The organism is Aeromonas sp. (assembly GCF_051657805.1).
Classification (GTDB): Bacteria; Pseudomonadota; Gammaproteobacteria; order Enterobacterales; family Aeromonadaceae; genus Aeromonas.
In genome coordinates, this window is record NZ_JBOFLJ010000008.1 from 1 (window position 1) to 56,064 (window position 56,064).

48 protein-coding genes and 1 tRNA gene (1 of these 49 only partly in view) are annotated in these 56,064 nt (G+C 63.4%); 29 read left to right on the forward strand and 20 right to left on the reverse strand.

The features are described 5' to 3' along the window. Nucleotides 1-63 precede the first annotated feature (63 nt). Nucleotides 64-139: transfer RNA gene (locus ACRCYW_RS02405), tRNA-Val, on the forward strand. A 190-nt stretch (nucleotides 140-329) separates the two neighbouring features. After that, a complete protein-coding gene (nadA, locus tag ACRCYW_RS02410) occupies nucleotides 330-1,403 on the forward strand; it encodes a quinolinate synthase NadA (RefSeq protein ID WP_438548595.1) in 1,074 nt (357 codons plus the stop codon). Nucleotides 1,404-1,482: 79 nt separating this feature from the next. Here nadA and ACRCYW_RS02415 read toward each other — a convergent pair whose 3' ends face one another. Further along, nucleotides 1,483-2,349 carry a D-hexose-6-phosphate mutarotase gene (locus ACRCYW_RS02415; RefSeq protein ID WP_438548596.1) on the reverse strand — a complete coding sequence of 289 codons (867 nt, stop codon included), beginning with the start codon at nucleotides 2,347-2,349 and terminating at the stop codon, nucleotides 1,483-1,485. Between the two features lie 84 nt (nucleotides 2,350-2,433). After that, nucleotides 2,434-3,429, reverse strand: a complete 996-nt coding sequence (gene gap, locus ACRCYW_RS02420) for a type I glyceraldehyde-3-phosphate dehydrogenase (RefSeq protein WP_438548597.1) — start codon at nucleotides 3,427-3,429, stop codon at nucleotides 2,434-2,436. A gap of 340 nt (nucleotides 3,430-3,769) precedes the next feature. On the opposite strand from gap, the gene malQ reads away from it, so the two are divergent. The 4 genes from malQ to msrB all read left to right on the forward strand — a co-directional run bounded on the left by malQ (nucleotide 3,770) and on the right by msrB (nucleotide 10,800). Further along, a complete protein-coding gene (malQ, locus tag ACRCYW_RS02425; protein WP_438548598.1) occupies nucleotides 3,770-5,959 on the forward strand; it encodes a 4-alpha-glucanotransferase in 2,190 nt (729 codons plus the stop codon). Nucleotides 5,960-6,038: 79 nt separating this feature from the next. Beyond that, complete coding sequence (gene glgB, locus ACRCYW_RS02430) at nucleotides 6,039-8,216, forward strand: 1,4-alpha-glucan branching protein GlgB (RefSeq protein ID WP_438548599.1); 2,178 nt, start codon at nucleotides 6,039-6,041, stop codon at nucleotides 8,214-8,216. Then, entirely contained in the window at nucleotides 8,216-10,357 is a 2,142-nt protein-coding gene (gene glgX, locus ACRCYW_RS02435; protein ID WP_438548600.1) for a glycogen debranching protein GlgX, read from the forward strand. The genes glgB and glgX overlap by 1 nt, the downstream gene beginning before the upstream one ends. Before the next feature lie 56 nt (nucleotides 10,358-10,413). Continuing rightward, nucleotides 10,414-10,800 (forward strand): peptide-methionine (R)-S-oxide reductase MsrB, encoded by a 387-nt coding sequence (gene msrB, locus ACRCYW_RS02440; protein WP_438548601.1) that lies wholly within the window; start codon nucleotides 10,414-10,416, stop codon nucleotides 10,798-10,800. A gap of 65 nt (nucleotides 10,801-10,865) precedes the next feature. On the opposite strand, the gene chrA is transcribed toward msrB, so the two are convergent. The 3 genes from chrA to ACRCYW_RS02455 all read right to left on the reverse strand — a co-directional run bounded on the left by chrA (nucleotide 10,866) and on the right by ACRCYW_RS02455 (nucleotide 13,913). Then, nucleotides 10,866-12,020, reverse strand: a complete 1,155-nt coding sequence (gene chrA, locus ACRCYW_RS02445) for a chromate efflux transporter (protein ID WP_438548602.1) — start codon at nucleotides 12,018-12,020, stop codon at nucleotides 10,866-10,868. A gap of 233 nt (nucleotides 12,021-12,253) precedes the next feature. Beyond that, on the reverse strand, nucleotides 12,254-12,694 hold the full coding sequence (locus tag ACRCYW_RS02450; protein WP_438548603.1) for a nucleotide triphosphate diphosphatase NUDT15: 441 nt from the start codon (nucleotides 12,692-12,694) through the stop codon (nucleotides 12,254-12,256). Nucleotides 12,695-12,908: 214 nt separating this feature from the next. Continuing rightward, on the reverse strand, nucleotides 12,909-13,913 hold the full coding sequence (locus tag ACRCYW_RS02455) for an NADP-dependent oxidoreductase (RefSeq protein WP_438548604.1): 1,005 nt from the start codon (nucleotides 13,911-13,913) through the stop codon (nucleotides 12,909-12,911). A gap of 223 nt (nucleotides 13,914-14,136) precedes the next feature. Here ACRCYW_RS02455 and ACRCYW_RS02460 point away from each other — a divergent pair, with 223 nt between their 5' ends. From ACRCYW_RS02460 to ACRCYW_RS02470, 3 genes are all read left to right on the forward strand, one after another. Next, a complete protein-coding gene (locus ACRCYW_RS02460) occupies nucleotides 14,137-14,562 on the forward strand; it encodes a MarR family winged helix-turn-helix transcriptional regulator (RefSeq protein ID WP_438548605.1) in 426 nt (141 codons plus the stop codon). 29 nt (nucleotides 14,563-14,591) lie between these two features. Next, entirely contained in the window at nucleotides 14,592-14,831 is a 240-nt protein-coding gene (locus ACRCYW_RS02465) for a hypothetical protein (protein WP_438548606.1), read from the forward strand. Nucleotides 14,832-14,976: 145 nt separating this feature from the next. Further along, entirely contained in the window at nucleotides 14,977-15,294 is a 318-nt protein-coding gene (locus ACRCYW_RS02470) for a hypothetical protein (RefSeq protein WP_438548607.1), read from the forward strand. 72 nt (nucleotides 15,295-15,366) lie between these two features. Here the strand turns inward: ACRCYW_RS02470 and ACRCYW_RS02475 are convergent, their stop codons facing one another. After that, nucleotides 15,367-15,843, reverse strand: coding sequence for an Lrp/AsnC family transcriptional regulator (locus tag ACRCYW_RS02475; RefSeq protein ID WP_349919504.1), 477 nt, complete (start codon nucleotides 15,841-15,843; stop codon nucleotides 15,367-15,369). 307 nt (nucleotides 15,844-16,150) lie between these two features. Continuing rightward, nucleotides 16,151-16,765, reverse strand: coding sequence for a helix-turn-helix transcriptional regulator (locus tag ACRCYW_RS02480; RefSeq protein ID WP_438548608.1), 615 nt, complete (start codon nucleotides 16,763-16,765; stop codon nucleotides 16,151-16,153). A 163-nt stretch (nucleotides 16,766-16,928) separates the two neighbouring features. On the opposite strand from ACRCYW_RS02480, the gene ACRCYW_RS02485 reads away from it, so the two are divergent. Beyond that, the gene (locus ACRCYW_RS02485; protein WP_438548609.1) at nucleotides 16,929-18,167 is read left to right on the forward strand and encodes an MFS transporter; all 1,239 of its coding nucleotides are present in this window, start codon (nucleotides 16,929-16,931) and stop codon (nucleotides 18,165-18,167) included. 161 nt (nucleotides 18,168-18,328) lie between these two features. Continuing rightward, nucleotides 18,329-19,147 carry a Cof-type HAD-IIB family hydrolase gene (locus ACRCYW_RS02490; protein WP_438548610.1) on the forward strand — a complete coding sequence of 273 codons (819 nt, stop codon included), beginning with the start codon at nucleotides 18,329-18,331 and terminating at the stop codon, nucleotides 19,145-19,147. Nucleotides 19,148-19,204: 57 nt separating this feature from the next. Here the strand turns inward: ACRCYW_RS02490 and ACRCYW_RS02495 are convergent, their stop codons facing one another. Continuing rightward, nucleotides 19,205-19,768: a DUF2799 domain-containing protein gene (locus tag ACRCYW_RS02495; RefSeq protein WP_438548611.1), complete on the reverse strand. Its 564-nt coding sequence runs from the start codon at nucleotides 19,766-19,768 to the stop codon at nucleotides 19,205-19,207. Nucleotides 19,769-19,963: 195 nt separating this feature from the next. Between ACRCYW_RS02495 and ACRCYW_RS02500 the strand changes: the two genes are divergently transcribed. The 3 genes from ACRCYW_RS02500 to ACRCYW_RS02510 all read left to right on the forward strand — a co-directional run bounded on the left by ACRCYW_RS02500 (nucleotide 19,964) and on the right by ACRCYW_RS02510 (nucleotide 24,055). Continuing rightward, nucleotides 19,964-20,803 (forward strand): isopenicillin N synthase family dioxygenase, encoded by an 840-nt coding sequence (locus ACRCYW_RS02500; RefSeq protein WP_438548612.1) that lies wholly within the window; start codon nucleotides 19,964-19,966, stop codon nucleotides 20,801-20,803. A gap of 212 nt (nucleotides 20,804-21,015) precedes the next feature. After that, nucleotides 21,016-22,329: a sodium-dependent transporter gene (locus tag ACRCYW_RS02505; protein WP_438548613.1), complete on the forward strand. Its 1,314-nt coding sequence runs from the start codon at nucleotides 21,016-21,018 to the stop codon at nucleotides 22,327-22,329. 412 nt (nucleotides 22,330-22,741) lie between these two features. After that, complete coding sequence (locus ACRCYW_RS02510; RefSeq protein ID WP_438548614.1) at nucleotides 22,742-24,055, forward strand: sodium-dependent transporter; 1,314 nt, start codon at nucleotides 22,742-22,744, stop codon at nucleotides 24,053-24,055. A 159-nt stretch (nucleotides 24,056-24,214) separates the two neighbouring features. On the opposite strand, the gene ACRCYW_RS02515 is transcribed toward ACRCYW_RS02510, so the two are convergent. Both ACRCYW_RS02515 and ACRCYW_RS02520 read right to left on the reverse strand, forming a co-directional pair. After that, nucleotides 24,215-24,679 (reverse strand): hypothetical protein, encoded by a 465-nt coding sequence (locus ACRCYW_RS02515; protein ID WP_438548615.1) that lies wholly within the window; start codon nucleotides 24,677-24,679, stop codon nucleotides 24,215-24,217. Between the two features lie 30 nt (nucleotides 24,680-24,709). After that, complete coding sequence (locus ACRCYW_RS02520; protein WP_438548616.1) at nucleotides 24,710-26,083, reverse strand: PLP-dependent aminotransferase family protein; 1,374 nt, start codon at nucleotides 26,081-26,083, stop codon at nucleotides 24,710-24,712. 115 nt (nucleotides 26,084-26,198) lie between these two features. Between ACRCYW_RS02520 and ACRCYW_RS02525 the strand changes: the two genes are divergently transcribed. The 3 genes from ACRCYW_RS02525 to ACRCYW_RS02535 all read left to right on the forward strand — a co-directional run bounded on the left by ACRCYW_RS02525 (nucleotide 26,199) and on the right by ACRCYW_RS02535 (nucleotide 28,274). After that, on the forward strand, nucleotides 26,199-26,795 hold the full coding sequence (locus tag ACRCYW_RS02525; RefSeq protein ID WP_438548617.1) for a LysE family translocator: 597 nt from the start codon (nucleotides 26,199-26,201) through the stop codon (nucleotides 26,793-26,795). Between the two features lie 102 nt (nucleotides 26,796-26,897). After that, complete coding sequence (locus tag ACRCYW_RS02530; RefSeq protein ID WP_438548618.1) at nucleotides 26,898-27,488, forward strand: LysE family translocator; 591 nt, start codon at nucleotides 26,898-26,900, stop codon at nucleotides 27,486-27,488. Nucleotides 27,489-27,581: 93 nt separating this feature from the next. Further along, the gene (locus ACRCYW_RS02535; RefSeq protein WP_438548619.1) at nucleotides 27,582-28,274 is read left to right on the forward strand and encodes an aspartate/glutamate racemase family protein; all 693 of its coding nucleotides are present in this window, start codon (nucleotides 27,582-27,584) and stop codon (nucleotides 28,272-28,274) included. Nucleotides 28,275-28,388: 114 nt separating this feature from the next. Here the strand turns inward: ACRCYW_RS02535 and ACRCYW_RS02540 are convergent, their stop codons facing one another. Then, nucleotides 28,389-30,179, reverse strand: a complete 1,791-nt coding sequence (locus ACRCYW_RS02540) for an AMP-dependent synthetase/ligase (protein WP_438548620.1) — start codon at nucleotides 30,177-30,179, stop codon at nucleotides 28,389-28,391. A gap of 182 nt (nucleotides 30,180-30,361) precedes the next feature. Here ACRCYW_RS02540 and ACRCYW_RS02545 point away from each other — a divergent pair, with 182 nt between their 5' ends. Further along, nucleotides 30,362-30,904: a hypothetical protein gene (locus ACRCYW_RS02545; RefSeq protein WP_438548621.1), complete on the forward strand. Its 543-nt coding sequence runs from the start codon at nucleotides 30,362-30,364 to the stop codon at nucleotides 30,902-30,904. Between the two features lie 88 nt (nucleotides 30,905-30,992). On the opposite strand, the gene rimI is transcribed toward ACRCYW_RS02545, so the two are convergent. After that, nucleotides 30,993-31,454 (reverse strand): ribosomal protein S18-alanine N-acetyltransferase, encoded by a 462-nt coding sequence (rimI, locus tag ACRCYW_RS02550; RefSeq protein ID WP_438548622.1) that lies wholly within the window; start codon nucleotides 31,452-31,454, stop codon nucleotides 30,993-30,995. 83 nt (nucleotides 31,455-31,537) lie between these two features. After that, complete coding sequence (locus ACRCYW_RS02555) at nucleotides 31,538-31,966, reverse strand: hypothetical protein (RefSeq protein WP_438548623.1); 429 nt, start codon at nucleotides 31,964-31,966, stop codon at nucleotides 31,538-31,540. Between the two features lie 236 nt (nucleotides 31,967-32,202). Between ACRCYW_RS02555 and ACRCYW_RS02560 the strand changes: the two genes are divergently transcribed. Both ACRCYW_RS02560 and viaA read left to right on the forward strand, forming a co-directional pair. Then, nucleotides 32,203-33,810, forward strand: a complete 1,608-nt coding sequence (locus ACRCYW_RS02560) for an ATPase RavA domain-containing protein (RefSeq protein WP_438548624.1) — start codon at nucleotides 32,203-32,205, stop codon at nucleotides 33,808-33,810. 103 nt (nucleotides 33,811-33,913) lie between these two features. Then, entirely contained in the window at nucleotides 33,914-35,368 is a 1,455-nt protein-coding gene (gene viaA, locus ACRCYW_RS02565) for an ATPase RavA stimulator ViaA (RefSeq protein WP_438548625.1), read from the forward strand. 12 nt (nucleotides 35,369-35,380) lie between these two features. Here the strand turns inward: viaA and ACRCYW_RS02570 are convergent, their stop codons facing one another. Further along, nucleotides 35,381-36,388 (reverse strand): diguanylate cyclase domain-containing protein, encoded by a 1,008-nt coding sequence (locus ACRCYW_RS02570; RefSeq protein ID WP_438548648.1) that lies wholly within the window; start codon nucleotides 36,386-36,388, stop codon nucleotides 35,381-35,383. 197 nt (nucleotides 36,389-36,585) lie between these two features. On the opposite strand from ACRCYW_RS02570, the gene ACRCYW_RS02575 reads away from it, so the two are divergent. The 3 genes from ACRCYW_RS02575 to ACRCYW_RS02585 all read left to right on the forward strand — a co-directional run bounded on the left by ACRCYW_RS02575 (nucleotide 36,586) and on the right by ACRCYW_RS02585 (nucleotide 40,852). After that, nucleotides 36,586-38,469, forward strand: coding sequence for a diguanylate cyclase (locus ACRCYW_RS02575; protein ID WP_438548626.1), 1,884 nt, complete (start codon nucleotides 36,586-36,588; stop codon nucleotides 38,467-38,469). Between the two features lie 253 nt (nucleotides 38,470-38,722). Then, on the forward strand, nucleotides 38,723-40,312 hold the full coding sequence (prfC, locus tag ACRCYW_RS02580; protein ID WP_438548649.1) for a peptide chain release factor 3: 1,590 nt from the start codon (nucleotides 38,723-38,725) through the stop codon (nucleotides 40,310-40,312). A gap of 201 nt (nucleotides 40,313-40,513) precedes the next feature. Continuing rightward, a complete protein-coding gene (locus tag ACRCYW_RS02585) occupies nucleotides 40,514-40,852 on the forward strand; it encodes a nuclear transport factor 2 family protein (protein ID WP_438548627.1) in 339 nt (112 codons plus the stop codon). Between the two features lie 119 nt (nucleotides 40,853-40,971). Here the strand turns inward: ACRCYW_RS02585 and ACRCYW_RS02590 are convergent, their stop codons facing one another. Further along, entirely contained in the window at nucleotides 40,972-41,883 is a 912-nt protein-coding gene (locus tag ACRCYW_RS02590) for a bifunctional helix-turn-helix transcriptional regulator/GNAT family N-acetyltransferase (RefSeq protein WP_438548628.1), read from the reverse strand. A 303-nt stretch (nucleotides 41,884-42,186) separates the two neighbouring features. Next, a complete protein-coding gene (locus tag ACRCYW_RS02595; protein ID WP_438548629.1) occupies nucleotides 42,187-43,224 on the reverse strand; it encodes an alkene reductase in 1,038 nt (345 codons plus the stop codon). A 168-nt stretch (nucleotides 43,225-43,392) separates the two neighbouring features. Here ACRCYW_RS02595 and ACRCYW_RS02600 point away from each other — a divergent pair, with 168 nt between their 5' ends. Both ACRCYW_RS02600 and ACRCYW_RS02605 read left to right on the forward strand, forming a co-directional pair. Further along, complete coding sequence (locus ACRCYW_RS02600; protein ID WP_438548630.1) at nucleotides 43,393-43,962, forward strand: TetR/AcrR family transcriptional regulator; 570 nt, start codon at nucleotides 43,393-43,395, stop codon at nucleotides 43,960-43,962. A 111-nt stretch (nucleotides 43,963-44,073) separates the two neighbouring features. Further along, on the forward strand, nucleotides 44,074-45,486 hold the full coding sequence (locus ACRCYW_RS02605) for a DUF2252 domain-containing protein (RefSeq protein WP_438548631.1): 1,413 nt from the start codon (nucleotides 44,074-44,076) through the stop codon (nucleotides 45,484-45,486). Between the two features lie 157 nt (nucleotides 45,487-45,643). Here the strand turns inward: ACRCYW_RS02605 and ACRCYW_RS02610 are convergent, their stop codons facing one another. Beyond that, nucleotides 45,644-46,561 carry a LysR family transcriptional regulator gene (locus ACRCYW_RS02610; protein WP_438548632.1) on the reverse strand — a complete coding sequence of 306 codons (918 nt, stop codon included), beginning with the start codon at nucleotides 46,559-46,561 and terminating at the stop codon, nucleotides 45,644-45,646. A 247-nt stretch (nucleotides 46,562-46,808) separates the two neighbouring features. Between ACRCYW_RS02610 and aguA the strand changes: the two genes are divergently transcribed. Next, entirely contained in the window at nucleotides 46,809-47,906 is a 1,098-nt protein-coding gene (gene aguA / locus ACRCYW_RS02615; RefSeq protein WP_438548633.1) for an agmatine deiminase, read from the forward strand. 256 nt (nucleotides 47,907-48,162) lie between these two features. Then, the gene (locus ACRCYW_RS02620) at nucleotides 48,163-49,866 is read left to right on the forward strand and encodes an amidase (RefSeq protein ID WP_438548634.1); all 1,704 of its coding nucleotides are present in this window, start codon (nucleotides 48,163-48,165) and stop codon (nucleotides 49,864-49,866) included. A gap of 363 nt (nucleotides 49,867-50,229) precedes the next feature. On the opposite strand, the gene ACRCYW_RS02625 is transcribed toward ACRCYW_RS02620, so the two are convergent. After that, complete coding sequence (locus tag ACRCYW_RS02625; RefSeq protein ID WP_438548635.1) at nucleotides 50,230-50,961, reverse strand: abortive infection system antitoxin AbiGi family protein; 732 nt, start codon at nucleotides 50,959-50,961, stop codon at nucleotides 50,230-50,232. A 522-nt stretch (nucleotides 50,962-51,483) separates the two neighbouring features. Here ACRCYW_RS02625 and cphA point away from each other — a divergent pair. Then, the gene (cphA, locus tag ACRCYW_RS02630; protein WP_438548636.1) at nucleotides 51,484-52,248 is read left to right on the forward strand and encodes a CphA family subclass B2 metallo-beta-lactamase; all 765 of its coding nucleotides are present in this window, start codon (nucleotides 51,484-51,486) and stop codon (nucleotides 52,246-52,248) included. A gap of 164 nt (nucleotides 52,249-52,412) precedes the next feature. Continuing rightward, entirely contained in the window at nucleotides 52,413-53,705 is a 1,293-nt protein-coding gene (locus tag ACRCYW_RS02635; RefSeq protein ID WP_438548637.1) for a lipopolysaccharide biosynthesis protein, read from the forward strand. Nucleotides 53,706-53,779: 74 nt separating this feature from the next. On the opposite strand, the gene ACRCYW_RS02640 is transcribed toward ACRCYW_RS02635, so the two are convergent. Both ACRCYW_RS02640 and ACRCYW_RS02645 read right to left on the reverse strand, forming a co-directional pair. Continuing rightward, a complete protein-coding gene (locus ACRCYW_RS02640) occupies nucleotides 53,780-55,033 on the reverse strand; it encodes a DEAD/DEAH box helicase (protein ID WP_438548638.1) in 1,254 nt (417 codons plus the stop codon). A gap of 148 nt (nucleotides 55,034-55,181) precedes the next feature. Then, a protein-coding gene (locus tag ACRCYW_RS02645) for a GGDEF domain-containing protein (protein WP_438548639.1) crosses the window boundary here: on the reverse strand, nucleotides 55,182-56,064 show its 3' portion. 593 nt of this gene lie beyond the right edge of the window; 883 of the gene's 1,476 nt are visible here — the last part of the coding sequence; its start codon lies beyond the right edge, outside the window — the gene reads right to left on this strand; it ends in the stop codon at nucleotides 55,182-55,184.

Sequence of the window (56,064 nt, forward strand, 5' to 3'; positions counted from 1 at the left end):
CTTTTAATCAATTGGTCGCTGGTTCGAATCCAGCACGACCCACCATCATTTCACCGTATCCCAGGTCGTTTAGCTCAGCTGGGAGAGCACCTCCCTTACAAGGAGGGGGTCACTGGTTCGAGCCCAGTAACGACCACCACTTTCTTGTCAAAGAAAGCCAGAAGCCCGCTGCATAGCGGGCTTTTTCGTTTTCGGGATTCGGTAACCGGCAGGAAAAATAATCTTCAGTGGCGAAGCAGACTTAGCCCGAGCCCCGGATTTGTTGATGGGTTTGTGGCCGGCTTCTGGGTATAATTTTCGCCTTTCCAAGCGTTGATGGAACAGTCGCAATGAGCAATGCACTGAGCAGTGTCCCTCCTGCCGTCGAGATGGACTATCCCTTCCCGGTCAAGCCGGCTCCCCTGACTGCCGAACAGAAGGCGGCTCTGATCACCGAGATCAAGGCGCTGCTCGAGACGCGTCAGGCCGTGCTGGTCGCCCACTACTACACGGATCCCGAGATCCAGGCGCTGGCGGAGGCCACAGGCGGTTTCGTCGGCGACTCCCTGGAGATGGCCCGTTTCGGCCGGGATCACGCCGCCCAGACCCTGATAGTGGCAGGGGTGCGCTTCATGGGAGAGACCTCCAAGATCCTGAGCCCCCACAAGCGGGTGCTGATGCCGACCCTGGAGGCCGAGTGCTCCCTCGATCTGGGCTGCCCCATCGATCAGTTCTCCGCCTTCTGTGACGCCCACCCCGACCACATAGTCGTGGTCTACGCCAACACCTCGGCGGCGGTGAAGGCGCGGGCCGACTGGGTGGTGACCTCCAGCATCGCCCTGGAGATAGTCGAGCACCTGGACAGCCAGGGCCACAAGATCATCTGGGGCCCGGACCGCCACCTCGGCGCCTACATCGAGAAGAAGACGGGGGCCGAGATGCTGCGCTGGCAGGGCCACTGCATCGTCCACGACGAGTTCAAGGCCCGGGCTCTGCGGGATCTGAAGGCCCAGAACCCGGATGCCGCCGTGCTGGTGCATCCCGAGTCGCCGGCTTCTGTCATCGAGCTGGCCGATGCGGTGGGCTCCACCAGTCAGCTCATCAAGGCGGCCAAGGAGTTGCCCCAGCGCAAGCTTATAGTCGCGACCGATCGCGGCATCTTCTACAAGATGCAGCAGGCCTGCCCGGACAAGGAGATGGTGGAGGCGCCGACCGGTGGCGACGGCGCCACCTGCCGCAGCTGTGCCCACTGCCCCTGGATGGCGATGAACGGCCTGGTGGCGATCAAGGAGGCCCTGACCGATGGCGCCGAGTGTCACGAGATTCTGGTGGACGAGGCGCTGAGGGTGAAGGCGCTGATCCCGCTGGATCGCATGCTGAACTTTGCCGCCGAGCTCAGGCTCAAGACGCAAGGCAATGCCTGAGCCACGGGTTGGTCAAGACAAGAAAGGGGCACCCATTGGGTGCCCCTTCTTCATGGTGGCTTGCCAGGAAAGCCCTTAATCAGAGGATCACGGTCGAGAAGCTGTGTTCCTCGTCCGGCGCTATGGTAACGCCGGCATCGGCGGTGATGGCCGCCTCGACGCAGAGCATGGTGCGATAACCGTCATCGCTCATGTCGGCCATGGCGCTGGCGCCTTCCAGCCAGGGGGTCCAGACCACGACGCTGTCGTGATTGCCACTGATCACCTGGGTGGTGCGCTCGCCATCCAAAACCCGCACCACGGGCTCGGGCTGGCGGTAGATGCGATCCATGGCCCCTGAGAGGGTCGCAACGCCTTGCTGTCGCTCATCCTGGCCGCTCAGCTTGTCGAGGTATGGTTCTCCCAGCCCGCTGACGCTGACGGCTTCCGGGGCGCTTATCTGCAGATAGGTGTGCAGGGCCGCGTTGTAGACGATCGGGTTGCTGCCTGTGTTGCGGGTGGTCAGGACCAGCGACAGCTCTTTGCCGACCAGCACGTCCAGCTCCAGCTCGAAGGCGTGGGGCCATTGGGCCCGGGTCGCCTCGCTGTCGCGCAGAGACAGATGGACGAGCGTGCCATCCTCGTGATCGGAGACGCCATCCAGCATCCACAGGGTGGTGCGAGCGAAGCCGTGGGCCGGCTTGCCCTGTCCCACCCGGGCGGGGGAGGGGCCAAACCAGGGCCAGCACAGGGGGATACCGCCGCGAATGGGCTTGCTGCCGTCCAGCACGGCTTTGTCGCTCAGCCAGAGGGAGTCTGGTTCGCCATGGCGCTGATAGCTCAGCACGTGGGCGCCAAACAGGCTGATCTCGGCCCGGGCACTGTCGTTGTTGATGGTGAGCACGGGCAGGCCGGCGGCGTTGTTGGCGAGCTTGCAGTGGGCTGTCAGGGGACGAATGGATTGCATGTGGGCTCCTGCCATGATGAAAACCGATAACAAAAAGGCGGCCAATGGCCGCCTTTTTTACGCTACGTGATTGCGCATCCCAAATTACTTGGAGATGTGAGCGATCAGGTCCAGAACCTTGCTGGAGTAGCCCATTTCGTTGTCGTACCAGGAGACGACTTTAACGAACTTGTCGTTCAGCTGGATACCAGCCTTGGCGTCGAATACGGAAGTCTGACGCTCACCCAGGAAGTCGGTGGAAACCACTTCGTCTTCGGTGTAACCCAGAACACCCTTCATGGCGCCTTGGGAGGCAGCCTTCATGGCTTCACAGATTTCTGCGTAGGTGGCGGCTTTCTTCAGGTTGACGGTCAGGTCAACAACAGACACGTCCGGAGTCGGAACGCGGAAGGCCATACCGGTCAGCAGACCCTTCAGCTCGGGGATGACCACGCCAACGGCCTTGGCAGCACCGGTAGAGGACGGGATGATGTTCTGAGCCGCACCGCGGCCACCGCGCCAGTCTTTGGCAGACGGACCATCAACGGTCTTCTGGGTAGCAGTGGTAGCGTGGACAGTGGTCATCAGGCCAGACTCGATACCGAAGGTATCGTTCAGAACCTTGGCGATGGGGGCCAGGCAGTTGGTGGTGCAGGAAGCGTTGGAAACGATGTCCTGGCCAGCGTAGGTCGCGTCGTTAACGCCCATGACGAACATCGGGGTCGCGTCTTTGGACGGACCGGTCAGTACGACTTTCTTGGCGCCGGCAGCGATGTGCTTGCGAGCGGTTTCGTCGGTCAGGAACAGACCGGTGGCTTCGGCAACAACGTCAACACCGATGTCGCCCCATTTCAGGTTCGCCGGGTCACGCTCAGCGGTAACACGCACGGTTTTGCCGTTGACGATCAGGTTGCCGTCTTTGACTTCAACGGTGCCATTGAAACGACCGTGAGTGGAGTCGTACTTCAGCATGTAAGCCATGTAGTCAACGTCGATCAGGTCGTTGATACCAACAACTTCGATGTCGTTGCGCTCAGCGGCCAGACGGAATACGAAACGGCCGATGCGGCCAAAACCGTTAATACCTACTTTGATAGTCATAATTGGTTACCTAACTGTTCAGTAGTCAAAGAAAATTCCGTTTGTAAATTTACTAGAACTCACCTGCGAGTCAACCAACAATCTGCGCGAAATTGCGCTATATCATGAAAAACTGTGAAATTTATTTTCGGTTTATGTAACTGGCTACCAACTTTTGTTGAATCCGTCATCAGTGGGATCCCGTCACAGCGATCAACAATAGTGCCTGTCCGGTCACACATCCAGCCGGGGAGATATGTAAAAATGTGCGCGGTTTAGCATGGCCCATAGAGCCACTGTTCAAGTACCACCCATAAAAATTAATCATATAGATAGAATCCACAGCGGGAATTCTCAAACTATGACCACCCTGATTGAACAGCTGGCTGCCGCCAAAGGTATCGCCAGTGAGTATGTTGATGCCTGGGGCAATCCGGCCCAGGTATCGGAAGAGAGCAAGGCCGCCATGCTGGGGGCCATGGGTTACCGCGTCGACGACGAAGGGGCCCTGACGCAGCAGCTGGAAGAGGAGCACCGCCAATACTGGCTGCGCCCGCTGGATCCCGTGATGGTGGTGCGCAGCGGCGAACCCATCAGCCTGGAAGTGCGCCTGCCTCTCGAATTCGTGAATGACGCCCTCGGCTGGCAACTGGTGCAGGAGCAGGGCGCCACCCTGTCCGGCCAGATCACCCCCATCGACGGGGAGCTGGTCGGTGTCGCCGAGTTTGAAGAGATGGAGTGCCAGGCCTATCGCGTGGCGCTGAGCGCTCAACCCGAGCTCGGCTATCACCAGCTGGTGCTGCTGGAGGAGGGCAACGACGAGCCGCTCGCCACCATGCGCCTCATCGTCGCCCCCAAGTCCTGCTACAAGCAGGCCCCTATCGCCAATGGCCAGAAGGTGTGGGGGCCGAGCGTACAGCTCTATTGCCTGCGCAGCCGCCACAACTGGGGCATGGGGGATTTCAGCGATCTTGGCCAGCTGGTCGAGAAAGCCGCCGCCTGGGGGGCTCACTTCGTCGGGCTGAACCCCATCCACGCCCTCTATCCGGCCAACCCGGAGAGCGCCAGCCCCTACAGCCCCTCTTCCCGTCGCTGGCTCAACGTGGCCTACATCGACGTGGAGGCGGTACCTGAGTTTCTGGCCAACGAACACCTCAAGGCCGAGGTCGCATCCCCCGCGTTCCAGCAGCATCTGGCCTCCCTGCGCGCCAAGGAGAACGTGGACTACACCGGCGTCATCCAGACCAAGATCGGCATGCTGCGCCAGGTGTTCGATCAGGGGGCGCTGACTGCCGAGCGCCAGGCCAGCTTCGATGCCTTCGTGGCGGCCGGTGGCGACAGCCTGCAACAGCAGGCGGTGTTCGATGCCCTGCAGGCCCACTTCTACGACAAGGGTGACAACGCCTGGGGCTGGCCGGTGTGGCCGGACGCCTTCCGCGATTATCACAACCCCGAGGTGGCGATCTGGACAGCGGAACACCAGGCCGATGTGAACTTCTATCTCTATCTGCAGTTCCTGGCGGACGAGCAACTGGCCCGGGCCGATGCCCGTGCCAAGGCGGCCGGCATGGTGATGGGGATCTACCGGGATCTGGCGGTGGGCGTCTCCGAAGGTTCCACCGAAATCTGGGCGAACCGAGATCTCTACTGCCCGAAAGCCTCGGTCGGCGCGCCGCCCGATATCCTGGGGCCGCTCGGTCAGAACTGGGGACTGCCCCCCATGAACCCGAACCAGCTGTTCGAGGCGGCCTATCAGCCCATGGTGGATCTGTTCCGCGCCAATATGCGCTCCTGCGGCGCACTGCGGATCGACCACGTGATGGCCTTGCTGCGCCTGTGGTGGGTGCCGCCCGGAGAGTCTGCCGCCAAGGGCGCCTACATCTATTACCCGGTCAACGACCTGCTGGGGATCCTGGCGCTCGAGTCCCACCGCAATCAGTGCCTGCTGATCGGCGAGGATCTCGGCACAGTGCCGGAAGGCATAGACGTCACTCTCAAGGAGAACGGCGTCCACTCCTACAAGGTGTTCTTCTTCGAGCGTTCCAAGGCGGACGGCGGCTTCATCTCCCCGGCGCACTACACCGAGCAGGCGATGTCGGCCCTGACCACCCACGACATGCCGACCCTCAAGGGCTTCTGGCATTGCGACGATCTGGCGCTGGGTCGTGAACTGGGATTGTACCCAGATGAAGAGGTACTCAAGACCCTGTATGCTGATCGCCACCAGGCCAAGCAGCGGATCCTCGACAGCCTGCACGCCCACGGGGTCATCTCGGGCAACATCAGCCACGACGTGAACTGGGTCGGCATGAACACCGAGCTCAACCACGGCCTGCAGTTGCACATGTCCCGCGGCAGTTGTGCCCTGTTCAGCACCCAGCTGGAAGACTGGCTGGAGATGGACAAGCCGGTGAACGTGCCGGGTACCAGCTACGAGTACCCGAACTGGCGTCGCAAGCTCTCCCGGGATCTGGAAGATATCTTTGCCGATGAGGCGCTCAAGGGATTGGCGGACAGGATGAGCCGGGCTCGTCATGAGGCCGGCCGTTGAGCCGCAGTCGCCAACTGACTCATATTCATCCGCTCCGGCTTCGGCCGGCGCGGATGTTCAGCCATGAAAGGAAATGTCGATGCCCGTTGAACGTTTGGTTGCCGCCCGCTGTGCCGATCCCTTCTCGTCCCTAGGCCTGCTGGCCAATCCGGGCGGGCCAGGTCTCAAGCTGACCGCCTGGTTGCCCGATGCCCTGGAGGTTCGCGTCAGGGATCTCAAGTCAGGCAAGATCGTTGCCACCCTGACCCCCACCGATGAATCGGGCCTTTTTGAAACTGTTTTCACCCGCCGCAAGAATCCCTTCCCTTATCAGCTGCTCGCCAGCTACCCCGATGCCAGTGCCGAGTTTGTCGACCCCTATCAGTTCCAGGCCGCCGCCTGGGAAGGGCTGGCGGAGCTGACCTGGCAACCCGAGAACCTCTACCATACCCTGGGCGCCCAGCTGCGCACCGTCGAATACCTCGGTCAGCGGGTGGAGGGGGTACGTTTCGCCGTCTACGCCCCGAGCGCCAGTGCGGTGAGCCTCATCGGTGACTTCAACTTCTGGGATGGCCGCCGTCACCCCATGCAGCGCAGCCAGTGCGGCCACTGGGTGCTGTTCGTGCCCGGTCTCAAGGCCGGGGATCGCTACAAGTTTGAACTGAAAGATCCGGCGGGCAACCGCCTGCCCCACAAGAGCGATCCGGTCGGCTTCTACTGCGAGCAGTATCCGTCGTTCGCCTCCGTCATCCATGACCACGACCAGTACCAGTGGCAGGACGCGGCCTGGCGCGAGAGCCAGCGCAATGACAAGCGGGAGCAGCCGATCTCCATCTACGAACTGCACGCGGGTTCCTGGAAGCGTCACCCCAACGGCGACAGCCTGAGCTGGCGCGAGCTGGCGGTGGATCTGGTCGACTACGTCAAGGAGATGGCCTACACCCACATCGAGCTGATGCCGGTCTCCGAGCACCCCTTCAGCGGCTCCTGGGGCTACCAGCCGGTGGGCATGTTCTCCCCCACCAGCCGTTTCGGCGGCGTCGACGACTTCAAGTACTTCGTGGACTGCTGCCACCAGGCGGGGATTGGCGTCATCCTGGACTGGGTGCCCGCGCACTTCCCGTCCGATGCCCACGGCCTGGCCCGCTTCGACGGCACTCCGCTCTACGAGTACGAGGATCCGCGCCGCGGCTGGCACCCGGACTGGAACTCCTACATCTATGACTTCGGTCGCAACAACGTGCGCCAGTTCCTGGTGGCGAGCGCCCTGTTCTGGCTCGACAAGTTCCATGTGGACGGGCTGCGGGTGGATGCGGTCGCCTCCATGCTCTATCTGGACTATTCGCGCAACGCCGGCGAGTGGGTGCCGAACGTCGATGGGGGCAACCACAACTACGAGGCGATCAGCCTGCTGAAGTGGACCAACGAGGAGGTGTACGGCAAGTATCCTCACGCCATGACCATAGCCGAGGAGTCCACCGCCTTCGCCGGGGTCTCCAGACCCACCTTCCTGGGGGGCCTGGGCTTTGGCTTCAAGTGGAATATGGGCTGGATGCACGACACCCTGAGCTACATGCAGAAGGAGCCCATTCATCGCCGCTATCACCACAACGAGATGACCTTCTCCATGGTCTACCACTATGACGAGAACTTCATCCTGGCCCTGTCCCACGACGAGGTGGTGCACGGCAAGCACTCCCTGCTCTACAAGATGCCGGGGGACGAGTGGCAGCAGGCCGCGAACCTGCGAGCCTACATGGGCTTCATGTACGGCCATCCCGGCAAGAAACTCAACTTCATGGGCACGGAGATCGCTCAGAGCAACGAGTGGAACCACGACGCCCAGCTGCCCTGGCACCTGCTGCAGTACCCCAAGCACGGCGGCCAGCAGCGCTTGATCCGCGACCTCAACCGGCTCTATCGTCATGATGCTGCCTTGTTCGAGGCGGACTATGAACGCAGCAGCTTCCGCTGGCTGGATCACAACGACGCGGACAACAGCATCTTCGCCTGGCTGAGGGCGGACAAGCGGGGTGAAGATCCCGTCATGGTGGCCAGCAACTTCACGCCGGTGCCGCGCATCGGCTACCGACTCGGGGTACCGGCGGCCGGCCGCTACCGGGTGGTGCTCAACACAGACAGTGAGCATTACTGGGGCAGCAACTATGATGTGGGCCTGGCCTTCGTCGCCGAGCCGACCCCCTGGCAGGGGATGGCGCACAGCATAGTGCTGGATCTGCCGCCGCTCGCGACCTTGTTCATCAAACAGGAGTCTTGATGTTTGTAATGGAAACCGGGGTGGATCACCCGCTGGGAGCCCGCCTCGACGAGACGGGCTGCCACTTCTGTGTCTGGGCACCCCAATCGGACAAGGTGGAGCTCTGTCTGTTCGACGAGCAGGAGCAGGAGCTGACCCGGCTGACCCTGCCCGGTCAGCGCGGCCAGTATCGCTTCGGCCATGTGCGCGGGGTCAGGGCCGGCCAGCGTTACGGTTATCGGGTTTATGGCACCCCCGATGAGGGCATGCTGTTCGACCCGGACAAGCTGCTGATCGACCCCTACGCCCGGGCGCTCAGCCGGCCGACCCACTGGGACGACGAGCAGTATGAGGGGGACAGCGCGGCCATGGTGGCCAAGTCCGTGGTGGTGGCGGACGACTTCGACTGGCAGGGGGTCGGCAAGCCGACCTTGCCCCCCGAGCGGGTCGTGCTCTACGAGACCCACGTCAAGGGCTTCACCCGCCAGCACCCTGGCATCCCGGAGGCGCTGCGCGGCACCTACCTCGGCATCTGCCACCCGCTGATGATCGAGCACATGCAGTCGCTGGGCATCACGGCGGTGCAGCTGATGCCGGTGGCGGCCTACATGTCCGAGCCCAGGCTGGCCCAGCTCGGGCTCACCAACTACTGGGGCTACAACCCCATCGCCTTCTTCGCCCCCGAGCCGCGCTACGGTACCGGGGAGGCGGTGACCGAGTTCAAGACCATGGTGCGCGAGCTGCACAGGGCCGGGATCGAGGTGATCCTGGACGTGGTCTACAACCACACCGCCGAGGCGGGGGTCGACGGCCCCATGCTGTCGCTGAAGGGATTCGACAACGCGGGCTACTACGCCTTCGAGAGCGGGGCCCACGGCCCGGATTACAACCGCCATGCCAACGTCACCGGCTGTGGCAACAGCGTCAACCTGGATCACCCCAACAGCCTGCGTCTGGTGTTGGACGCCCTGCGTTACTGGGTCACCGAGATGCAGGTGGACGGCTTTCGCTTCGATCTCGCCGTCACCCTGGCCCGGGAGGCGGGGGAGTTCGAGCCCATGAGCGCCTTCTTCAAGGCCATGATGGCGGATCCCGTGCTGGCGCGGGCCAGGCTCATCGCCGAGCCCTGGGATATCGGCCCGTTCGGCTATCGTCTCGGCCAGTTCCCGAGCCAGTGGCTGGAGGTCAACGACCGCTATCGCGACACGGTGCGCGCGTTCTGGCGCGGGGATGCGGGCAAGATGGGGGATCTGGCCACCCGGCTGGTGGGGTCCCGGGATCTGTTCCCGAAGAACTGGCGCTCCCCCCACTCCAGCGTCAACTACCTCTGTTATCACGACGGCTTCACCCTGGAGGATCTGGTCTCCTACAACCAACGCCACAACCAGGCCAACGGCGAGGACAACAGAGACGGCCACGGCAACAACCTCTCCTACAACCACGGGGTGGAGGGGCCGACCCTAGATCCCAAGGTGAACAACCTGCGCCAGCAGCAAAAGCGCAACCTGATAGCGACCCTGCTGCTCTCCCAGGGCACGCCGCACTTCCTGGCGGGGGACGAGATAGGCCGCAGCCAGCTTGGCAACAACAACGCCTACTGCCAGGACAACAGGATCAGCTGGGTCAACTGGCAGTGGCGGCCGGAGGACGAGCGGCTGCTCGCCTTCACCCGCCAGATGATGGCCCTGAGAGCCGAATCCACCGTCTTCTCCAACCTGCAGCTGAGCGACGACAGCTGGAATGGCAAGGCGACCAGTTGCCACAGGGTCAACTGGTATCACCCTGACGGTCATCAGCTTACCGATCAGGACTGGCACGCCCCCATGGGGCAGGCGTTCGCCATGGACATCGGCATGATCGACTGCGGCGGGGAGCGCTGGTACGTGCTGTTCAACGCCAGCGACTACGACATCCAGTTCAGGCTGCCGCCGGCGGGGGAGGGGATGGAGTGGGTCCAGCTCATCGACACCGCCACCAACGACGGCATGCCCTTCCTGCCCGATGACGTCAAGCGTCAGGTGGCTGTGGGTCACGCCCACTCCCTCAAGCTGCTGGAGCGGGTCGCCCTGTCGGCGGTGGCCCTGGCCAGGGAGGGAGTCGCGGCGGCGCCGGATGTTGCCACCGTGTTGCCAACGGGATCACAGTTCCCGCTGGCGGGCTAGAGTCAGGGCTCCCGAGTGGGTATGCTGGGCACCGGTTTGAGAGGCAAGGAGTCAGTATGAGCGGCAACAATTCCGAGCAATGGCGCACCAGGTTGAGCCCTGAGCAGTTTCACGTCTGCTGGGAGAAGGGCACGGAGCGGCCCTACAGCGGCGCCCTGCTCCACAATCGCAAGAGCGGCGACTACCAGTGCGTCTGTTGCAAGAGCGTGCTGTTTCACTCGGATGCCAAGTTTGACTCGGGCTGCGGCTGGCCCTCGTTCGATCGGGCCATCGAGGGGCGGGTGAACTACACGGAAGATCGCAGCCACGGCATGACCCGGGTGGAGATCACCTGCAGCCAGTGCGGCTCCCACCTGGGGCACGTCTTCCCGGACGGGCCGACCGAGACCGGTCAGCGCTACTGCGTCAACAGCCTGAGCCTGGATTTCGATCCCAAGGAGTGAAGGCTTCGCGGGCAACGAGATGGCAAGCGGCGTCCCTTAGCAGGGGCGCCGCTTTTTTATGGGTCTCAGCGCAGCAGCAGACTGGTGGTCACGAGCAGGGCGGCCAGCGGCAGTATGGGCAGTTTCAAGGCCCGCAGCAGGTAGAAACCGAGGGTGGCCAGCGCCAGATCGGTGGGGGTCAGCACGGCGCTCTGCCACACAGGTTGATAGAGGGCGGCCAGCAGCAACCCCACCACGGCGGCGTTGATGCCGCTCACGGCCCCCGCGAGGGCGGGACGGGTCAGCCAGCGCTGCCAGCAGGGGCCTATGGCCCACAGCAGCAGGAAGCCCGGCAGGAAGAGCGCCAGGGTCGCCAGCAGGGCCCCCGCCAGCGGGCTGGTCGGCAGCAGCAGGGCGCCGAGGTAGCTCGCCAGGGTGAACAGGGGGCCGGGCACCAGCTGGGCCAGGCCATAGCCGGTGAGGATCTGCGGCTGGCTCAGGGTCTGGCCCAGCCCCTCGCTCAACAAGGGCAGCACCACGTGGCCGCCGCCAAACACCAGGCTGCCCGCCCGGTAGAAATCCGCAAGCAGTCGGCCCGCTGGGCCATCGGCCAGCAGGGGCAGGCCGACAAACAAGAGGCCGAACAGCAGCAGGGTCGGCCAATGGGGTTGGCGAGTGGTGGGGGCGGCGGATAGGGGGGGAGGATCCGTCGCATCCTGCCCCTTGCCCAGGCGGGCACAGAGCAGGGCGGCCCCCGTCAGCAAGATAACCTGGGTCAGGAGCCCGGGTTGCCACCAGAGGGCGGCGGCGCTCACCACCATGATCCCCTGCAGCAGCCGGCTCTGGCAGAACTGGCGGCTCATGGTGAGCACCGCATCGGCCACCACCACCAGAGCCAGCAGCTTGAGGCCATGCAGGGCAGTCTCCAGCCAGAGGCTGTCAGTCAGCTGCGCCAGCCCGATGGCGGCGGCAAACAGCAGCAGGAAGGAGGGGAGGGTGAAGCCGATGAAGGCCGCCAGGGCGCCCCCGAGCCCGGCGTGCTGGCGCCCGATGGCGAAGCCGAGCTGACTGGAGGCTGGACCCGGCAGCAGCTGACACAGGGCCAGCTGGCGGGCAAACTCGGCCTGGCTGAGCCAGCCCAGCCGCTGGACGAAGGTACGCTGGAAATAGCCGATATGGGCGGCGGGGCCGCCGAAGCTGATGCAGCCAAGCCACAGAAATTGCAGGAAAACCGCCGTCACCCTTGCCACCTTCACCTCCAATCGAATGTGTCCGTGGAGCATATGACAGTTTTATGATGATTTGATGACGGGCTGATCAGGGCAGGTAAGGACGTCGCCCATCCTGAGGGGTCAGGCAGGTTGGCTTGGCTGTGGCAGGCACGCATCACCGGCGGTTAGCTTGTCGGCTGGCCTGGCTGCGGTAGATGACAATCGCCAACCAGTCAGCAAGGGGTTTGTTGCCAGGCCTTGGCTTACGCCGGCTGACCTGGTTGAGGGATATAGCAATCACCGGCCAGCCAGCAGGCGATGGACTGGCGGCTGGCATCGAAGTGGGGCTCCGGCAGCGCACGGGGATCGCACCAGACCCAGCCCTCGCACTTCTCCGGCTCCAGCAACCGGGGTTCTCCCTCCACCTCCGCCAGCAGGGTGACGGAGACATAGTGCAGCCCGCTCTCGCGCCAGGTCTCCAGGTTGTTGGTGACGGCGATGACCCGGGGCGTATCGATGACAAACCCCGTCTCCTCGGCCACCTCCCGGATGGCGGCGGACTCGAAACTCTCCCCCAGCTCCAGATGACCGCCGGCGATGGACCAGTAGGGGGCGTGGCTGCCCTTGCGCTTGCCGAGCAGCACCTGACCCTGTGCATTGGTCAGGATGACGCCGACACCGACGCGGGGATAGGGAGTGGACATGGGGGCTCCTTGCTGGGTTCGAGGCATCTGGCGGCCCATCCACCGGGATCTGCAAGGGGAGGGGACTCCTTGCGGGCGAGCGGGCTGCATAAAAAACGGGCCCACCTTAGGACGGTTGGGCCCGTTTCGCAAGCTCTCCAGCCGGGATAGGCCGGTTTTGCTACCTCAGCATCGGATAGATCCGGATAGATGACGCCTGTTCAAATGATGCATGTCACGCCAGCTTGACCAGCATCTTGCCGGTGTTTCGTCCCTCGAACAGCCCGATAAAGGCCTGGGGCATGCTGGCCAGCCCCTCATAGACGGTCTCCTCGCTCTGCAGGTCGCCGGCTTCGAAGGCGGGGATGGCCTCCGCCAGGAAGTCGCCATGGTGCTGCCAGTGATCGGAGACCAGCAGCCCCTGCAGCAGGATGCGCTTGCGGATGATCTGGGCCAGGTTGCGCGGGCCGCTGGCGCCGCCCTGGCTGTTGTACTGCTCGATGAGGCCGCACAGCACGATACGACCGTGCAGCGCCATGTGATTGAGGGCCGCCTCCAGCAGGGCACCGCCGACGTTCTCGAAATAGACCTGGATACCCTCAGGGGCGAGGCGGGCCAGCTCGGCATCGAGATCCGGCGTCTCCTTATAGTTGATCACCGCATCGGCCCCGAGCGTCTTGAGGTAGGCCACCTTGTCGGCGGAGCCGGTGGAGCCGATGACCCTGGCCCCGGCCCGCTTGGCGAGCTGGACCACCATGGTACCGACCGCCCCGGAGGCCGCCGAGACCAGCACCGTCTCGCCTGCCTGCAGGTGGGCGACCTGGTGCAGCCCGGCCCAGGCGGTCATGCCCGGCATGCCGAGGGCGCCGAGAAACAGCTGGGGCGGCAGCTCGGTGGCGGGCAAACGGGTCAGCAGCTCTCCCTTGGCGACGAAGGCGTCGCGCCAGCCCAGCATGCTGCTCACCCTGTCCCCCACCGCGAAGTCCGGGTGACGGGAGGCCTGTACGGTGCCGATGGCGCCGCCCTCCAGGGGGGCGTTGAGGGCGAAGGGGGGCACATAGCTCTTGGCCTCGCTCATGCGTCCGCGCATGTAGGGATCCACCGACAACCACAGGTTCGCGACCAGCACCTCTCCCTCCTGCAAGGGGGGCAGGGGCACGGCCTGCAGGCTGAAGTCGTCCTGGGTGGGCAGGCCGCTTGGGCGGCGCAGCAGCTGGATCTGATGGCTGAGCTGGCTCATGGTGTCTCTCCGAAGAAGGTGGATGGTAGGGGCATGGCTTGTTCAGCCGCCCCTGCCTCTGCCCGGCGTCCAGTGGTGACGCCTGACAGGGGGGATTTATCTTGCGTGCAAGTTAAATCCAGCCTAAACCTGAATGGAGGGGCTGGCAACTGGTTTGTGTACAAATTATTCAGCCCTATCGTCTCCTGGGGTATACTGGCCCCCCATGTCAGCGAGGTGTCCCATGAGTGAACTGAAAAAACAGGTCTGTTTCGCCCTCTACAGCGCCTCCAATGCGGTGATGCGCGCCTACCGGCCACTGCTGGACAAGCTGGATCTCACCTATACCCAGTATCTGGTGATGCTCTCGCTCTGGGCGCGGGACGAGGTCAGCCTCAAGGAGATAGGGCAGGAGACCGGGCTGGATGCGGGCACCCTGACCCCCATCGTCAAGCGGCTGGAGAGCAAGGGCTGGCTGACCCGCACCGTCTCGAGCGAGGATGAGCGGCAGAAGTGCATCCGGCTGACCGAGGCGGGGCGCGACTTGCAGCAGGGGGTGAAGGAGTGCTGTCTGGTGGATAACTTGCGCAGCCAGCTGGATCTGGACGATGCTGAACTGTCCCAGTTGAAGCAGCTCTGCGATCGCCTCGCGGCGCAGCTGGGGCGCTGAACCCGACCACAGCCCTGGGGAGCCCTCCGATGAAAACCCTGTTACCCCTGTTACCCCTGTTTGCCCTGCTGCTCGGCGCCTGCGCCGGCGGCACTTACCCCGTTTCGGAGCTGCAGATAGACGATGCGGACGCCTGGCAGGCCATCTGCAAGGACGGCGTCCGGGTGCGGGCCATCAGCGATGAGAAGATCTGCGATGCCCATCGCGGCGTGGCCATGTGGTTGAATAAACCAAGGTCTGTACGGATGGCAGAGGAAGCCGCCAAATAGTGTGATGCAGGCGTCATAAAATGACAAAACCGGCTCCTTGGCCGGTTTTTTTCGCGATCCCGCCAGCACTTTGCCGACTTGTTCATGGTGCACTCATTTTTCTCTTCCCATACTGGCCCCACAGTGCCAAAGGAGGAGAGAAGAGATGCAATCATCCATCGTCGGGCTCTCCATTCTGTGGGGGCTGGCCAGTTTTGGTGTTCAGGGGGATTTCATCGAGAGCCGTGATTCCGTTGCGCCGTCCTGGCAGGCCGAGTCCAGAGTGGAGATGGAAGGGTATTTGATCGAGTCATTGGGGGCGGATCGCTGGCTGTTCGACAACGGCAGCGAGAGCCTGCTGGTCTCCCTGCCCGAGGGGCAGTGGGTGCCGGAGGGGGAGCGACTGCGGCTCAGTGGCGAGCCCCAGCACGAGCAGGCCGGCTGGCTGCTGCAGGTGCAGGATGTGAGTCCGGTGAGCGTCTGAATGCAGGCCCAGGGATCACAGCCTTGAATAACCAGAGAGGAGGCCAGGGCCTCCTCTCTTGTCTTTCTATCCTTACCCCAGATGATTGAGGGGCAGCGCCGTCTTGTGCTTGATCCGGCGCAGCACGAAGCTGGAACGCACCCCGGTCACCCCGGGAATGTGGGTCAGCTTGTCCAGCAGGAAGTGCTGATAGTGCTCCATGTCCCGCACCACCACCTTGAGCTGATAGTCGGCATCGTTGCCGGTGATGAGATCGCACTCCAGCACCTCGGGCAGATCCTGGATGGCCTTGTCGAAACTCTCGAACCGCTCCGGGGTGTGCCTGTCCATGGAGATGTGGATGTAGGCGGTGAGGGTCAGCCCCAGCTGGCGGGCGTTGAGCAGGGTGACATGGGTATCGATGAGACCGGCATCCTCCAGGGCCTTGACCCGGCGGGAGCAGGGGGAGGGAGAGAGGCCGACCAGCTCGGCCAGCTCCAGGTTGCTGATGCGGCCATTCTCCTGCATCAGCTCCAGAATATGCCTGTCTATACGATCAAGTTTCAGCATTCTCCGTTCCTCGTTGCAATTACTAATTCACTTTTCCTAGATTAAGGGTGAACTATTGCAAAAACAACCGAAAATACCCGCTATTTCACAACCACTCACCGCACCGGCGGGGATATGATAATTCCATCTTCCGGTGGCAAAGCAGATATCCAACCAGGTCTCTGCGGCGAATGACCTCATCGGGTCAAGAGCCCCATCAGCCGTCCGACCTTATCGGGAAGTGACGGGCTGGAACGAGAGCATCTCCTCCCCGAAGGCAACAAAGCAGGCATCCCGGCGCCTGCTTTGTTGTTTTTGGGCTTTGGCATCAGGGCCGGATGCGATAGAGGCAGCGCCTGTCCCCGTCCAGCAGATATTGCTCCCGCTCCACCTCGGCCGGCGCCAGCAGCTGGCGAAAGATCGCCAGCTCGCTTCGGCAGAATCCCCGACAGGCGCGCGCCGCGGCGCAGATGGGGCAGTGACTCTCCCACCACAGCCAGCTGCCGTCCTCCTCCTGGCGCATGTCCGCCATATAGCCCTCCCGGCTGCGCAGCACCCTGAGGCTTGCCAGCTTGCCCTCCAGTTCGGTCTGGGTCAGCTCGGCGCGATAGCGGCCGAGCATCTGCTGCTCCCGTCGCGCTATGAGTTGCTCCATTCCCTCTTCGCCAAACAGCTGCTGAACGTCGTCGATGAGCTGCAGGGTCAGCTCGCTGTGGGTGTCGGGGAAGCGCTGCCAGGCCTGATCGGTCAGGTGCCAGAGCCGCATCGGCCGACCCCGGCCACGCGCCTCGTCGCTGAACCCTACCCAGCCCTCGGCCTCCAGCGCGATCAGATGCTGGCGGGCCCCCATGGAGGTCATCTGCAACTGATCGCCGAGGGCGGCGGCGCTCTGGGGCCCCTGGCTCTTCAACAGGTACAGGATCTTGTCGGTGCTGGCATTCATGGGCTGGCTCTCGTTATCGACAGATGCGCATTGGGGCATTTCTAGCAGGCCTTGATGGGCCCATTATGGGGAGGGGAGCCGTTTAAATCAATAATTCGCTTTACTTAATGGGACGACTCATCTCAGTATAAATAAACAAATGACTTTATTTAATGAGGCGGACATGGAAGGAATCAAGACGCAGGCCACCCTCTGGGTGCTGGTGATGACGGTGACCCTGGCGGTGGCGGGTTTCAGCCTGCCATCCCCGGTGCTGGCGCCCCTGATGCTGGATCCGGCCCAGGGCATGCTGAGCCCGGAGGCGTCGGACTGGAGCCGCAAGGTGTGGCTCGGGGTCATCATGGGGCTCTACCCGCTGTTCCAGCTGCTGGGGGCCCCCTGGCTCGGCAAGCTGTCGGATCGCTATGGCCGCAAACCGGTGCTGACCCTCTGCCTGGTCGGCGTGCTGGCTGGTTACGCCCTGATGGCGCTCGGCATCGCCTGGCGCTCCCTGCCGCTGCTCTTGCTGAGCCGGGTGCTGGAGGGCTTCTTCAACGGCGACATCGCCATCGTCCAGGCCATGGCGGCGGACATGAGCACCCCCAAGACCAAGGCGCGCAACTTCGCCAGGATCAACATCGGCATGAACCTGGGTTGGGTGCTTGGGCCCATGATAGGGGGCTATGCCGCGGTGATCTCCGGGGATTACAGCCTGGCGGCCTGGCTGGCGGTGGCCATGACGGCGGTCAACCTGCTGCTGATCCTCTGGCTCATTCCGAATCGGCCGCCGGTGGCAGCGGAGCAGACTCTGGCGCCGCTCTCCACCTGGCAACTGCTGCAACAGCCCAGGCTGCTGCCCTACTTCGTGCTGACCCTGCTGAGCTATGGCGCGGTGCAGCTCTACTTCACCTACTTCAACGTCTGGTTGGTGGAGCGGCTGGCCTGGGATCCGGTGCAGCTGGCTCAGGCAGCCGTGCTGGTGAGCGTCCCCATGATGCTGGGCTCCTGGCTCGGGGAGCTGCTGGCCCGCCACTGGCGCGGCAGCACCCTCGGCATCGTCGGCCATCTGGTGATGGCGGCGGGCATGATGATGTTCGTGCTGCCGAGCCAGTGGTGGGGGTTGGCGCTCACCTTTATCCCGGCGGGCATCGGCATGAGTCTGGGGGAGCTGGCCACCTCGGTCGCCATCTCCAACCGCAGCCACGCCAGCCAGCAGGGGCAGGCGATGGGGCTCTATCGCGGGCTGGCGGTGGGCAGCGAGATCCTGGCGGTGGTGGTGGGCAGCCTGGTGCTGCTGGCGGGCACCCAGTGGCCCTTCTACCTGGCGACCCTGTGCGGGCTGCTCTGCGCGCTCGGCTTCTACGGTCTGCGCCGGGCGGCGGACAGGGAGCCGCAGCAAGGCACGGCGGTCGAGCCCGGTTGATCCCGGGCGCAGGGGGGATCACAAATTGGCGCCGGCGGAGCAGGGGAGACTTGCATCGCGGCGCCGACTCTGGGACGGTATGGCTCTTCGATCCTTTCCCCCTGTCGCTCGGCCACCCGCTCTCATCCCGGGCCCCGCGATACCCTGCCTTTGGAGGTGATATGAGTCGTTTTCAGGCCATTGCGTTGGACATGGACGGTACTTTGTTGACCCGGGATCACAAGATCTCGTCCGCAACCCGGGCGGCCCTAGCCCAGGCCCGCGCCCACGACATCAAGGTGCTGCTGGTGACCGGGCGCCACTACATGACGGCGCGACCCTTTCATCACGAGCTGGCCCTCGACACCCCCATCATCTGCAGCAACGGCGCCTACCTCTACGATCCAGGACAAGACCGCATCCTGGCGGGGGATCCCCTGGCGGTCGGGCCGCTGCGGGCGCTGCTGGCCGAGGCCCTGGCCCAGCAGATGGAGGCGCAGTTCCACCTGAGCGACGGCATCGGCTACATCGGCTGCGAGGATTATGTGGCCCGGATCCAGCACAGATCCGATAACCTGCCCGATCACCTCAAGATCTCCCTGCTGCCGGCGGACGATCTCGAGGCCTGGCTGAAAAAACCGGTCTGGAAGCTGGAGCTGTTCAACCAGGATCCGGGTCGCTTGCATCGCTTCGTGGGGGAGGTGGTGCAGGGCATGCCCTTTACCCAGGACTGGGCGGCCCCCTATGCGGTGGAGCTGGTGCAACCCGGCTGCAGCAAGGGCAACCGGCTGGCCCAGTGGGCCGCGAGTGAAGGCATAGGGATGGAGAACGTGGTGGCGTTTGGGGACAACAACAACGACATCAGCATGTTCGAGCAGGTCGGGCTGGCGGTGGCCATGGGCAATGCGGCCCCCCAGATCCAGGCCCACGCCCATCAGGTGACCGCGGATCACAACGAGGATGGCATCGCGCTGGCACTGCAGCGCTGGGTACTGCCCTGAGCTAGGTTTTACCCTGAATAGGCAAGAGCCCCGCCGGGCGGCGGGGCTCTGCGGGGATCAGTTGCCGAAAGAGAACTGGATCACCCGATCCGGGAAGCGAATGCGGTTGTACTCCCGGCGCGCCCCCTCGTAGTGGCGGATGGCCCGCTCACGCTGGGCGCGGTAGTAGTCTCGCTGTTTGCTGTCGTTCTCGTTTCGGATCTGCTGATCCAGCTGATAAATGTCCCGCTCGGTGCGCTCCAGTTCCTGCTGCAACTCGCTTAAGCGCTGGGCCACCAGGAACTCCTTGCGACCGCGCTCGAACTGGGTGAGGAAGGTCGTATCATTGGGGCAGACCCCCAGGTACTCGTTCCCCTCCCGCCCCTTGCTGTAGGCGAGCTCGGGGATGCAGTAGAGCTCCAACCCCTTGGCGTAACCCCGCTGCCACTCGGCCTCGTCCACCTTGAGGCCATATTCCCCGCAGGTCTTGCTGTAGCCGCTGCTGGCCGTGCGGGTCTTGCCCTCGGTCCCATCCTGATAGCCCTGGTTGTACCAACTCATGGCGCGGCACTCCTCCTCGGACAGGGAACTGCAACCGGCGAGCAGCAGGGGCAGGGTCAGCAACAGCATCCTTGGGGACATGGGAGGGCTCCTAATGTGAAAGTGCAGGCATTCTAGTGAGGAAGCCGGGAAGGGACAAGGGCCGCGGCAGAGTCAGGTGTTGTGATATTTTTGTCATTATTTTCAACCTGTTATGAACGGCTTTCGGGCAACCTTTCCTTGCCGGGGGAGGCAGGGTAAACTGCGCCTACTTTTAACTGGCGCGTAACAAAAATAATGAAAGTCCTGACCGTTGATTACCGCTCCCCCGACGCGGCGGAGCGCTTCACCGAATCCCTGCGTACCACGGGCTTCGGGGTACTGACCAACCACCCCATTCCGAAGGAGTTGGTGCAGTCCATCTATGACAACTGGTATCGCTTCTTCATGAGCGAGCAGAAGCACGACTTCCTGTTCAATCGCGAGACCCAGGATGGCTACTTCCCGCCGTCGGTTTCCGAGGTGGCCAAGGGCAACACCCAGAAGGACATCAAGGAGTACTTCCACCTCTATCCCTGGGGTCAGATGCCAGAAGAGCTGAAGGCCCAGGCGATGGAGTACTACGCCCTCGCGAACAATTTGGCCGCTGAGCTGCTCGGCTGGGTGGAGCAATACACCCCGAAGGATATAGCCGCCCACTACAGCTGTCCCCTCTCCTCCATGATCGAAGAGAGCCAGAAGACCCTGCTGCGGGTGCTGCACTATCCGCCGTTCGACGGCACCGAGGCGCCGGGCGCCATCCGCGCCGCCGCCCACGAGGACATCAACCTGCTCACCATCCTGCCCGCCGCCAACGAGCCGGGTCTGCAGGTGAAGGGCTCCGACGGGGAGTGGATGGACGTGCCCTGCGACTTTGGCACCCTGATCATCAACATAGGTGACATGCTGCAGGAGGCCTCCCACGGCTACTACCCCTCCACCACCCACCGCGTCATCAACCCGACCGGTGGCAGCGTCAGCAAGTCCCGCATCTCCCTGCCGCTGTTCCTGCACCCGCGCCCGGACGTGGTGCTCTCCGAGCGTCACACCGCCCACAGCTACCTGATGGAGCGGCTGCGGGAGCTGGGGGTTATCTAGTCCCAGACCGTTTTCCAGAGTATTCAAAACCGGAGCAAAAATGCTCTGGTTTTTGTTTTGTGGCACGAATGGGCGATAAACCGAATATTGTTAGTCATTGCTGCTAATAAGTCGGTTTTAAGCCAGAGATACGACGAGTGATTGCAGAGGGTCAGGGGTAGTCTGAGCACCATTCTGGGCCCCTCTGGGTGGGCCCCCCGATTGGAGTTCTTATGAAGCAGTCCCAATGGTCATCCCGGCTCGGTTACATCCTGGCCGCCGCGGGTTCCGCGGTCGGTCTCGGTGCCATCTGGAAGTTCCCCTATGTCACCGCCGCCAACGGCGGGGGCGCCTTCCTGCTGGTGTTCCTCTTGTTCAGCTTCACCCTGGGGGTGGCGGTGCTGATGGGGGAGACATTGCTCGGCAGCCTGACCCGGCGCGGCGCCGTGGGGGCCTTCGGTGAGCTGATGGGCAAGCGCTGGCGCTGGGTCGGCGCCATGGGGCTCTTGTGTAGTCTGCTGATCTACTGCTTCTACAGCGTGGTGGGGGGCTGGACCCTGGGCTACACCGGCATGGCGCTGGCGGGTGAGCTGCGTCACGGCGATGGGACGGCCCTCACCGCCCGCTTCAACGACTATGTCGGGGATCCCCTCTGGCCCGTGCTGACCCATCTGCTGTTCGCGGGTCTCACCTGGTGGTTCGTGCAGGGCGGGGTGCAGAAAGGGGTGGAGCGTACCCTGCGCTGGATGATGCCGGCCCTCTTCATCATGATCCTGCTGCTGGTGGCGTTCGGCCTGACCCTGCCCAATGCCATGGCCGGGGTGCGCCACTTCCTGATGCCGGACTTCAGCAAGCTCGGTATGTCCGGGGTGCTGGACGCCCTGGGGCTGGCCTTCTTCTCCCTCTCCATCGGTCTCGGCATCCACACCACCTATGGCGCCTACCTGCCGAGCAGCGAGGGGGTCGGCCGCTCCAGCCTCTGGGTGGTGCTGCTGGCGAGCCTCATCGCCGTGCTGGCGGGGCTGATGATCTTCCCCGTGCTGGCGGCGACCGGTATCGATCCCGCTTCGGGCCCGGGTCTCACCTTCATGACCATGCCTGCGGTGTTCCAGCAGTTGCCGTTTGGCCAGGGGCTGGCGGTGGTGTTCTTCGCCCTGCTGGTGGTGGCGGCGCTCTCCTCTTCCATCTCTCTGCTGGAGCATCTGCAGTGCTTCCTTTGCGAGAGTTTCGGCTGGTCGCGCCGCGCGTCTTGCAGCCTGATCACAGGGGTGGTGATGGCGGGGGGGATCCCGGTCAGCCTGTCGTTCGGCCCCTGGGCAAGCGTCACCTTGTTTGGCAAGAACATCTTCGAGCTGCTGGATTTCATCACCTCCAACCTGATGATGCCCATGTTCGGGCTGGCCCTCACCCTGTTGCTCGGCTGGAAGCTTGGCCGCCGTGCACTGCCCGAGGGGCTAGCGCCCCACTGGCGCCGGCTGGTGATGGGCTGCTGGCGCTGGGTCGCGCCCCTGCTGATCGGCGGCATCCTGGTGCGGGGCCTGCTGTGAGCCCGGCGGGCGAGCCGATGGCTCGGCGTCGCGGTTGCCAAGCCATGGCCGGGGCATGCTCTCTGATATCATTGACGATATATAAAATTCTTACGCATGCTAAGTGTTTAGCATTTAATATTGCGTGTTGATATTACGCATCGCCATGTTGCTGTTTTATGGGGCTAAGTGGTCTATTAACTGTCAACTTCTCTTGCCATGGTTTAGGCTGTGACTCCTTTTTGCCGTGCAGGTTGCTCGCTTCATGTCACCTCTCATCGCCTCCTTTGGTCGATTTTTTAGCTCGCAAGAGAGGTGACCTTGCACGCGCAGTTTGTCTGAATGTTCATTGCAAAGGTCGCCAGAGGCGGCCTTTTTTATTTCCCGTCATGGTCAGGAGTCTCGATTCGATGTTGTCTTACCCGGAGGTTGTATGAGCCAGGTTCAGTGGTCTTCCCGTCTTGGGCATGTGTTGGCGGCGGCCGGCACCGCCATCGGTCTCGGTGCCATCTGGAAGTTTCCCTATGTGACCGCTACCAACGGCGGTGGCGCCTTCCTGCTGGTGTTCCTGCTGTTCAGCTTCACCCTGGGGGTGGCAGTGCTGGTGGGGGAGACACTGCTCGGCAGCCGCAGTCAGCGCGGGGTGCTCGGCGCCTTTAAAAAACTGGTGGGGCCGAACTGGCGCTGGATGGGTTACATGGGGATCTTGTGCGGCTTCTTCATCTACAGCTTCTACAGCGTGGTGGGGGGCTGGACCGTGGGTTATGCGGCGCTGGCGGTGATGGGCAAGCTGAACCTGAGCGAGGGCCCGGCGCTCACCGCCCTGTTCAACGGCTATGTCAGCCACCCCTGGTGGCCCGTGCTGACCCATCTGGTGTTCGCGGGCCTCACCTGGTGGTTCGTGCAGGGGGGCATCCAGAAGGGGGTGGAGCGGGCGCTGCGCTGGATGATGCCGGCCCTGTTCATCATGATGTTGCTGCTGGTGGGGGTGGGGCTCTCCATGCCGGGTTCCATGGCCGGGGTGCGCCAGTTGCTGCTGCCGGACTTCTCCATGCTCACCGGCCAGAGTGTACTGGATGCCCTGGGGCTCGCCTTCTTCTCCCTCTCCATTGGCCTGGGGGTCCACACCACCTATGGCGCTTATCTGCCTAACAGCGACGGGGTGCTGAAATCCGGCGTCTGGGTGGTGACCCTGGCGAGCCTCATCTCCGTGCTGGCGGGGCTGATGATCTTCCCGGCGCTGGCGTCCACGGGTATCGACCCGACTGCGGGGCCAGGGCTCACCTTTATGACCATGCCCGCCGTGTTCAACCACCTGCCGTTTGGCCAGGGGTTGGCGGTGGTCTTCTTCCTGTTGCTGCTGGTGGCGGCGCTCTCCTCCTCCATCTCCATGCTGGAGCACCTGGTGCGCTTCACCACAGAGGAGTGGGGCTGGTCCAGGCGCGGCGCCTGCCGAGTGCTGACCCTGCTGATCATGGCCTCCGGCATCCCGGTCAGCCTGTCGTTCGGCCCCTGGAGCGAGCTGACCCTGTTTGGCAAGACCATCTTCGATCTGCTGGACTACCTCACCTCCAACCTGATGATGCCGCTGTTCGGCCTGGTGCTGACCCTGCTGCTGGGCTGGCGCCTCGGGGATGTGATCCTGCCCGCCGGCCTCTCCCCCGTGCTGCGCACCTGCCTGCTCTGGTGCTGGCGGCTGGTGGCGCCGCTGCTGATCACCGGCATCTTGGTGCGAGGCATCCTCTGATCCTGCTTGGCGTCCGTGGTGGCTGACAGAAGGATACGGTGGTAAACGATGCCATTGCTGCTCATCGGCATCCTGGTGCCGGGACGCGTTTAACAAGCAGGGCGTTATAAAACGAGAGGGGTTGGCCAGTGGCCAACCCCTCTTTGCATCGGGCGCCGCTTATTGCAGGCCCGGACCCTTGGCGGAGAAGGGGCAGTCCGCCTGCTGGATGAGGCGCCGGCCCTGATGACCGTTGCCCTGCCAGGTGAGATCGAGTCGGCCGAGTTGGCCGAGATGGCGCAGCTCGAACTCGTAGCGCAGGCAGGGGTTGTCGGTGGGTAGCGTCTTCATGCCTGCCGGTAGCAGGTAGCGGTAACGCAGCAGGGGGCCGTCCTGCAGTTGGATCTCGTCGGGCACCAGCCCCTCTGCCGTGGGGCTGGGGGCCTTGAGGAAGCGGCGCAGAGACGCGGGGGCGTCGATGGCCTTCTGATAGTGGAGCCCGTTCATGGCCGCCAGCTCCTCCTCCAGTCGCTCCAGCTCCCCTTCCAGACCGGTGACGGCCTGACTGAGTTGTTGATGGGCAGGGGAGGCGCACCCCCCCAACAGCAGGGCGGTGAGCAACAGGGTGGTGCGGGAGGGGGACATGGGGGCTCCTTGGGCTGAAACGGCCACTGACTATAGCAGGGGATTGGTCGGTGGCGTGCCCCGCAGCAGGCTGGCCAGCCGCTCAAGCCCCTCGGCGACCCGGGCGTCGGTGGCCGGTTGGCTCAGGCTCAGGCGTACCCCTTGCGGTGCGGCAAACTGGCCGGCGGCGAAGTGCTCCCCGCTGGCAACCCCGACATCCAGGGCGTTGGCCGCCTCCACGAACTCCTGGCTGCGCCAGGGCTCGGGCAGGGGCAGCCAGGCGTGCATGGAGCCCGGGTGCCAGCGTGCGCCCGGCAACAGGTGGTGCAGCAGCTCACCCCGGCGCGCCAGGATCCGTCTCTGTTGCTCGATAAGGGGCATGATCTGGTGTTGGCTCACCAGCTTGCAGGCGAGCTCGATGAGCAGCGGACTCACCATCCAGCTCGACAGCCGCATGGCCTGGGCGAAGGCGTTGCGAAGGGGAGGCGGGGTCAAGACGAAGCCCACCCTCAGGCCGCCGCAGGCGATCTTGGCCAGGCTGCCGAGGTAAATGACCCGCTCCGGCGCCAGATTGACCATGGGGGGCAACGAGGTCTCCGGCAGCAGGCCGTTCACGTCGTCCTCGACGATCAGCAGATCGTGGCGGCGGGCGATGGCGACTATGGCTTCCCGCCGCGCCAGGCTCATCACCGCCGTGGTGGGATTTTGCAGGGTGGGGGTGAGGTAGAGCAGCTTGGCCCGACGCTGGCGGCAGGCCGCGTCCAGGGCCGCCGGGATCAGCCCCTCCTCGTCGAGCGGCAGTCCCACCACCTGGTTCTTCAACTGACGGGCGTTGCCCAGCATGCCCGGGTAGCTGAGCCCCTCGCACAATATGGTCTCCCCCACACAGCCGGTGGCGAGCAGGGCCAGCATGATGCCGTGCTGGGCACCGTGGCTGAACAGCAGGTGATCCTCCCGACACTGGACCCCCAGGGTCGTGAGCCAGTCGACGAACAGCTGACGCTGGGCAGGCCGCCCCGCCTCCTTGTCATAGCCGAGCAGGGCGTTGAGATCCCCCTGCGCCAGCTCCAGCAGCATGGGCTTGATGATGGCGGCCCGATCCAGCGGGATCGGCAGGTTCTGCCACAGCTCGATGCGCTGGTTGTCTTCGTTGCGGATCACCCACTCGTTGACCGGATCCACCAGGCCCCTGACCCAGGTGCCATGGCCGACCCGGGCCGCCAGCAGGCCGCGCCGCTCCGCCTCCGAGTAGGCGCGGGTGACGGTACCGACCGTGACCCCGAGCTGGTCTGCCAGCGCCCTGTGGGTCGGCAGCCGGGTCTCCGGGGCCAGGGTGCCATCGTGAATGGCTCGCTCTATGGCCTTGACCAGTTTCAGATAGAGGGGGCCCTCGAAGCTGTCGAGGTGGGGAGTCCAGATTGTCATGGTGACAATAAATCCATTGATCGGCTAATTGTCTCAATATAGCGTGATTGTCAGCCACAAAACAACATAAACGGTCACATTGTATCGATACAATGTGGTTCAAGGAGAGAAGACAATGACCATAGAATGGTATGCCACCCTGTTTGGCTTCGCCCTGCTCACCTGCGGCACCCCGGGCCCCAACAACCTCATGCTGACGGCGTCCGGTGCCAACTTCGGGGTACGCCGCACCCTGCCACACCTGCTCGGGGTGACGGTGGGTCAGCCGGTGCTGCAACTGGTACTGGCGCTCGGCTTTTATCCGCTGTTCGAACGCTGGCCCCTGCTCAAGCTGAGCCTGCAGGTGCTGGGCAGCCTCTATCTGCTGTGGCTCGCCTGGCGAATCGCCGTGGCCGGGGCACCCGGCGATCCGGCGCGACGTTCCCGTCCGCTGACCCTGCTGGAGGGGCTGGGCTTCCAGTTTCTCAACCCCAAGGCCTGGATGATGGGGATCTCCGCCATCAGCCTGTTCAGCCTGCCGGGCAGCGATTACTGGCCGAGCCTGTGGGGCATTATGTCCGTCTTCCCCATGGCGGGGCTGCCGGTCTGCTTCGCCTGGGTGCTGTTCGGTCATCAGCTCAGCCGCTGGATCAACTCGGACAAGGGTTGGCGTCGCCTCAACGGCAGCCTGGGCGCGCTGACGGCGCTCTGTGTGGTGATGCTCTGGTATTAATGATTGCTTGGTTATTTATGCGAAGAAAATGCATCGGTGAGCTTGTGGTCGGGGGGCGGGCTCTGCATATTAAGAGGCTTGCCGTAACACATCGAGGTTGAGATGGATCTGAACTGGTTGCTTCCCCTGGCGGGCTTTGCCCTGATCACCTGCGGTACGCCTGGGCCCAACAACATGCTGCTCACCAGCGCAGGGGCCGCCCAGGGCTTTCGCCGCTCCCTGCCCCTGCTGGTGGGGGTGGTGGGGGGCATCAACCTGATGATCCTGGCCACGGCGCTGGGGCTCGGCGTGGTGTTCGAGAAGCTGCCGCTGCTGCACGATGGACTGAAGCTCATCGGCTCGGCCTATCTGCTCTGGCTGGCCTGGAAGGTGGCCACCGCCAGCGGCCCGGCGGAAGGCAACCGGCCCCTGATCCCGGCCCATCAAGGGGCCATGTTGCAACTGCTCAACCCCAAGGCCTGGATGATGGCGCTCTCCGCCATCAGCGGTTTCACCCTGGCGGGGGAGGCTTACTGGCCCTCCGCCAGCTGGGTGCTCGGTACCTTCTTCATTACCGGCCTCTACACCGGTGCCTTCTGGGTGTTGTTCGGCGCTCAGGTGCGCCGTCTCATCCGCACCGCCAGGGGCTGGCGTCGTTTTAACCTTGGCATGGGGATCGCCACGGCGGCCTGCGTGCTGATGATCTGGATCTAGGTCTTCGGACCTGCCCGTCTGTCTTGTTGGCCCTGCGGGGCCTTTTTTGTCTGTCGTGCTGGCGGCTCTGTCGCCCGTGCTGGAGGAGTGACTATGAAGTGTATCGGTCTGCTGGGTGGCATGAGCTGGGAGTCCACCGTCAGTTACTACCAGGCCCTCAACCGGGGCGTGCGGGAGCGGCTCGGGGGCCTGCACTCCGCCAGGGTGCTGCTCAACAGCGTGGATTTTGCCGAGATAGAGCGGCTGCAGCACGCCGGTGACTGGCCCGCCACTGCGTGCCTGCTGAGTGTGGCCGCCCGGGACCTGCAGGCCGGTGGCGCGGACTTCCTGCTGATAGGCACCAACACCATGCACAAGGTGGCCCCGGAGATAGAAGCCGCCATCGAGATCCCCTTGCTGCATATCGCCGACGCCACCGCCAGGCGTCTGGTGGCGGACGGGGTGAAGCGAGTCGGCCTGCTCGGCACCCGCTTCACCATGGAGCAGGCGTTCTACAAGGGGCGGCTGGAGGAGCAGTTCGGATTGGAGGTGCTGGTGCCGCCGGAGGCGGAGCGGGAGTTGGTGCACCGCATCATCTACGACGAGCTCTGCCTGGGAGAGGTGCGCGGCGCCTCCCGTGCCGAGTATCTGGCCATCATCGCCGGACTGGCCGAGGCGGGCGTCGAGGCGGTTATTCTGGGTTGTACCGAAATCGCCCTGCTGGTGGGGGATGCCAAGGCCGCGGTGCCGCTCTACGATACCACGGCCATCCACGCCGAGGCGGCGGTGGAGTGGGCGCTGGCCTGAGAGCCGTTGCCGGAACAGGACACGAACAGAGCATAAAAAAGAGGCGCCGATGCGCCTCTTTTTGCTGTTGGGAAATAGCTTCGCTGGGCAGGTTTCTCTTAAACCTGGCTCTGCTTAAACGTGGCTATACATGGCCTCGATCTCGCTCTGGTACTTGGCCTCGATGATCTTGCGGCGCAGCTTCATGGTGGGGGTGATCTCCCCCAGTTCCATGGAGAAGGCGCTCGGCAGCAGGGTGAACTTCTTCACCTGCTCGAACTTGGCCAGCTCCTGCTGCAGTTCGTGAATGCGCGACTCGAAGAACTCCACCACCCGGGAGTGGCGCAGCAGCTCGGTCTTGCACTGGTACTGCAGGTTGATGGAGCGGGCGTACTCCTCCAGGGACTCGAAGCAGGGCACGATCAGCGCCGACACGAAGTGGCGGGCGTCGGCGACGATGGCGATCTGCTCGATGAAGCGATCCTTGCCGAGGGTCCCTTCCACCAGTTGCGGGGCCACGTACTTGCCGTTGGAGGTCTTCATCAGCTCTTTCAGGCGCTCGGTGAAGTAGATGTTGCCCTTGGCATCCAGCTCGCCCGCATCGCCGGTGCGCAGGAAGCCATCCTGGGTCATCACCTCGGCGGTGGCCTCCGGCTTGTTGTAGTAGCCGCGCATCACGGTGGGGGAGCGCACCAGCAGCTCGTTGTTCTCGCCGAGTTTCACCTCTATGCCGCGTAGGGCGGTGCCGATGGATCCCAGCTGGAACTGGCTCTCCTCGTAGCAGCAGACGGTGGCCGTGGTCTCTGTCATGCCGTAGCCATATTTCAGATTGAGCCCCATGGCCTGGAAGAAGAGGTTCACGTCGTCCGCGAGGCGGGCACCCGCCACCGGCAGGAAGCGGGTACGGCCGCCGAAGCGGGCCCGCAGCTTGCGAAACACCAGGCGCTCGGCCAGGGCGAGCTGGAGATAGAGCAGGGGGGAGGCGGATTTGCCCGCCTGACGGGTCTGCACCATCTGCTTGCCGACCCGGGTGGCCCAGCCGAACAGGGCGCGGCGCAGGCGCGGGGCCTGGGCGACCCTGGCCTGGATCATGGCGTAGGCCTTCTCGTAGAGGCGCGGCACGGCGCACATCACGGTGGGCTGCACCTCGCCGATGACGTCCATCACCTTCTGGGGATCGCGGATGTAGACGTTCTCGGCGCCGCAATAGAGCACGTAGTAGGTCCAGGCGCGCTCGAACACGTGGCTGAGCGGCAGCATGCAGAGCGACACGTCCTGCTCGCCGAGATCCAGCCGGCTGTCGTGCATCTCGAAGCAGGCGGCGATGTTCGCAAAATCGAGCATGACCCCCTTGGGTTCACCCGTGGTGCCCGAGGTGTAGATGAGGGTCAGCAGGTCATCCATGCGGTACTGCTGCTCACGCTCGCACAGCACCTGTTCGCTTGGCTGGTGGTTGCCGGAGGAGAGGAAGTTTTGGAAGTGGCTGGCCTGCTCGCAGCCACGCAGATCGACGGCGCCGTCCAGGGTGACGATCTGGCTGATCTCGCCTTCATTCAACAAGACGATCGCCTGATCGAACTGGGGCTGCTCGCCGACGAACAGCAGCTTGATGCCGGCGTCTTTGACGATGTAGCGCAGCTGCTCCAGGGTGCTGGTGGGGTAGATGGGCACGCTGACGCCGCGGGCGGCCAGGATGCCGAGATCGGCCTGGGTCCACTCCGGCATGTTGCGGGCATAGATGCCGACCATCTCGGTGGGCTGGTGGCCGGCGCGGATCAGGGCCTGGGCACAATAGTCCATGGCCTGACCCAGAGTACGCCAGCCGATGGCACGCCATTGGCCATCCTGCTGGACAAGCAGGGCGGCCTTGTTGCCAAGGCGGGCAATGCGTTCACGCATCAGTCGAACCAGATGAAACTGCGACATCGTCAATCATCCTCACATAACAGTTGTACGCCCGCAGGGGGCTTTCAAAACCGGGCTGGAGTTTAAACTCTAGCATTACGGCTTACAAGTGTTCGCTGTTTGTCCTGGATCACAAAGTCGTCAAGTTGACGGGAGTCAGGCATGATGGGGCGAGTGTTCGGATTCGTTCAGAGAGGGGAGCTATGAGTATCGGATTCAAGAGCCTCATCACGGGCGCCTTACTGGTACTGGCGGGGGCGGGCGCACTCTGGTACGCCCTGGGCGGGCCGGCGGGGGAGGATAACCCCTGGCTGAGCGGCGCCGAGGGGTATGAGCAGGGTCAGGCCCGGGCGCTGCAGACCGGCTATCCCCTGCTCTATGTGATAGAGAGCGCCAAGTGTCGACGCTGCGCTCAGCTGGATGCCCGGCTGTGGCGCGACCCCGGGATGCAATCCTCCCTGGCCGAGCTGGTGAAGGTGAGACTCAACCCGGATGCGGGGGATGGCAGCGCCCACATACTGCGCCGTTTCCCCAAGGTCGGGACCCTGCCCGGCGTCTATCTCCAGCGCCCCGGCGAGCCCTTGCGGCCCATCAACATAGAGGTGAAGGAGCGGCAGATCTGGATGCCCGGCGTCACCTATGCGCGGGGCTTCTTCATGCCCCTCTCCGCCGAGGGGTTCGACGCCGTGGTGCGGGTCACCCTCAGCCTCGAGGATGAGGCCATCGACAATGCGCCCCTGCCCTGAGGGGCGCCAAATTGGGATGGCGAGCCGCCGTCATCGCCTCGATGGGCACAGTGTCGAAGGGGCCTGGGTTTCTTGATGGGTCGGAGCCTTAACCGAAGTCGAACAGGCGGGACATCAGTACCGCATCTTCCCTGTCCTGGCCGGTGCCATAGTAGTCGGCGCGGCGGCAATACTCGGCAAAGCCCTCGCTCTCGTAGAGGCCGATGGCGGTGGTGTTGCCGGCCCTCACCTCCAGGAACCAGGCTTCCGCCTGCTGGGACTTGCTGCGGGCGAGATACTCCCTGAGCAGCGCCCGCCCCAGCCCCTTGCCCTGAAAGTCCGGGTGCACGCAGATGTTCATCAGCGAGCTGTCCCCCGCCACCAGATCCGAGATATAGAAACCCGCCGGGCGATCGTTTACCAGCATCAGGCCGTTCAGATAGCGGGGCCCGAAGCAGGAGAGCAGGTTGGCCTGGCTCCACGGCTCCTTGTGGGCGGCCTGCTCTATGGGGTAGATGAGCGCGAAGTCGCGTTCGATCAGGGGGCGGAAGGTGGGGGTGAGGTCAGACATGGGGACTCCGGGCAGATCGGCAACTTGCGCGAGGGGCGACAAGCGTGGGAAAGGGGGCGGCGCTAGCCGTGATGCGTCGCCGTTTAGCCGGGCAGGCGCTGGCGGCACTGTTGCCAGAGGGCACGTTTGTGGGCCGCATCCGGCTTGATCGGGCAGACCAGGGCATCGGGCCAGCGGGGATCCGGCGCCGTCAGCCAGAGCAGGGGTGGTGTCACCCCCTCGGGCAGGGCGCCGATCAGGGAGACGTCTTTCGCCTCGAGGCCGAGCAACCGGCAGAGATCCCCCAGCAGGGCCGGGGAGGGCAGGGCCTCGGCCAGCAGCCAGAGCTTGCCGCTCGGGATGGGCACGGCCGGCGTGTCGAGGGCGACGTCCGGCTGGTGCGCCGCCAAGGAGGCCGCATCCTCCGCGCCCTTGGTCCCACCCAGCAGGGCCGGGGCTCTGAGTTGCCAGCTCTGTATGCCCATCCGGGTCAGGATGCGCTGACGCAACGGGTCCAGCAGGGGATCTTGCATGGGGAAGGCTCACTCTTGATCTGCATTGGGGTAAATTCTGATGCGCAGAGTACACTCTCGCGGCTCCTGCTGCACCCATTTGCAACTAGATGTGCGCCGTCAGGATCGCTATGTTAATCAGGTGTCCCGGCCGGGTGTGGCGGGGATACACAATCAGACAGACCAACAGCGTGGGGCGGGGCCAGAGGCCGGCCGTCGTCACCACGGATGATGAGCCAGCTTCGGAAACCCTGCCTATGCCGCCTTTAGCCCAGAATACAGTTCGTACCGCCCCCATTCATGAGCGCCTGCCGAGGTTGCTGGCCGCCCTCGGGGAAGGGTTGTACGAGCGGCAGGATGCCTTGCGGCTCGGGCTGCTGGCGGCACTGTCCGGTGAGAGCGTCTTCCTGCTGGGCCCTCCCGGCATCGCCAAGAGCCTGATCGCGCGGCGCCTCAAGCTCGCCTTCTTCGATGCCCGCCACTTCGAATACCTGATGACCCGCTTCAGCACCCCGGAGGAGGTGTTCGGCCCCCTCTCCATCCAGGCCCTGAAGGAGGATGGCAAGTACCTGCGCCTGACCCGCGGCTACCTGCCGGAGGCCGAGGTGGTGTTCCTCGACGAGATCTGGAAGGCGGGCCCGGCCATCCTCAACACCCTGCTCACCGCCATCAACGAGCGGCAGTTCCGCAACGGCGACAGCCAGCATCCCATCCCCATGCGGCTGCTGGTGACCGCCTCCAACGAACTGCCCGCGCCGGACAGCGGCCTGGAGGCGCTCTACGATCGCATGCTGGTGCGGATCTGGATGGACAGGGTGCAGGAGAAATCCAACTTCCAGGCCATGCTGGCGAGCGACGGCCACTCGGGGCAGAATCTCCCCCCCTCTGTACAGATCCACGGCGAGGAGTATGCGGCCTGGCAGGAGCAGATCGAGCAGGTACGCCTGCCGGACGCCTGCTTCGAGCTCATCTATCAGTTGCGCCAGCAGCTCGACAGCCAGCTAGGCCACGGCTGCTATGTGTCGGATCGGCGCTGGAAGAAGGCCGTCAGACTCATCAAGGCGAGCGCCTTCTTCAACGGTCGCGACGAGGTGGCGCCGCTGGATCTGCTGCTGTTCAAGGATTGCCTCTGGCACGATGAGGCCTCCCGCACCGCCCTGCTGGAGATGATCGGCGAGTTCTCCCGCCTCTACGGCTATCAGCAACTGGCCATGACCCGTCAGTTGCTCTCCCTGCGCGAACAGTTCAAGCAGCTGCGGGGGGCCGTGGCCCAGCGCCTCGGCTGCAAGGCCGTCAAGCGCAAGCAGTGGTTCGGGCGCCGCGCCCGCGGCACTCAACTACCCCTGCTCAACGCCAAGCCCTTCGGCAAGCAGGTGCATTTTCACCTGCTCACCCCGGCCCCCCTGGATGGCGGGGATCCGGAGCGGCTGACCGAGACCCTCACCTTCGATCGCACCCTGCTCTCCCACTGGCATCCCACCGGCGAGGCCCTGGTGGGCTGGCAGCTCGGCAACCCCAAGGAGGGGCACTACGAGCTGGTGCTGGACGATCAGCTCCGCCTGCACGTGCTGGACATTCAGCGTCAGCCCATGCCTCTGGTGCTGGTGGAACGCACCCCCATACCGGCGCTGGTGATCGAACCCTGGCAGGGGGAGCTGGATGAACTGGCCAATCAGGTGGGCCGGGTGCAGCAGAGCCTCAGGGGGCAGCGCGCCCTGTTCGAGCGCCACCAGCAGCACCTGTTCATCGGAGCCCACTGGTTGCAGCAGGTGGAGGACAGCTTCTTCGTGTTGAACCGGGATCTGGACTTGTTGCGCGGCGAGCTGCTGCAGTGGCGCGAGCGTCTGCCCAGGCTGGATGCCTGATGGGACTCAGTACTGAAAACTCACGTGTTGGCAAACAAAAGATGATGCCGGTTTGCTGTCGGCAGCGTGATGTCTGCCAGCCATCCCGGATCTCGGGGGCCTTATGCTAGAGATCGGCATGATGGATCTCGGGCTCCTCATCGGCGAAGGGGAGCTGGCGGGGGAGATGGCGCTGCTGCTGGCCTCCACCCCCAAGATCTCCGAATTCCTCAAGCGCTCCCCCCTGCAGGGCAGGCTGCTCAAGAAGCGCATCCAGCACTGGAGCGAGCAGCTCGGCGAGGAGATGCGCCACAAGCAGGTGCCGGTGGCCCTCGAGCAGGAGTACCGCCTCTATCAGGCCCATCGCCAGCTTCCTTTGCCGGAGCTGGTGGGCAGGCTGCCCGCCCTGCTGGAGGCGCTGGATCAGCACAGCCCCTTCGCCGGCGATGCCCGCAGCCTGGTTCGCCAGATCATGGCGCAACCCACCGAGGGTCTGCGCCAGCTGTTTATCGAGAAGTGGCGCTCCAGCCTGGTGGGCAGCCTGCTGCAGTTGCAGCAGCAGATCGCCGAGGCGGAGCGGGAGAAGCAGCGCCAGGAGATAGAGGATCAGCTGCTGGCGAACCGCACCCTGGCCGATGCGCTGGATCCGCACCAGATCTCGGCGGGGGGACTCTGGGATCTGGCCCAGGGCAGCTGGCACAAGCGCAGCCTGGTGCTGGTCAAGCAGTATGCCCGCATGTTGCAACGCGAGCCCCTGCTGACGGAGATCGCCGCCCTGCTCGGGCGCAGCGAGCGGGACAGGCGCGCCAATGCCCCGACCCAGCCGCCGGTGCCGATGCATGAGCTCGAGGAGGTGCAGACCGACGATGTACCGGACGATCTGGTGGGGGTGCACCCGGCCAGCGACCTGATGCGCTTGCTGCCGAGCGAGGCGGTGATGCTGGCCCTGCCGGAGCTGGAGCTGGAGTTCTATCGCCGCTACCTGGAGCGGCGTCTGCTGAGTTATCAGTCGCGGGGCACTCTGCCTCGCCAGCGCCTGATGCTGCGCACCCCGGAGCAGGGGGGGCAGGAGCTGCAGCCCCGTGGCCCCTTCATCGTCTGCGTGGATACCTCGGGCTCCATGGGGGGCTATCCGGAGGAGTGTGCCAAGGCGCTGTTCCTGGCCCTGCTCAAGCTGGCCATGGACGAGAAGCGGGGCTGCTACCTCATGCTGTTTTCCACCGAGGTGGCGACGCTGGAGATCACCGCCGACACAGGCCTCGACAAGGCGGAGCGCTTCCTCTCCATGAGTTTCCACGGCGGCACCGATCTGGTGCCCTGCCTGGAGCAGGCCCTGGCCCAGCTGGAGCAGCCGGATTTTGCCAAGGCGGATGTGCTGGTGGTCTCCGACTTCATCGCCCAGAGCCTGCCGCACTCCCTGCTGGACAAGATGAACGCGAGACGCAGGCAGGAGACCCGCTTCCACGCGGTGGCCATGTCCCGCCACGCCAAGCAGGCGATCCTGCGGGTGTTCGATAACAGCTGGTTGCTCGATTGCGGTCTGCGCGGCCGCCTGCTCAGGCGCTGGCAGCGCACCTGAGCGGGAGCCGACTCAGTGGGGGATGATCTGGTGGTGGAGCCCCCGCTCGTTGACCTGCTCCTGATCCAGCAGGGGCTGGCCGCTCGGGGTGGCGATGTGGAAGCCCCGCTTGCCACCCCGCTTGACCTGGTACATGGCCTGATCCGCCCGGGCCAGGGCCGTGCTGAAATCGTCCTGGGGCCGGATGGCCGCTATCCCCATGCTGAGCCCCACGCTCGCCTCCCCGTTGGGTAGCTCGAACGGGGTGGCGATGGCGTTGATGCACTGACGGGCCAGGTGGCTGGTGCGGGGATCCTCGCTCGGCCAGGGCAGCAGCAGCACGAACTCGTCACCGCCGAGGCGGCCCAGGGTCACCGTCTCGTCGCAGCACTGCTTCAGGCGCAGGCTGAGGGAGACCAGCAGCTCGTCACCGGCACGGTGGCCCAGGTTGTCGTTCACCTGCTTGAAGTCGTCGAGATCGATAAAGCAGATGGCCTCAAATGCCTGGGGGAACTGGCGCTGCAGGGCGGTGCGGTTGAGCAGGCCGGTGAGGGGATCCCTGTGGGCGAGGCGGGCCAGCTGCTGCTCGTACTCCTTCTCGTGGGTGATGTCGATGTGGGTACCCATCACCCGTAGTGGATTGCCCTGCTCATCCCGCTCCACCACCCGGCCCCTGTCCAGCACCCAGGTGACCTTGCCGTCTTTGGCCAGCATGCGGTGCATGACCTGATAGAAGGGACTCTTGCCCGCCAGGTGATCGAAGAAGGCCTGCAACACCCGCTCCCTGTCCTCCGGGTGCAGGTGATCGCGCCAGACGTCGAAGTGGGCCGACAGCTCCTTGGGCTGGTACCCCAGCATGGAGCCCCAGCGCCGGTTGAAGATGATGAGCTTGCCGCTCGACACATGGTTCTGCCAGATGCACAGGCCGGTGCCGTCCATGGCGGCATCCAGTTTCTCCCGGGCATCCTCGGCGATCCGCTTCAGGCGCTCGTTCTCCAGCAGCAGCCTGTCATAGGCGGCCTGCAGCTCCTCGTGACTCATCATCCCTTCATCCCTCGTCTGAACCTGCCTATAGTCGATGCTGATTTTCCTTCTGTAAAGAATGAGATAGCAGGAGTGAGCCCCGAGGCGTGATGGATTATCCCGAGGGCCGCCGGCTGTGCCTGCACGGCAAGGAGGGATATGATTGAGGCAATGGGCGCGGTATCCGCGCCATCCAATGGGGAGACAGAGTCGGCATGAAGAGCCTGATGAGCTGGAGTCTGCTGTTATGGCTGGGGGTGGCCCCGGCCCTGCTCCGGGCGGCAGAACCGCCCCTTGGCGGACCCGAATTGTCCCGGGAGCTGCAACAGCTGGAAGACGAGACGCCCCCCCAGCGGGAGTTTCGTCGCCGGGTGGCGGCCCTCGCCGCACAGCGGGATCAATACCCCGCCGAGGCTCAGGGGCGCATCGCCCGGCTGCAGTGCTGGGCCAGGCCCGCCGAGCGGGACGAGGAGTTCCAGCAGGCGGTGCAGTTTGCCGATGGGGAGCTGGACTGGGCCCGTGGCCGCAAGGATCGGGTCAGCGAGAGCGGTCTGCTCGCCTGCCGTGGCTATCACCAGCAGCTGCTCGGCAACATGGACGAGGCGCGCGAGGATTACGACGCCGCGCTGACCCTGGCACGCCGGCTCGGGGATGAGCGGCAGCGGGCCGACATTCTCAGCCTGCGCGGCGAGATGTACTCCTATCAGGGGGAGCTGGCGGAAGGGCTGATGGAGCTGATGGACTCACATCGTCGTTACGAGGCGCTCGGGCTGGAGACCAAGGGGCGCGAGGTGCTGGCCAGGATCGCCAACGCCTACCGCCGTATGGGGCTCTACGAGCGGGCCCAGAGTTACTTTCAGGAGCTGGAGCACGACTACAGGGTACAGGGGGACGAGGAGCATCTGGTGGATATCCATACCCAGCAGGGGCTGCTCTATGTGGAGACCGGGGACTATGCGCGGGCCCTGCCGCTGATGGCTGAGGCCGAGCTCTACTATCTCGGCCAGCAGCAGGACGGGATGCTGGCCTGGACCCGGATCGAGATGGCCACAGTCCTGCTCAATCAGGGCAAGACGGAGCAGGCCATGGCCAAGCTGGAGCAGGCTGCATCCCTGCTGCACCAGCAGGGAAAGGGGGCGGACAGCGTGACCCGGGGTCACTGGTACATCGTCATGGCCACGGCGCTGGACGCCATGGGCAAACCGGCGGAGGCGCTGCGCTACCTGGATCAGGCCGAGCCCATCTTCGCCAAGGAGCAGAATCTGCGCTTCCTGGCCTGGGTGCACGAGGTGCGGGCCCGGGTGCTGGAGCGGCAGGGGCGGATCAGGGAGGCCCTGGCCAACCTCAAGCTGTATGTGAAGACCAAGCAGGCACTCGAGAAGATGCTGCAAGAGCAGCGCTCCCTGCAGATGCGCTTCGAGTTCGATCTGGCCCGCAAGGAGCTGGAGAACCAGACCCTGAGATCCAATCAGCAGTTGCAGGCAGAGAAGCTCAAGCAGCTGCAGGAGCGCCGTTACTGGCAGTATCTGGTGGTGACGCTGCTGGTGCTGGTGATGGGCATCCTGGTCATTCATCAGCGTGGCCGTACCCGCAAGATGCATCGCCTCGCCATGACGGACGAGCTGACCGGCATCCACAACCGGCGCCAGATCCAGGCCAAGGGGCGCAAGTGGTTCAACGAGGCCCGGGAGGGGGGCAAGCCCCTGTGCGTGCTGCTGCTGGACATCGATCACTTCAAGAAGGTCAACGACCGGCTCGGCCATCACGTGGGGGATAGGGTGCTCACCGCCGTGGCCCAGTGCATCGAGGATCAGTTGAGGAGCCTGGACAGGGTCGGGCGCAACGGCGGCGAGGAGTTCCTGGTCTTGCTGCCGGATACCCGGCTCGATGAGGCGGCCGAGGTGGCGGAGCGGATCCGCCAGCAGGTCTCCCTGCTGCGTATCGAGGGGGTACCCGAGGATCACCCCATCCACATCAGCATCGGCTGTGCAGAGTACCGGCCGGAGGACGACAACCTCGGGGAGCTGGTACGCCGCGCCGACGAGGCCATGTATCAGGCCAAGCTGGCGGGGCGCAACCGGGTGGTGAAGGCGGCCTGAGCCCTGCTAGGGTGATTGCGCTCCCGGTGAAGCCGGGCTGGGTATTTTTCACTCGCGCGGGTATAATGCCGCGCAATTTTGCTTTGACTCAGGTGAGAAGACCCATGTAACGCAACGCCTCTCTTTCCCCCACAGGTTGGCCAACTGCCAGCTCGCGTGGCGCCGTTGTGTGCATCCGGGCCTTGAGTCGAAGGCGTATCCCGGATTTATTCCCACGGTGGCTTGAGGCCGCCGCTCAATAGAAGAACGTTGAATTATGTCTGCTGAATTTCTGAGTGAAGTCTCCAAGAGACGCACTTTTGCGATCATCTCGCACCCGGATGCGGGTAAAACCACCATCACCGAGAAAGTCCTGCTGTTCGGACAGGCCATTCAGCGCGCCGGTACCGTCAAGGGCCGTGGCTCGGGCCAGCACGCCAAGTCCGACTGGATGGAGATGGAGAAGCAGCGCGGCATCTCCATCACCACTTCCGTGATGCAGTTCCCCTATGCCGACTGCCTGGTCAACTTGCTGGATACCCCGGGTCACGAGGACTTCTCCGAAGATACCTACCGTACTCTGACGGCGGTGGACTGCTGCCTGATGGTCATCGATGCGGCCAAGGGCGTCGAGGATCGGACCCGCAAGCTGATGGAAGTCACCCGTCTGCGGGACACCCCCATCCTCACCTTCATGAACAAGATGGACCGCGAAGTGCGCGATCCCATGGAGGTCATGGACGAGGTGGAGCGGGAGCTGAAGATCATGTGCGCCCCCATCACCTGGCCCATCAGCTGCGGCAAGTCCTTCAAGGGGGTCTATCACCTCTACAAGGACGAGACCTATCTGTATCAGAGCGGTCAGGGCCACACCATCCAGGAGAAGCGGGTGGTGAAGGGACTGAACAACCCCGAGCTGGACGCGGCCATCGGCGAAGACCTGGCGGCGCAGCTGCGCGGCGAGCTGGAGCTGGTGCAGGGCGCCTCTCCAGAGTTCGATCACGAGGCCTTCATCGCCGGCGAGATGACCCCGGTCTTCTTCGGGACGGCGCTCGGCAACTTCGGCGTCGACCACATGCTGGACGGCCTGACAGACTGGGCACCAGCCCCCATGCCGCGCAAGGCCGAGAGCCGTGAAGTCGAGGCCACCGAGGAGAAATTCTCCGGCTTCGTATTCAAGATCCAGGCGAACATGGATCCCAAGCACCGCGACCGTATCGCCTTCATGCGCGTGGTGTCCGGCACTTACAGCAAGGGCATGAAGATGCGCCACGTGCGCATCGGCAAGGATGTGAACATCTCCGACGCCGTCACCTTCATGGCCGGTGATCGGGAGCAGGCCATCGAGGCCGTCGCGGGCGACATCATAGGCCTGCACAACCACGGCACCATCCAGATCGGCGACACCTTCACCCAGGGTGAGGATCTCAAGTTCACCGGCATCCCGAACTTCGCGCCCGAACTGTTCCGCCGCATCCGCCTGCGCGACCCCCTCAAGCAGAAGCAGCTGCTCAAGGGGCTGGTGCAGCTCTCCGAAGAGGGGGCGGTACAGGTGTTCCGTCCGCTCATCAGCAACGACCTCATCGTCGGTGCGGTCGGTGTGCTGCAGTTCGATGTAGTGGTCTCGCGTCTGAAGAGCGAATACAACGTCGAGGCGCTGTACGAGGCGGTCAACGTCTCCACCGCCCGCTGGGTGGAAGGGACAGACGCCAAGAAGTTCGAGGAGTTCAAGCGCAAGAACGAGGTCAACCTGGCCCTGGATGGCGGTGACAACCTCACCTATATCGCCCCGACCATGGTCAACCTGCGCCTGGCCCAGGAGCGTCACCCCGACGTCCAGTTCCGCCAGACCCGCGAGCACTGATACCCGGGTGCTCGTCCCCCTGGCTGATAATAAGAAGACCCCGCCGTGCGGGGTCTTTTTTATGGGCGTTGCTTCTGACAGGCTGGAGTCCGTTTTCCCTGCCCAAGGAGGGACCTCATGACAACGAGGGCAGGAACCCCGTCGACAGGGGCGGCAAAGGCCTCTATAACAGGGGGTCGCTTCATCATCAGGGAGTTAACTATGTCAACGGAACTGCCCGTCGCGGCGCAACTTGCCGCCTACAATGCCCGGGATCTCGAGGCCTTCCTCGCCTGTTTCGCCGAGTCGTTCAGGGGCTATCGTATGCCCACAGAAAGCCCGAGCACAGTCGGCAAGGAGGCGCTGAGAGCCTTCTATGCGGAACACAGGTTCAACAACCCGGCCCTGAGAGCCGAGCTGCTGTCGCGCACCGTCATGGGCAACAAGGTGTTCGATCACGAGAAGATCCATGGCCTCTCCCCCGAGCCCATCGAGAGCATGGCGGTATTCGAGGTGCAAGAAGGGCTTATCCAGACCGCCTGGTTCTATTTCCCTTCCTGAGCAACCTCATCCAGCCCCTCTTTATTTAGGGGGAGAGGGGGCGCCCGCAGTCTCGTTGTGTGCTCCCTTCTCCACCTTGAGTGAGCATGAGGGGAGAAGGGGGAGGGCATCTCATCCTGCTAGTCCAGTGTCAGCACCATGCAGATCTCGCAGGCATCGTGGCCCGTGCTGCCGAGGGGGCCGGGCAGGTGCTCGAAGCCGAGGGACTCGTAGAGCGCGGTGGCCTCCCGCAGCACGGCCGTGGTCTCCAGATAGCAGCGCTGATAACCGAGAGTTCTGGCCTCGTTCATGGCTTGCAGCACCAGCCGCCGCCCCAGCCCCAGCCCGCGCAGGGCGGGCAGGAAGTACATCTTCTGCAGCTCGCAGATCTCCTCGTCCCCCGCCAGCGGCGCTATGCCACCGCCGCCGAGAATGGCGCCGTCCGGCCCCTCGATGACCCAGTAGCGGCTGCGCTCCCCCTGATAGGTCTCATGGAGAAAATCGAGATTGGGATCCGCCACCCCGTATCCCTTGTCGGCGGTGAGGCCGTATTCGGCGGAGACGGCGCGCACCACGGCGGCGATGGCGGGGTTATCGGCCGGGGTGATGGGGCGAATGCGATAGCCCTGCTGGCGGCGGGCCCGGGAGAGGGCGCTGCGATAGAGGCGAAGGCCTTCCCAGAGCTGCTCGCGCTCCGCCGGGCTGAGCTGGGCCAGGGCCTCAGCCGTGGCGCCGTCCATCTCCTGGTGCAGGGCCAGCAGTTGGGACTGACCGGCGATGGTGAGGCGGGCCTCCTTGCTGCGCCCGTCCGAGGGGTGGGGGTGCCAGCCGATGAGGTCGCGCTCGGCCAAGCGGGCCAGGGGACGGCTGGCGTTGGACTTGTCGATGCGCAGCCGCTCCGCCAGTTGCTGGTTGGTGGCGGGGCCGTTCTCCAGCTCGATCAGCAGGTGAGCCTCGAGGGGGGTCAAAGCCAGGGCGCCGCACTGCTGGGAGAGCATGCCGAGTTCGCGCACGAGATCGCGCGAGAGGGCGCGCAGGGGTCGGGGGTCCATCTGTGATTGTCCTTTTTTGGTTGTCATCAGCAACCAATATAGTCATGTGGTTGTCGATGGCAACTTCTTTTCCAGGGCGACGTTATGGGGTTTGGGGAGGGGCAGGGGAGAGCGGACATAAAAAAGGGCCCGGGAGTTGGGGCCCAAACATTGGAAACCCGCGCCAATGCGCAGATCCCATCCTTGGTCAGTAAGATGGCCCGCCCCCCGCCGGGTTGCTCGTCAGCGGGGAGCGGGCCGGTTGAGTCATGAGGCAATCCAGTGGGCTGATATCAGCCGTTGGCACAGGATGCCAACAGAGGCTTACACCAGCTCGGCCAGCATGGTGTCGGCATAGGGCACCAGGGGCTTGGCCTTCTTCACCTTCTCGAGATAGTCCGGGTTCGCGATGAGGGGGCGACCAATGGCGACGAGATCGAAGCGATCCGCCTTGATGGCGTCGGCTGCACTCTCCGCCGTGTAGTTGCCGACTCCGACCAGGTGGCCGTCGTAGTGGGCGCGCAGGTAGTCGGAGGCGCGGCCATCCAGGTAGTCGAAGGTGAGGCTGTCATCGAAGATGCCGAGGTGCACATAGGCCAGGGTGCGGCCATTGAGCTCGGCCAGCAGGTGGTCGAACACGGCGCGATCCCGCGCGTCCCCCGCCAGGTGCACATAGGCGCCGGGGGAGAGGCGCAGCCCCACCCGCTCGCCACCGATGCGGGCACTGATGGCATCCACCACTTCCAGGGCGAAGCGGCTCATGTTCTCCGGGGTGGCGCCATAGGCGTCGTCCCGCAGGTTGCTGGCATGGTGCAGGAACTGATCGATGAGGTAACCGTTGGCGCCGTGGATCTCCACCCCGTCGAAGCCCGCCTCGATGGCGTTGGCGGCGGCCTGGGCATAATCCTCGATGAGCTGCAGGATCTCGGCCACCGTCAGGGCGCGGGGAACCTGATAGACCAGTTCGCGCATGCGCGGCACCGTGCCCTCATGGGCGACGGCGGACGGAGCCAGCACCTCGGCCTGGTGGAAGAAGGGGTGGGAGAGGCGACCCACGTGCCAGAGCTGGGCGAAGATCTTGCCGCCCCTGGCGTGCACGGCGCTGGTGACTCTCTTCCAGCCTTCTACCTGCTCCTGGCTGTAGAGGCCGGGGGTGTTCGGATAGCCCTGGCCATCCGGGCGGATGATGGTCGCCTCCGATATGATGAGGCCTATGTCGGCGCGGCGCCCATAGTAGGCGGCCATCTGCTCTGTGGGTACCAGGCCAGGTCCCGCCATGCAACGGGTCAGGGGGGCCATCATGAAGCGATTGGCCAGGGTCAGGGTGCCGTTGAGGCGATAGGGTTGAAACAGGGTATCCATGTGCTGCGTCCTGGAGGATGATTCTTGAATGTGCATTCAAGACGCTTTTTGATTTGCACGCAAGTATTTTTTGAGCGAGCATTCATCCCGATTGGTCTTGCCCGCCCCCTCGGGGTAAACTTGCCGCCCTTTTTTGCCCCGGCCCGGGGCCAGTCAAACGGAGATCCCATGCGCATTGCCGAGTTTGACCGGGACCATGTCCTGCGAAGTGCCATGGAGGCGTTTCGCGCCAAGGGTTATGCCAAGACCACCATGCAGGAGCTGGTGGCGGCCACCGGCCTGCATCCGGGCAGCCTCTACGCCGCCTTTGGCAACAAGCGCGGGCTGCTGCTGGCGGCGGTCGATCACTATGTGCAGGAGAAAGGCGCCCAGCGTCGCCGCAGCCTGGAGAGATCCAGCCCCCTTGCCGGTCTGCACGCCTTTTTCACTCAGCTGGTGGACGACGCCCTGCAGGGCTCCTGCCTGGTGACCCGCACCCTGATGGAGCTGGCGGAGCAGGATGAGGAGCTCTACCTGCGCTGCAAGCTCATCTATGGGGAGCTGGAGCGGGATCTCGCGGCGCAGCTGCAACGGGCCAGCGAACAGGGAGAGCTGGCCGCCGGCAGCGACATCCCCACCCTGACCGCCTTCCTGCAGGTCAATATCCAGGGACTTATCACCTTCGCCCAGTGTCGCCCCGATCGCGCTCTGCTGGATGGGGTCGTCAACCAGCTGATGGCGGCCCTGGGCCCCCGCTAAGCCTCGCCAGGCCCGTCGCCGCCGGCCTCTTCGACGGATTTTTTCCCCATCCCTTGCTCTCGCTACCGCCCTCTTCCATCTTCATGGGACAGTGTCAGGGAGCACGCGAACATGGCCAAGTCATCCAAATCCCGGGCGATGCTGTTGCACTTCACCGCCCCCCGTCTCTCCATCGCGGAGCGCTTCGCCGCCGGCAAGGCGCTGCGGGAACAGATCCCCCGCGAAGCCCACGCCCTGCTGCCGGCTCCCGCCCCCGGACGGGATCCCATCGCCGTGCTCAAGGCCCAGGCCCTCACCCGGTTGCAGCGGCTGGTGCCGGTGCGTCATGCCCGCATGCAGGAATCCCCCTTCGCCTTCCTGCGCGGGGCGGCGGCCATCATGGCGGGGGATCTGGTGGCGACCCCCAACACCGGGCTGATGGTGCAGGCCTGCGGTGACATGCACGTGGCCAATATCGGCCTCTATGCCAGCGCCGAGCGCAATCTGGTGATGGCCATCAACGACTTCGACGAGACCCACCTAGGCCCCTGGGAGTGGGATCTCAAGCGCCTCGCCGCCAGCGCCCTGGTAGCGGCGGATTACCTGGGAGCCGACCCGGCGCGCCAGCGGGATGCCGCCCGCATGGTGGCCGCCGGCTATCGCACCAAGCTGCGGGAGTACGGCAAGATGGGCTTTATGGGGGTCTGGTACGACAGGCTGGATCAGGCCTCTGTGCTGGATGCCTTCTCCGCCGATGCCCACAAGCGGGTGGAAGCGAGCTTCGCCAAGGCGCGTGGCCGCGACCATCTGCAGGTGCTCGGCAAGATGACAGATCTGGTGGACGACCAGCACAGGATCCGGGAGATCCACCCCTTCGTCATCCGCGAGACCCACACCGAGGATGGGGAGCCGGTCTACGAGGTGCTCGGGGAGTTGCTGGAGGCCTATCTCGCCTCCCTGCCCGCGGACAGGCGCATACTGCTGCAGCGCTACCGGATCCTGGACGTGGTGCGCAAGGTGGTGGGGGTGGGCAGCGTGGGCACCCGCTGCTGGGTGATCCTGCTGAGCGGGGCGGACGACGATGACCCCCTCTTCCTGCAGGTCAAGGAGGCGCAGCCTTCGGTGCTGGCCCCCTATTTCGACTCGGAGGAGGACAGCGGCAGCCAGGGGCGGCGGGTGGTGCGTGGCCAGCGCCTGATCCAGGGTTCCCCGGACATCTTCCTCGGCTGGTGCGAGCTCAGGGGGCGCCACTTCTACGTGCGCCAGCTGCGGGACATGAAGGGGGGCATCAACATTACCCCGGGGGAGGTCAAGCCCCGCCACTTCGTCGAATACTGCCAGCTCTGCGGCTGGGCCCTGGCGCTGGCCCACGCCAAGTCGGGGGATGCGGCGCAGATCGCCGGCTACCTGGGCAAATCGACCGTGATGGACGAGGCCATCGTCGACTTCGCCGAAGCCTATGGGGAGCGCACCCGGGAGGATCACGCCCGCCTGCTGGCCGCCATCGCCCGCGGCGACCTGCCGGTCGCCAGCGAGGCCCGTTGAACCTGTTGCCCTCAGTCCCATACAAAGCGGCGCTTCCCAGGCGCCGCTTTTTATATCCGAATTTAATATTTCACCGCAGCACCCAGTTGGACTCCCCGGAATTGATCGACCCACTCCCGTATCAGCGCCTTTAGCCAGATAAGCGCAGTTTGCTTCCCTAACTCGGCTCTTGGCTAACCAGCTCTTTCATTAGCTCCTTCAACCAGATAAGGGCTTTCTGCTGGGCATGAACCGGATGCCAGACGCAGTTGAGGTGATAATCCGGCACATCCGCCGGCAGCGGCAGGCTCTTGAGCGGCCAGTGATCGGCCAAGAGCTCCGCCACCTTGCGGGGCAGCACCAGCAGGTGATCGCTCTGGCTCACGATGGCGGCGGCGGACATATAGCTCTGGCTGTTGACCGAGATGGTGCGGGACAGCCCCTGGCTCTGGAGAAACTTGTCGAGGCTCGCCTCCGAGGTGCCGAGGGGCGAGTGGAACACATGGGGCATCTGGGTGAGTTGCGCCAGCGTGATACGCTCCTCCGGCAGCTCGCGGGTGGCGCGCACCAGCCCGGCCAGGGGCTCGGTCAGCCAGGTCTCCTTGCCGAGATACCCCGGCACCTGCATGTACTCGTCAAACCCCAGCACCAGGTCTATCTCGCCGCTCGCAAGTTCCGCCTCCGGCAGGCTGTCGCGCAGGATGCGGATCTCTATGGTGACCCCGGGCGCGAGCTTTTTCAGGCGCGAAATGAGCGGTGGGATCAGCACGCACTCCACGTAATCCGTGGTGCAGAGCACGAAGCGGCGCTTGGAGTGGCGCGGCTCGAACACCTCCTCGTCGCTGAGCTGCTGCTCCAGCAGCCGCAGCACCTGCTGCACCCCCAGGTGCAGGCGCTGGGCGCGGGGGGTCGGCAGCATCCCCTGGGGTGTGCGCACCAGGAGCGGGTCGCCGAAGAAGGTGCGCAACCGGCCGAGGGCGTGGCTCATGGCGGGCTGGCTGATAAACAGCGCCTCCGAGGCACGGGTGACGCTGCCCTGTGTCATCAGGGCGTCAAAGGCGAGCAGCAGATTGAGGTCGAGCTGGTGCAATTTCATGGGGGGGATTATTCGCGCTGTTTATGGGATGATTAATCCTATTCATTTGATTGATGTGGATGCAACTTCTTACACTGCGACCACTCAAATCTTCTCGGGTGCGCCAGGCGGTTGCGTAGCCGATGACAAGCCGGCGGGTCAACAAACCGTTCACGCCTCGAGCCAGAGCGTGAACCGGTTTCAAATCCGCCCGTTTCTCCATTCCCCGTGATGTGCATGCCGCATCAGGGCCTGCAAGGATATTGCGATGAGCATCAAGACTCTCAACACCACCCCTGCCGCCGACGGCTTCACCATGCCCGCCGAGTGGGCGCACCAGCAGGCCGTCTGGATGATCTGGCCGTTCCGTCCGGACAACTGGCGTGAGGCCGGTCGCTTCGCCCAGAGCACCTTCGCCAAGGTGGCGGACGCCATCGGTGGTGCCACCCCTGTCTTTATGGGCGTGCCGGCGGAGTTTATGGAACAGGCCCGCGCCATGATGCCCGCTCACGTCACCCTGGTGGAGATGGCGAGCGATGACTGCTGGGCCCGCGACTCAGGCCCGACCGTGGTCACCAACGCCGCCGGCGAGTGCCGCGGGGTGGATTGGGGCTTCAACGCCTGGGGCGGCTTCAAGGGCGGTCTCTACCACCCCTGGAACCAGGACGAAGAGGTAGCGGCCAAGATGCTGAGCCAGCACGGCATGGATCGCTACGACGCGCCGCTGATCCTGGAAGGGGGCTCCATCCATGTGGATGGCGAGGGCACCTGCATGACCACGGCCGAGTGCCTGCTCAACGAAAACCGCAACCCGCACCTGAGCAAAGAGCAGATCGAGGCTCACCTGCGCGACTATCTGGGTGTGAAGAGCTTTATCTGGCTGGACGAGGGTGTCTATCTGGACGAGACCGACGGCCACATCGACAACATGTGCTGCTTCGTGCGCCCGGGTGAAGTGGCCCTGCACTGGACCGACGACGAGAATGATCCCCAGTACGCCCGCTCCCTCGCTGCCTTGAAGGTGCTGGAAGCCGTGGTGGACGCCAAGGGTCGCAAGCTGAAAGTCTGGAAGCTGCCCCAGCCGGGCCCGCTGTTCAGCACCGCCGAGGAGTCCGACGGGGTGGAGCAGGGCAGCGGCGTGCCGCGTGAGGCCGAAGGTCGCCTGGCCGGTTCCTACGTGAACTTCCTCATCACCAACGATCGCATCGTCTACCCCCTGCTGGATGCCGCCACCGACGACGAGGCCCAGCGCATCCTGGAAGAGATCTTCCCGGAGCATAAGGTCATCGGCGTGCCGGCTCGCGAGATCCTGCTCGGCGGCGGCAATATCCACTGCATTACCCAGCAGATCCCGTCCGGCAAATAAGAACCGGATGACGATCCTGCTGCGAGGCCGTGATCAAGGCTCATGTGCTGCTCGGAAGCCTCACGTATGTTTATACGCCCCGGTTCCTGCGCTGCTCTTCACCTTGCTGACGGCCTCGCAGCAGGATCGTAAACCGGTTCCAGTTAGTATTCAAAACCCCACGCAGTGGGGTTTTATCTCTTGATGGTGTGATGGTCGAAGGCCGCTGATGCGGCGATCATCATTACAAACAGTCACCCTTTTACAGGAGATCAAAATGATCGAAGTGACCGAGGTTTCCATTGCCGAGCTGCGTGTCGCGCTCGAATCCGGCCGCACCACAGCGGTCGAACTGGTCGAGGCCTATCTGGCCCGCATCGCCGCTTACAATGGCCCCGAGACCGATACTAAGCTCAATGCCCTGGTGGTCGCCAATCCCGATGCCCTGAAAGAGGCGCAAGCCTCCGATGCGCGTCGCGCCCGTGGCGAGACCCTGGGGCCGCTCGATGGCATCCCCTACACCGCCAAGGACAGCTACCTGGTCAAGGGGCTGACCGCCGCCTCCGGCAGCCCGGCGTTCAAGGACCTGGTCGCCCAGCGCGATGCCTTCACCGTCGAGCGGCTGCGCGCCGCCGGCGCGATCTGCCTTGGCAAGACCAATATGCCCCCCATGGCCAATGGCGGCATGCAGCGCGGTGTCTATGGCCGGGCCGAGAGCCCCTACAACGCCGACTACCTCACCGCGCCCTTCGCCTCCGGCTCCTCCAACGGCGCTGGCACCGCCACCGCGGCCAGCTTCTCCGCCTTCGGTCTCGCCGAAGAGACCTGGTCGAGCGGCCGGGGCCCGGCTTCCAACAATGGCCTCTGTGCCTACACCCCGTCCCGTGGCGTCATCTCGGTGCGCGGCAACTGGCCGCTGACCCCGACCATGGATGTGGTGGTGCCCTACGCCCGCACCATGGCCGATCTGCTGGAAGTGCTCGACGTGGTGGTGGCCGACGATGCCGACACCCGTGGCGATCTCTGGCGTCTGCAGCCCTGGATCAAGTTGCCCAAGGCCTCCGAGGTGCGCCCGGCTTCCTACCTTGAGCTCGCCGCCGGTGCCTCCGCCCTCAAGGGCAAGCGCCTCGGCGTGCCGCGCATGTTTATCAACAAGGATGAACTGGCCGGCACCAGCGAGCATCCCGGTATCGGCGGCCCGACCGGCCAGCGGATCCATACCCGCGAGTCGGTAATTGCCCTGTGGGAGCAGGCCCGTCAGGCCCTGGAAGCCGCTGGCGCCGAAGTCATCGAGGTGGACTTCCCCTTGGTCTCCAACTGCGAAGGGGACAGACCCGGTGCGCCGACCGTGTTCAATCGCGGCATCGTTAGCCCTGAGTTCCTCAACGACGAGCTGTGGGAGCTCTCCGGCTGGGCCTTCGACGACTTCCTGCGCGCCAATGGCGATCCGAAACTCAACAAGCTGGCCGATGTGGATGGCCCCCAGATCTTCCCCCACGATCCGGGCACCTTGCCGAACCGCGAGGGCGATCTCGCTGCCGGCATGGACGAGTACGTCAAGATGGCCAAGCGCGGTCTCAAGCGCTTCGACGAGATTGCCTCTGTGCCGGACGGCCTGCGCGGCCTGGAGCAGACCCGCAAGCTGGATCTGGAAGACTGGATGGACGAGCTCGGACTCGACGTCGTGCTCTTCCCCACCGTCGCCGACGTCGGCCCGGCGGATGCGGATGTGAATCCGGCCTCCGCCGATATCGCCTGGAGCAACGGCATCTGGGTCGCCAACGGCAACCTCGCCATTCGCCACCTTGGCGTACCGACCGTTACAGTCCCCATGGGGGTGATGGCCGATATCGGCATGCCGGTGGGCCTGACCTTCGCCGGTCGCGCCTATGACGACAACAAGCTGCTGCGCTTTGCCTCGGCCTTCGAATCCACCGGCAGCAAGCGCCAGGTGCCGCCGCGTACCCCGCCGTTGGGGTGATGGTTGTGAGTTAAATAATCCGGATTAGTCTGGTGATAACAAAAAACCACCTGCCATGCGGGTGGTTTTTTACTTCCAATGCTGATTGGTCCCAAGATGCACTTCCTGATCACCAACGATCGCACCGTATATCTACTGCTGGACGGCGGAAATATCCACTGTATTACCCAACAGTTCCTCTCTGGTAAGTCATCAGGTTGATTGTGATTGATATTAAAGGCCCTGTGATGTGGTTTTTATATGTTGGGTATTACCCTCCCTGTTTTTTGTGGTTTTTTGTAATTGCTAAGATTAACAAAGCCTTTTGTTATAAATGATTTCTATGATAGATACTTCACTCATAAAGAAGTACTTATAACATTACTATACATCTGTAAATATTTGCTCTGAAGTGATAATTCTTGTTGTAAGACGTTCTATATCATAGAGGCTATATTCGCCACCTTTATTTTGTCTGAGGAAACTTATAAAATCTGATATTTCTCTGTCGTTCTTTATAAAAATGTATTTAATGTCATTAGGCTCAAACTTTAGTGACATATTTTCTAACACTGTCAGAGCAGATGTCCATTTATCATCAGAAATAGATGATTTACTTCCGAACAAGTAAACACATTCATCTGTATTGCTGGGTACATATCGCCATTCTCGTTCGTCAGAGAATCGGTAGTCTGGAGTTGTACCTGATTTTCTAACTAAATCTGCTTTGTAATTTTTAATATATCTTATTATGTCAACGTCCTGCTTTTCCTCCAAAGTCCAACACCCATCTCCAATAGACCTAGCTATCGATGCAAGTAAACTATGTGAAAGTAAAGAATTCTTTTCCACATAAAGAACTGGATTTAATCCATTTTTTTCAGCCCACTCCTTGGTAAAACCAACGCCATATTCACCATATTTAATAATATGTTCTTTAATTTTAGATAATGGAATGTCACAAAAGCTAACCATTGGTACATTAATTTCGATAAGCTCTCCACCAAGGATGATGTTTTCTTGACAGATATGAACTTTAAAACCGTTTTGTAATATACCCTTAAGGGCATCTGAACTATTCGTGAAATGAATAATAGAGTTTGAACTCAGTGACATTGAAATAACCTTTGAAAATGATGATATATCATGCTGGACCAATTTGATCTTAGCCTATCCAAAATCTAATCTAAAGCTCAATAATAAAAATATGTGATATGTTACCGATCTTTTATCGGACAGAACTACAAACGGTAAACGTGCATTGCCGTAGACACAGTTTTGTGAGTACGCTCTAAAAATAAACCTCGTATGCTGAGAGTAGCGAAGCCCAACGTTTACCGCGTATGGGCATTTACTTCCCCCTCATCCCCAGTCCTTCTCCCCCTTATCTGTGATTAAAAGTGGGAGAAGGGGGCAAATAGGAGTCGCTATCTGTGTTGCAGGTTCGAATAACGAAGCGTATTCGGACGTTCGCGAACAGTAGGTCGCTGCTGATTTCTCCGGACTTTCCCCTGACTTCACTTTCTCTTCACATAACCTCATTTTCCCCTCACAAATCCCCCGTATTTTCTGCCCACTGATAAATGGGCCCGGCTTGCCACAGGGGTGGCGAGGGGGCGGTTGGAGCGAGGGAGCAAGATGATGAAGAGTTGGATGAAGTGCGGGCTGGCCGGGGCCCTGGTGCTGATGGCGAGTTTCTGGGGTGGCAGCGTGCGGGCGGCGGGGATGTCGCTGACGCAGGTGAGCGGCCCTGTCTATGTGGTGGAGGACAACTACTACGTGCAGGAAAATTCCATGGTCTATTTCGGGGCCAAGGGGGTGACGGTAGTGGGGGCGACCTGGACGCCGGATACCGCCCGCGAGCTGCACAAGCTGATCAAGCGGATCAGCAGCAAGCCGGTGCTGGAGGTGATCAACACCAACTACCATACCGACAGGGCAGGGGGTAACGCTTACTGGAAGTCCATCGGTGCCAGGGTGGTATCGACCCGCCAGACCCGGGATCTGATGAAGAGCGACTGGGCCGAGATTGTCGCCTTTACCCGCAAGGGGCTGCCGGAGTACCCGGACTTGCCGCGGGTGCTGCCCAACGTGGTGCACGAGGGCGACTTCACGCTGCAAGAGGGCAAGCTGCGCGCCTTCTACGCGGGCCCGGCCCACACGCCGGATGGCATCTTTGTCTATTTCCCTGACGAGCAGGTGCTCTATGGCAACTGCATCCTCAAGGAGAAGCTGGGCAACCTGAGCTTTGCCAATGTGAAGGAGTATCCGCAGACGCTTGAGCGACTTAAGGCGATGAAGCTGCCGATCAAAACCGTGATCGGCGGCCACGACTCACCGCTGCACGGGCCTGAGCTGATTGATCACTACGAAGCGCTGATCAAGGCCGCACCCCAGTCATAAGCCGCCGCGACGGCAGCCGGATGACGCGCTGGACGCACTAAAGGAGGCGCTCGGCCGGGCGTTTTTGGCAGGGGAGGCGCCCTTGCCCCCTGTTTCGGGCTGTTCAAGGGCGGCCCCCTTTCATAAGATGGGCCTCTCTTCATGCAGTTGGCGGGCCTTTCGTGATGCACGCAATTCAAGACGAACAACCCGATTCACTTGGCCGCCTCAAGCAGGCCTTCATCACCGGCATGTGGGCGTCGCTGGCCAGCATCGTCATCGGCTTCGCCTTCAAGGTGTGGCTGGCGCAGTGGGTGGCCAAGGGGGATCTGGCGCTGTTCAACAGCGTGGTGGATTTGATCTCTCTGTCCCTCATCCTGATGACCGGCTTTCGCTCCTCCATGGTGGTTAGCTACTCCCAGACCCGAAACGATCGGGACATCATCAATATCTTCCGCTACTTCCTCATCGGCATGGTACTGCTCACCTGGGGGGTCGTGATCCCCTATATCAAGCACGGGCTCCATATTCGGGCCGAGTATCTGCAACTGGTGGGGATCATCTTCGGGCTGGGGCTCAAGGTCTATTTCACCAATCTGGTGGCCATGTACCGGATGTACGAGATCTCGAACCGGGTCACCTGGCTGGAGCCGCTCGCCAATGCCCTGATGTTCGGGGTCTGCTATTTCGGCCTCGGGCTGGATGCGCTTGGCTCGCTATTCTATGGGCTGACCTTCTCGTCGCTCGGCATCGCGGGTTATATGTATCTGCACCGGCGCCGGGCCATCGCCACCCGGCCGCTCGCGAAAGTCGCGCTCGGCCCCGAGATGCGCAGCTATGTGAAGAAGAGCTTCACCGCGTCCCTGGAGGCGGGGGCCAGCATCCTGATGATCTACATCACGGTGCTGCTCACCATACGCCACTTCAGTCTCGACGAGCTGGGGGATTTTCAGGTGGTGGTACGCCCCATTTTCACCTATATGACGACCCTGTTCGTCTTCCCCATCTACCGTTTCGTGCTGCCGGAATTGGCAGTCAATTTGCGCAATGGAGATCACCGCCAGATCCGGCTGATCCGTAGCTGGATCTTCCGTCTGAGCGCCGTGGTTAGCATTATATTCTTCACCGTGATGCTGTTATGGGGCAAGTCGCTGGTGTTGCTGCTGTTCCCCGCCGACTATGTGGGCGCCGTGCCCGTGTTGTTCCACTTCTCCATCTTCTTTATCTTCATGATGCTCAACGGCTATCAGCTCGCCTATATCAAGGCCCACGGCCACTTCACCGAGAGCCTGATCATTCGTCTGGTAGGCATAGTGGCGCTGGTGGCGGCCTACTACCTGGTGGCCGAATTCACGGCCAACGTGGTGGCCATTATCGTGGCGCTGGGCCTCGGCTATCTGGTGATGTTCGTGCTCTCAACCCTGGCCGAGCAGCGCATCCTGCGGGCCCTGCCGCCGGAACTGGCGGCTGCGCCGTAGGAGTGGAACAGGTGTGTATCGGATAACAAAAAACGCCCGACTGGGCGTTTTTTTATTGGCGGTGTCGGGGCGGCTTAGCGCCGGCCCTTGCCACCCTTGTTGCCTGCAAGCGCCTGCTTTCTGGCGCGCTGCTTCTGGGCTGCCTTGCTGCTGCGGCGTGGCTCGGGCTCGAAGCGGGTGAGATCCGGTTCAAACCCCGGGAACCATTGTTGGGGCAAGCGGGTATCGAGCACCGCCTCCACCTTCTCCAGCAGAGGTGCATCTTCCGGGCTGAACAAGGTGATGGCGAGCCCCTTGTTGCCGGCGCGGCCGGTGCGACCGATGCGGTGGACGTAATCCTCCGGCTGATGCGGGAACTCCAGGTTGATCACGTAGTTGAGTTCCTGAATGTCCAGGCCGCGGGCCGCCACGTCGGTGGCAACCAGCGCCTGCAAGGTGCCGGCGCGAAACTCCAGCAGCACTTTTTCGCGCGCGCTCTGGGAGAGATCCCCGTGAAAGGCCAGCGCATTGATGCCCGCCTTGCCGAGCCGCTGGGCCAGCTGGTCGGCCCCCTGGCGGGTGCGGCTGAAGATCAGGGCCGGCGCCCAGCCCTTCACCTTGATCAGGTGTTCGACCAGCGCCTGCTTGCGATCGCCATCCACGGTATAGACCCGCTGCTCTATCTCGGCCGCCGTGGTGTTGCGCGGGGCGACTTCAATCAGTACAGGATCGCGTAGCAAGACCTTGCTCAAGGCGAACAGGTTGTCGTCGCAGGTGGCGGAAAACAGCAGGGTCTGGCGCTCGGCGGGTATTTGTCTGAGCAGCGCCTTGATCTCGTCCATAAAGCCCATGTCGAGCATACGGTCCGCCTCATCGAACACCAGATGGGTGAGCTGCGCGAGGCTGAGCGCCCCCTGGCGCAGGTGGTCGAGCAGCCGGCCCGGGGTGGCGATCAGGATATCCACCCCGTTTCTGAGCACCTCCACCTGGGCGGCTATGCTGACCCCGCCGTAGACCAGAGCGCTGGTGAGATTCGTCTCCTTGCCATAGCGCAGCACGCTTTCGTGCACCTGTACCGCCAGCTCCCGGGTCGGCACCAGCACCAGCGCGCGGATGGGGCGAGTGGCGGCCGGCTCGGCTTGCTGAGCCATCAACAGCTGCAGTATGGGCAGCACGAAGGCGGCGGTCTTGCCGGTGCCGGTCTGGGCCCCCGCCAGCAGATCCCGCCCTGCCAGCACCAGGGGAATGGCGGCGGCCTGAATGGGGGTAGGCGTCGTATAGCCCAGATCATCCAGGGTCTGTTGCAAGGGAGAGGAGAGGGCCAGTTCGGCAAAGGAGGCAAGGGTCATAACGGGTCCAGCACTGGGCTTGGGCGAAGGCCACGGCAGATGAGTGCCTGGGCCCTGGCCGCAAGGGGCTCAAGAGAATGGCGCCATGGTAACAGAAGCCCCTCGCCGGGTAGAAGGCTGGCTTGGTGGCTCGCATGGGCAGGCCGGCTTAGTCCCGTGGCGCGGCGGGTTCCCGGATCTGATGGATCTCCTGCCCCCGGTAGTAGGCGATATTGTGCTTGCCGTGCTGCTTGACGTGATAGAGCAGCTCGTCCGCCAGGGCGACGGCGTCCGGCACCGTCAGGTAGTCGCGGATGCGGATGATGCCGGCCGAGAAGGTGATGGGCATGGGCAGTTCATCAATCTGCAGTGGCTGCGCCAGCAGGCGGGCGACGCACTGGTGCATCTCGGCCTCGTTCCCGAGCCCCTTGTAGAGGGCGATAAACTCTTCACCCCCCCAGCGGATGGCGGTGTCACCGCGACGAATGCGCCCGTGCAGGTGGCGGGCGAAGGCAACCAGGGCCCTGTCCCCCACGCCGTGACCATAGGTGTCGTTGATGGACTTGAAGTTGTCGATGTCCAGGATCATCAGGTAGTCGTGATCCTGCAGCATGGCCTGATCCAGGATGTCCCGTCGTGGCAACCGGGTCAGGTGATCCGTGTGGGCCAGAGCGCGCAGACGGGCGTAGACTCGGCGCCAGGTCAGCATGAACAGCAGCAGGGCGATCAGGTAGAGCTTGAAGGCTGGGCTGTAGCGCAGCACCCGCTGCATGAAGTCATCGTAGGTGTAGGACCACTTTAGGTAGAGATCGGCCCCCGCCTTGGTGCGCATCAGCGGCGTGCTCAGGCAGATGTGATGGGGGCGGCAGGGCTCGACCGCATCGAAGGTGATGACGGTACGGCTCGGGTTGAGCCCTTCGTAGGGTTGCAACACATCCTTGAAGGCGGCGTCGACGGCGATGTCTATCCCGGTCAGGCCATAACGATAGGCCCGGCTGGCCTGATCGTAATAGTCGAAGGGGAAATACATGGTGATGGTCTGGCGCCCGGTG

Excerpts from the sequence above, each read along its gene's own strand:
- ACRCYW_RS02640 (WP_438548638.1), bottom strand. The coding sequence starts at position 55,033 with ATGACCCTTGCCTCCTTTGCCGAACTGGCCCTCTCCTCTCCCTTGCAA.
- gap (WP_438548597.1), bottom strand. The coding sequence starts at position 3,429 with ATGACTATCAAAGTAGGTATTAACGGTTTTGGCCGCATCGGCCGTTTC.
- ACRCYW_RS02500 (WP_438548612.1), top strand. The coding sequence starts at position 19,964 with ATGAAAGTCCTGACCGTTGATTACCGCTCCCCCGACGCGGCGGAGCGC.
- ACRCYW_RS02535 (WP_438548619.1), top strand. The coding sequence starts at position 27,582 with ATGAAGTGTATCGGTCTGCTGGGTGGCATGAGCTGGGAGTCCACCGTC.
- ACRCYW_RS02605 (WP_438548631.1), top strand. The coding sequence starts at position 44,074 with ATGGCCAAGTCATCCAAATCCCGGGCGATGCTGTTGCACTTCACCGCC.
- ACRCYW_RS02570 (WP_438548648.1), bottom strand. The coding sequence starts at position 36,388 with ATGAGTCACGAGGAGCTGCAGGCCGCCTATGACAGGCTGCTGCTGGAG.
- ACRCYW_RS02555 (WP_438548623.1), bottom strand. The coding sequence starts at position 31,966 with ATGCAAGATCCCCTGCTGGACCCGTTGCGTCAGCGCATCCTGACCCGG.
- viaA (WP_438548625.1), top strand. The coding sequence starts at position 33,914 with ATGCTAGAGATCGGCATGATGGATCTCGGGCTCCTCATCGGCGAAGGG.
- ACRCYW_RS02515 (WP_438548615.1), bottom strand. The coding sequence starts at position 24,679 with ATGTCCCCCTCCCGCACCACCCTGTTGCTCACCGCCCTGCTGTTGGGG.
- ACRCYW_RS02625 (WP_438548635.1), bottom strand. The coding sequence starts at position 50,961 with ATGTCACTGAGTTCAAACTCTATTATTCATTTCACGAATAGTTCAGAT.
- ACRCYW_RS02485 (WP_438548609.1), top strand. The coding sequence starts at position 16,929 with ATGGAAGGAATCAAGACGCAGGCCACCCTCTGGGTGCTGGTGATGACG.
- ACRCYW_RS02495 (WP_438548611.1), bottom strand. The coding sequence starts at position 19,768 with ATGTCCCCAAGGATGCTGTTGCTGACCCTGCCCCTGCTGCTCGCCGGT.
- ACRCYW_RS02540 (WP_438548620.1), bottom strand. The coding sequence starts at position 30,179 with ATGTCGCAGTTTCATCTGGTTCGACTGATGCGTGAACGCATTGCCCGC.
- ACRCYW_RS02520 (WP_438548616.1), bottom strand. The coding sequence starts at position 26,083 with ATGACAATCTGGACTCCCCACCTCGACAGCTTCGAGGGCCCCCTCTAT.
- ACRCYW_RS02575 (WP_438548626.1), top strand. The coding sequence starts at position 36,586 with ATGAAGAGCCTGATGAGCTGGAGTCTGCTGTTATGGCTGGGGGTGGCC.
- glgB (WP_438548599.1), top strand. The coding sequence starts at position 6,039 with ATGCCCGTTGAACGTTTGGTTGCCGCCCGCTGTGCCGATCCCTTCTCG.
- ACRCYW_RS02545 (WP_438548621.1), top strand. The coding sequence starts at position 30,362 with ATGAGTATCGGATTCAAGAGCCTCATCACGGGCGCCTTACTGGTACTG.
- ACRCYW_RS02525 (WP_438548617.1), top strand. The coding sequence starts at position 26,199 with ATGACCATAGAATGGTATGCCACCCTGTTTGGCTTCGCCCTGCTCACC.
- ACRCYW_RS02460 (WP_438548605.1), top strand. The coding sequence starts at position 14,137 with ATGAGTGAACTGAAAAAACAGGTCTGTTTCGCCCTCTACAGCGCCTCC.
- ACRCYW_RS02510 (WP_438548614.1), top strand. The coding sequence starts at position 22,742 with ATGAGCCAGGTTCAGTGGTCTTCCCGTCTTGGGCATGTGTTGGCGGCG.
- cphA (WP_438548636.1), top strand. The coding sequence starts at position 51,484 with ATGATGAAGAGTTGGATGAAGTGCGGGCTGGCCGGGGCCCTGGTGCTG.
- nadA (WP_438548595.1), top strand. The coding sequence starts at position 330 with ATGAGCAATGCACTGAGCAGTGTCCCTCCTGCCGTCGAGATGGACTAT.
- ACRCYW_RS02480 (WP_438548608.1), bottom strand. The coding sequence starts at position 16,765 with ATGAATGCCAGCACCGACAAGATCCTGTACCTGTTGAAGAGCCAGGGG.
- ACRCYW_RS02450 (WP_438548603.1), bottom strand. The coding sequence starts at position 12,694 with ATGTCCACTCCCTATCCCCGCGTCGGTGTCGGCGTCATCCTGACCAAT.
- ACRCYW_RS02505 (WP_438548613.1), top strand. The coding sequence starts at position 21,016 with ATGAAGCAGTCCCAATGGTCATCCCGGCTCGGTTACATCCTGGCCGCC.
- msrB (WP_438548601.1), top strand. The coding sequence starts at position 10,414 with ATGAGCGGCAACAATTCCGAGCAATGGCGCACCAGGTTGAGCCCTGAG.
- ACRCYW_RS02595 (WP_438548629.1), bottom strand. The coding sequence starts at position 43,224 with ATGGATACCCTGTTTCAACCCTATCGCCTCAACGGCACCCTGACCCTG.
- ACRCYW_RS02475 (WP_349919504.1), bottom strand. The coding sequence starts at position 15,843 with ATGCTGAAACTTGATCGTATAGACAGGCATATTCTGGAGCTGATGCAG.
- aguA (WP_438548633.1), top strand. The coding sequence starts at position 46,809 with ATGAGCATCAAGACTCTCAACACCACCCCTGCCGCCGACGGCTTCACC.
- ACRCYW_RS02455 (WP_438548604.1), bottom strand. The coding sequence starts at position 13,913 with ATGAGCCAGCTCAGCCATCAGATCCAGCTGCTGCGCCGCCCAAGCGGC.
- glgX (WP_438548600.1), top strand. The coding sequence starts at position 8,216 with ATGTTTGTAATGGAAACCGGGGTGGATCACCCGCTGGGAGCCCGCCTC.
- malQ (WP_438548598.1), top strand. The coding sequence starts at position 3,770 with ATGACCACCCTGATTGAACAGCTGGCTGCCGCCAAAGGTATCGCCAGT.
- ACRCYW_RS02470 (WP_438548607.1), top strand. The coding sequence starts at position 14,977 with ATGCAATCATCCATCGTCGGGCTCTCCATTCTGTGGGGGCTGGCCAGT.
- ACRCYW_RS02490 (WP_438548610.1), top strand. The coding sequence starts at position 18,329 with ATGAGTCGTTTTCAGGCCATTGCGTTGGACATGGACGGTACTTTGTTG.
- ACRCYW_RS02635 (WP_438548637.1), top strand. The coding sequence starts at position 52,413 with ATGCACGCAATTCAAGACGAACAACCCGATTCACTTGGCCGCCTCAAG.
- ACRCYW_RS02415 (WP_438548596.1), bottom strand. The coding sequence starts at position 2,349 with ATGCAATCCATTCGTCCCCTGACAGCCCACTGCAAGCTCGCCAACAAC.
- ACRCYW_RS02600 (WP_438548630.1), top strand. The coding sequence starts at position 43,393 with ATGCGCATTGCCGAGTTTGACCGGGACCATGTCCTGCGAAGTGCCATG.
- ACRCYW_RS02590 (WP_438548628.1), bottom strand. The coding sequence starts at position 41,883 with ATGGACCCCCGACCCCTGCGCGCCCTCTCGCGCGATCTCGTGCGCGAA.
- ACRCYW_RS02620 (WP_438548634.1), top strand. The coding sequence starts at position 48,163 with ATGATCGAAGTGACCGAGGTTTCCATTGCCGAGCTGCGTGTCGCGCTC.
- rimI (WP_438548622.1), bottom strand. The coding sequence starts at position 31,454 with ATGTCTGACCTCACCCCCACCTTCCGCCCCCTGATCGAACGCGACTTC.
- ACRCYW_RS02465 (WP_438548606.1), top strand. The coding sequence starts at position 14,592 with ATGAAAACCCTGTTACCCCTGTTACCCCTGTTTGCCCTGCTGCTCGGC.
- ACRCYW_RS02530 (WP_438548618.1), top strand. The coding sequence starts at position 26,898 with ATGGATCTGAACTGGTTGCTTCCCCTGGCGGGCTTTGCCCTGATCACC.
- ACRCYW_RS02610 (WP_438548632.1), bottom strand. The coding sequence starts at position 46,561 with ATGAAATTGCACCAGCTCGACCTCAATCTGCTGCTCGCCTTTGACGCC.
- ACRCYW_RS02585 (WP_438548627.1), top strand. The coding sequence starts at position 40,514 with ATGTCAACGGAACTGCCCGTCGCGGCGCAACTTGCCGCCTACAATGCC.
- ACRCYW_RS02560 (WP_438548624.1), top strand. The coding sequence starts at position 32,203 with ATGCCGCCTTTAGCCCAGAATACAGTTCGTACCGCCCCCATTCATGAG.